Raw genomic sequence first — 56,777 nt, forward strand, 5'->3', positions numbered from 1 at the left:
CCTGGACCTCGGCTGTGGGGCGGGGCGGCACGCCTTCGAGTGCTACCGGCGGGGCGCCCAGGTCGTGGCGCTCGACCAGAACGGCGAGGAGATCCGCGAGGTCGCCAAGTGGTTCGCGGCGATGAAGGAGGCCGGGGAGGCCCCCGAGGGTGCCACCGCCACCGCCATGGAGGGCGACGCCCTGGCGCTGCCCTTCCCCGACGAGTCCTTCGACGTCGTCATCATCTCCGAGGTCATGGAGCACATCCCGGACGACAAGGGAGTGCTCGCGGAAATGGTGCGCGTGCTGAAGCCCGGCGGCCGCATCGCGATCACCGTGCCGCGCTACGGCCCCGAGAAGGTCTGCTGGACGCTCTCCGACGCCTACCACGAGGTCGAGGGCGGCCACATCCGCATCTACAAGGCGGACGAACTGCTCGCGAAGATCCGCGAGGCGGGACTCAAGCCGTACGGCACCCACCACGCCCACGCGCTGCACTCTCCGTACTGGTGGCTCAAGTGCGCGTTTGGCGTGGACAACGACAAGGCGCTGCCGGTGCGGGCGTACCACAAGCTGCTGGTCTGGGACATCATGAAGAAGCCGCTCGCGACCCGCGTCGCCGAGCAGGCGCTGAACCCGCTGATCGGCAAGAGCTTCGTGGCGTACGCGACCAAGCCGCACCTTCCCGCGCTGTCCGAGGTGGCCGCCAAGTGACCACCCCCCGGACAGAACACCTCGTCCTGCCCGGGGTCCTCACCGCCGAGCAGGCCGCCGCGACCGTCGCCGGGATCCTCGCCGTGCAGCGCGAGGACGGTGCGATCCCCTGGTTCCGGGGCCACCACCTCGACCCCTGGGACCACACCGAGGCCGCGATGGCGCTGGACGCGGCGGGCGAGCACGAGGCCGCCGAGCGGGCGTACACCTGGCTGGCCCGGCACCAGAACGACGACGGCTCGTGGTTCGCGGCGTACGCGGACGGCGCCTTCGACGAGGTCACCGACCGCGGGCGCGAGACGAACTTCGTCGCCTACATAGCCGTCGGCGTCTGGCACCACTACCTCTCCACCGGCGACGACACCTTCCTGGACCGCATGTGGCCGGCCGTCTACGCGGCCGTCGAGTACGTGCTGCGGCTCCAGCAGCCCGGCGGGCAGATCGGCTGGCGGCGCGAGGACGACGGCGCCCCGACCGCCGACGCCCTGCTCACCGGCTCCTCCTCGATCCACCAGGCGCTGCGCTGCGCGCTGGCGATCGCCGGGCAGCGCGAAGAGGCCCAGCCCGACTGGGAGTTGGCGGTCGGCGCGCTACGGCACGCCATACGACGGCATCCGGAGCGGTTCCTCGACAAGGACCGCTACTCGATGGACTGGTACTACCCGGTGCTGGGCGGCGCGTTGACCGGCACGGAGGCCAAGTCCCGTATCGAGGCGGACTGGGAGCGGTTCGTGGTGCCGGGACTGGGGGTGCGGTGCGTGGTCCCCAACCCGTGGGTGACGGGGGGCGAGTCCGCCGAACTCGCCCTCGCGCTGTGGGCGATGGGCGAGTCCGATCGGGCGCTGGAGATCCTCCAGTCGATCCAGCATCTGCGGGACGCGGAGTCGGGGCTGTACTGGACCGGGCTCGTCTTCGAGGACGAGGCGATCTGGCCCCGGGAACTGACCACGTGGACCGCCGGGTCGCTGCTGCTGGCCGTCGCCGCCCTCGGGGGACATGAGGCGACGTGTGCCGTGTTCGGCGGGGAACTGCTTCCTTCCGGGCTCGAGGTCGACTGCTGCGCCTGAGGGCGCGGTGGCCCCCTGGCGTGCCTCAGTGGCGGTGGACCCTGTTGGCGATGGCGTGGCCCACGAAGAGGTAGACCACCGCCGCCAGGCCGTAGCCCGCCACCACCCTTGCCCAGGCCTCGTCGAAGGTGAACAGGTCATGGGACCAGCCGGCGAGCCAGCGGGCCGTGTCATGGATGAACTGCACGAAGGAGTTGGCGCGGTTCGCGTCGAGCAGGTACATCAGGATCCACAGGCCCAGGATGAGGGCCATGATGTCGGCGACGACCGCGATGACCGTCCCGGCCTGATTGGCGCCGTTGCGATATCGAGGGGACATGCCTTTCGGGTTGCCGTTCGACGCCGAACGAAACCCGGCCGGTGCGTGTCGCGGCCATTCGCCCCGTGCCGGGGTGGAGTTGACGCCTTGCGGTCGTCAGGAGTTGAGCTCGGCCAGCACCCGCAGGGTGTGCGGGTCCGGGGCCACGACCAGGAGGTCGGTCACCGGGGTCTTGCGCCAGGCCTGAAGCCGTTCGGCGATGCGCTCGCGCGGGCCGACGAGGGAGATCTCGTCGGCGAATGCGTCCGGGACGGCGAGCACGGCCTCCTCGCGCCGGCCGGACAGGAACAGCTCCTGGATGTGCCGCGCCTCCTCCTCGTAGCCCATGCGCGCCATCAGGTCGGCGTGGAAGTTGCGGGTGGCGTGGCCCATGCCGCCGATGTAGAACCCGAGCATGGCCTTCACCGGCAGCAGCCCCTCCGTGACGTCGTCGCAGACCAACGCCCGTACGAGAGGAGCGACCCGGAAGCCCTCGGGCAGCGCCGCCACCGCCGGGCCGTACGCGTCCGGCCGGTTCGGCGACCAGTACAGCGGCAGCCAGCCGTCGGCGATACGGATCGTCTGGGCCACGTTCCGCGGGCCCTCCGCGCCCAACAGCACCGGCAGGTCGGCGCGCAGGGGATGGGTGATCGACTTGAGCGGCCTGCCGAGGCCGGTGGCGTCCGGGGCACGGTAGGGGTGGGAGTGGAACCGGCCGTCCAGTTCCACCGGGGCCTCCCGACGCAGGACCTGCCGGACGACGTCCACGTACTCCCGGGTCGCGGTCAGCGGCGACTTCGGGAACGGGCGGCCGTACCAGCCCTCCACCACCTGCGGGCCCGACAGGCCGAGCCCGAGCATCATCCGGCCGCCGGAGAGATGGTCCAGGGTCAGGGCGTGCATCGCGGTCGTGGTGGGGGAGCGGGCCGCCATCTGGGCTACGGCCGTACCCAGCGAGATCGTCGAGGTCCGTGCAGCGATCCAGGTGAGCGGGGTGAAGGCGTCCGAGCCCCAGGACTCCGCCGTCCACACGGAGCCGTAGCCGAGCCGTTCCGCCTCGCGCGCCAGCTCCACATGGTCGGGTGAGGGGCCGCGGCCCCAGTAGCCGAGCGCCAGACCGAGCCGCATACCAGCCTCCTGACGGTACGTCAGATACGGGGCTGCGACTGTACGACAACGGCCCCCCGCCCGGAAGGGCGAGGGGCCGTAGCCGTTGTACGGGAGCGTGGGCTCAGCCGCGCTGGATGCCGGAGGTGTCCCGCAGCACGCCGCGTCGGCCGTCCTGGGTCTGGGCCACCAGGCCCTGGGCGCCCTGCTCGACCGCGAGGTACCAGGTGCCCGGCGCCAGTTCGGCGATGGGCATCGGCGCGCCGTCCTCCGCGTACAGCGGACGCGGCACCGGCACGGCGAACCAGAACGGCGAGAAGTCCACGGCCGGCGGCTGCGCCGGACCCGGCTGAGCACCGAACGGCGACTGTCCCGGCTGCCCACCCGGCTGACCGGGCTGCCCCGGCTGCGGCTGACCGCCGAACGCCGACGGCTGCGGCCCGCCCGGGTAGCCGTAACCCGCGGGCGGCTGCGCACCGTAGGGCTGGGGGGCCGGCGGCTTGGGCGCCGGGATGAGGCCGACCTGCAGGGCCGGGACGAGGGGGGTGGCGACAGCGGCCGCGGCGAGCAACAGGGTGGCGATGAGAGCGAGGATCAGGCCCATCCCGGCGGAGGGGGCGTTCGAGTTGTCCCCGCCGAAGTTGTCCAGGCCGCCGACCGGGTCGACGACGTTGCCGAGGGCGCTCCAGGCGGCGAACACGGCGAACGCGACACCGAACGCGCCGAGTTCCAGGCCGGCGATCTTGCGAGGGTTCGGCAGACCGCGGGCGACGACAATGAGCGCGGCGGCGATGAGGCCGGCCAGGACAACACTGAGCAGGACCGGTCCGCTCGACCAGAGGCTCGGGATGTCGAGGCTGCTGGGCGCGTTGTCGTACGAGTAGTTGTCGAGGAACGACGCGATGAACAGCAATACCGCTGCTCCGATCACCACGCCGTCGCCTCGAGTGAGGGAGCGGATATTCACTTCAGGTCCTTCGTCAGTCGTCTCGTCGTCGGTACACGCATACACGTATCGGTAGAGGCGTCGCTGTCACCATGTCGCCGTCAGGCCCCGGTGTGAAGCGTGGGGGTGGCCCCTCATCGTAGGGACGACACTATCGTCCGCACGATTGTGCTGTCCGCCGTGATCAGCGCGCTGATCACTACCCGTGCAGGAAACTCACGATTCCCTCAGAGATCCCTTGCGCCGCCTTCTGCCGCCAGGCGCCACTGGTCAGCAACGCCGCGTCCTTGGTATCGCGCATGTTGCCGCACTCGATGAACACCTTGGGAACCGTTGACAGATTGAGACCGCCCAGGTCCTTTCGCGTGACGAGACCGGTCCCGTCGCCGATGTAGTTGGCGGGCGAACTGCCCGTCGTGCGCGCGAAGTCGCCCGCGATCAGCTTCCCGAGGTCCTTCGACGGGCCCACGACGGCACGGGTGTCGGCGGCGCCCTCGTGCACCGTGGCCGGCAGGATCACATGGAAGCCGCGGTCGCCGGCTCCGGCGCCGTCGGCGTGGATCGAGACGACCGCGTCGGCGTGCGCCGCGTTCCCGATCCGGGCGCGCTCGTCGACACACGGGCCGTACTCCCGGTCGCCGTCCTGCGTCAGCTTCACCGTGGCGCCCTGCTGTTGCAGCAGCGTGCGCAGCCGGTGGGCCACGTCCAGCGTGAACTCCGCCTCGCTGTAACCGGAGTTCGTGGATGTGCCCGTAGTGTCGCATTCCTTCCAGTTGGTGCCGATGTCCACCTTGCGGTTGATGGCGGCGGTGTGCTGGACGTTGTCGGGGTTGTGGCCGGGGTCGATGACGACGACCTTGCCCTTGAGGGAGGCGGGCGCGGCGGTCGAGGCGATGCCGCCGGCGCCCTGCTTACCGTCACCGCTCGCGCCGCCGGCCGGCGAGCCGTCGGTGGGGGAGCGCAGCGTGGACGACGAGGCCGCCGCTCCCGCCCCCCGGTCCGTCCCACCGTCCCCACCGGTCCCCGTTCCCGTCCCGCCCAGCGCCTCGTACGCCAGCCAGCCCAGCAGTGCCCCGGGCACGAGCGCGGCGAGCGCCACGGTCAGCGGGCGGCGCAGCGGGGAGCGGCGCGGCGACGCGGAGCCGAAGCGATCGGAAGGGCCGAAGGGGTCGGAGGAGCCGGGGTTCGAGCCTGTGTACGACACGCCTGCCACCCTAACGGGCATCCCGGGGACGGCTCAGGCGGAAGGCGGCCGGACGGATGACGGGCGGCCGGCCTCCCCTTCACCCGCCCGACGCATGTCCGCCATCCCCCTATTTCGCTATTCCGCATTCCGCTGTTCCGGTACTTCGGTGTTCCGCTATTGCGCGAAGTCCACCCCGTTGGGCGTCGTGCCCTGTGGCACCAAGCACACGAACCAGTCGTACGGGGTCCCCTCGACCGAGCGGATGGCGGACTTGTCGGTGTTCGGCTCTTCGTTCGCCGGTGCGTTGACCAGCTCGGTCCTCGTGCCGTCCTTCCAGTTGCAGGTCACCCGCTTGGTCGTCTCGGTGAGAGGGCCCAACACCACGCGGTCGGGGCTGCCCGGGCCGGGGGGCGCCGGGACGGTGATGACCTGCTTCGTCGGGGCCGGGGGGCCGTCGGACCCGTCGATCAGGCCGGCATGGATCAGGGTGCCGGGGCCGTTCTCGTCTCCGGTGCTGCGCAGGAAGATGGCGATCCTGCCGACCAGATCGGAAGGCTTCCGCACGGTCGGGAGGGTCTCGCGGTACTGCGCCATCGCCTTCAGCTCGGCCTGGGCCCCCGCCGCGTCGCGTGGTGCCGGCCACACATCGATCGCGACCTTCCACGGCTTGCCCTGGTCGGTTCCGGTCCCCAGGATCGTGCGGCTGGGGGACTGGACCGCGCCCGGCGTTCCCGTTGCCGCCGGCGTCACCCGCTCCCCGCCGCCCCCCGGCAGTCCGCCGGCCGCCAGCGCCCCTGTCGAGCCGACGACCACCAGGGCCATGGCCGCCACGACAGCCGAGCGGCGGGCCCTGCGGCGGCGGCCGCCGCGGATGACTGCCTGGGTGGGGGCTATACCGATCTCGACCTCGTCCGCGGCGTCGGCCAGCAGGCCTGCGATGTCGTGCTGTGTCATGTCGTGGTTCGTCTCCCGGTCCGCGCTCATCACTTCCGCCCTCCGTGCGTCGCTGTGTCCGCCAGTTCCGGTATGGCGCGGAGTTTCGCGATCCCCTTGGCCGTGTTGCTCTTCACGGCGCCGACCGAACAGCCCATCGCCGCGGCCGTCTGCGTCTCGGTCAGGTCCTCCCAGTAACGCAGCACCACCGCCTCCCGCTGCCGCGGCGGCAGTTCGGCCAGCGCCTTCAGCAGGGTGTGCCGGTCGTCGGCTCGGGCGATCACGTCGCCGGTGTCGGCGACCTCGTGCGCGAGGCCCGAGTCGTCGCCCCTCGGAGCGAGGAACTCGCGCAGCTTCCTGCGGTACTTGCGGGCATGCGCGTTGATCATCACGCGCCGTACGTACGCCTCCGGTTCGTCGGCCGCGCCGACTCTGCGCCAGGCCACGTAGACCTGTTCCAGCGTCGACTGGACCAGGTCCTCCGCGGCGTGCTGTTCCCCCGTGAGGAGAAATGCCGTGCGCATCAGCCGCGGCCAGCGGCCGACGACGAAGGCTTGGAACTCCGTGTCCCTGTCCTGCTTCCGATCCCCCATGGGCACTGCACCTCCTAGATGTTCAAAGGAGGCCATGAGCGGCCCGGATCGTTGCCTCAGGGAGCGGAGATCTTCCGCGGCAGGCACACCAGCATCAGTAGCGCCACGTCCACGACCGACACGTCGGTGTGTCAAGAGAAGCTAAAGAAATTGTTAGTACGCCAAAGCATCGGAATAGTTGCCCGTGCATACAGGTTCAGCTCCCATGTAACCGGCGAAGCGCCACCCTCGTAACCCCCGAAGCACCGCCCCCGGAGGCCCCACCCCATGACGCACACGACGACCGACCGGCCGGCCCGCCCAGCGAGCGGAGCCGTCGTCCCGGTGCTCGCCTTCGCGGGCATCGTGGTCGCGGTGATGCAGACCCTGCTCGTCCCGGTCATCAAGGACCTGCCGCAGCTGCTGGACACCGCGCCCAGCAACGCCACCTGGGTCCTGACCTCCACCCTGCTGTCCGGCGCCGTCGCCACCCCGATCATGGGCCGCCTCGGCGACCTGTACGGCAAGCGGCGGATGCTGATCCTCAGCCTGTCCGTGATGGTCGTCGGCGCGCTCGTCAGCGCGCTCACCAGCGACCTGCTCATGATGATCGTGGGCCGTACGCTCCAGGGCTTCGCCATGGGCGCCATCCCGCTCGGCATCGGTCTGATGCGGGACATGCTGCCGCGCGAGAAGCTCGGCTCGGCGATGGCCCTGATGAGCTCCTCCATCGGCGTGGGCGGCGGCCTCGCCCTGCCCGCCGCGGCCCTCGTCGCCCAGCACGCCGACTGGCACGCCCTGTTCTACGGCGCCGCCGGCCTCGGCGCCCTCGCCATCGCCCTGACCCTCCTCGTCGTCCCCGAGTCCCCGGCCCGCGCCGAGGGCACCTTCGACGTGCTGGGCGCGATCGGCCTCTCCACCGGCCTCGTCCTCTTCCTGCTGCCGATCACCAAGGGCAGCGACTGGGGCTGGACCTCCGGCACCACCCTCGGACTCTTCGCCGCCGCGGCCGTCGTCCTCATCCTGTGGGGCGTGATGGAGCTGCGCGTGAAGGCCCCGCTGGTGGACCTGCGCACGACGGCCCGCCCCGCCGTCCTCTTCACCAACCTCGCCTCGATCATGGTCGGCGTCTCCTTCTACGTCGTCTCCCTCGTCCTGCCGCAGCTCCTCCAGCTGCCGACCTCCACCGGCTACGGCCTCGGCCAGTCGATGGTCGTCGCCGGTCTGCTCGTCGCGCCGCTCGGCCTGACGATGATGATCACCGCCCCCGTCTACGCCCGGCTGTCCGCGAAGTACGGCCCCAAGGTCACCCTGATCCTCGGCATGCTGATCATCGCGATCGGCTACGGCGCCGGCCTCGGCCTGATGAGCGCCGCCTGGCAGAGCCTCGTCATCGCCGTGCTGCTGGGCGCGGGCATCGGCCTCGCCTACTCCTCCCTGCCCGCGCTGATCGTCGGCGCGGTCCCGGCCTCGGAGACCGGCGCGGCCAACGGCCTCAACACCCTGATGCGGTCCATCGGCACGTCCGTGTCGAGCGCCGTCATCGGCATGGTGCTGGCCAACACCGCGAACAACGTGAACGGCGTCGCGATCCCGACCATGCACGGCTTCCGCGTCTCCTTCCTGATCGCCACGGCCGCCGTCGCCGTCGGCCTGGTCCTCGCCCTCTGCCTGCCGAAGCAGCAGCGCCCCGCCACGGCTCCGCAGCTGCGCGCGAGCAGCGAGGAGGACGTCAACCTGGAGCACGCCGAGGAGGTCCTGCGGGGCTTCCGCGGACGGGTCCTGGACGCCGACGGCGCCCCGGTCGCCCGCGCCAAGGTCACCCTCATCGACCGCCGAGGCCGGCAGGCCGGCGCCACCCTGTCGCAGGAGGACGGCCGCTACACCCTCGCCGTCCCGGCCCAGGGCGCCTACGTCCTCGCCGCCAAGGCCACCGGCCACGGACCCCTCGCGAGCTCCGCGACCCACGCCGGCGACGAACGCCCGGTGGACCTCGACCTGGCCCTGCCGGGCGAGACCGTCATCACCGCCTGACGTCCGCCCCGGCCCGTCCGCCCCGGCCCGTCCGGCCCGTCCGGCCCGTCCGACCCGCCCCCCGTCGTGCACGCGACGGGGGGCGTGGTGCAGCATGGGGCAGCCCGCCACCCGCACACCCCGCACGCACCACCGGAAGGACCCCCCATGACCGCGGCACCCAAGCCCGAGATCCTGGCCGCGTTCGAGGCGGCGAAGGGGTTCATGCCGGTCGACGAGGGCCTCGCGCTGTACGCCGCCGCCGTCGAGGCGGGCGCGCTCGGGCTGCCGCTGTTCGAGGTCGGCACCTACTGCGGGCGTTCCACGATCCTGCTCGCAGACGCGGCCCGGCAGGCCGGCGTCAGCGCGCTCACGCTCGACCACCACCGGGGCAGCGAGGAGCAGCAGCCGGGCTGGGAGTACCACGACCCGGAGACCGTGGACCCCGAGGTCGGCCTGATGGACACGCTGCCCACCTTCCGCCGGACCCTGCACCGGGCCGGCCTGGAGGAGCATGTGGTCGCGCTGGTCGGGCGGTCGCCGCAGATCGCCGCGTTCTGGAACGCGCCCCTCGGCCTGGTCTTCGTCGACGGCGGCCACACCGACGAGCACGCCACGTCCGACTACGAGGGCTGGGCGCCGCATGTCGCCGAGGGCGGGCTCCTCGTCATCCACGACGTGTTCCCCGACCCCGTCGACGAGTTCACCGGCCAGGCCCCCTACCGCGTCTACCTGCGCGCCCTGGCCTCCGGGGCCTTCACGGAGGTCTCGGACACCGGCTCACTGCGGGTGCTGCGGCGCACGGGCGCCGGAGTCTAGGGCGTCGTACGCCTTCGGCGGCGGTGGAGAAGTACGCCCGCCACGGCCACCAGGGCCGCCGGGACCAGCACGGCGGGCCGCAGGACGGACCGGTACAGCGGGGCCGGGGACGCCTCCAGCGGGATGGCGGCGACGTCGTTGCCGGGCGTGCGGTCGAACGGGTTGTACGTGCGGATGGTGCCCTTGGCGCCCGGGACCTGCCGGTCGATGCGGATGTGGAAGTCTATGGCGGTCGTGCCGTCGTAGCGGAGCCCCGCGTAGAACGCGTCGGAAGCGACCTCGCAGACGAACGTCCCGCCCGGCTTCTCGGGCCGGTCGCAGGCCCACTTCATGTCGTCGCCCTCGAAGTCGTACGGGATGGAGGTGACCGTGGTGCCCTCCGGCGGGACCACCTCGAAGCGGCCCAGCTCCTCGTCCCCCGTCAAGCGGCCGGGGCCGAGGTCGCGCACCCCGAGCCGTACCTTCACCGTGTCGCCGACCCGGCCCCGCACGCTCGCGGTGACCGGACGGTAGTCGGCCTGCACGGTGGTGGTGATCCCGACCCTGCCGTGACTGTCGCCGAAGGCCTGGGCGGCGGTGCGGACGAGGGTGAGCGGGGCGCCCGTGCCGCGCACGGTGTGGTCGGCGGGGCGGGACGGGGGCGACGACCAGTTGTAGGTCACCTCGCCGGACAGCGTCTTGGGCGCGGTGACCGTGTAGACCAGCGGGGCGCTCGTGCGGTAGGCGGCGCCCGCCGCGGCCTTCGTGGGGAACGTGCACCACGCCGAGGTGGGCGCGGAACCGGCGTAGAAACAGTTGCTGTGCCGGGCGGTCAGCGTCAGCCCCTCCGAGACGTTGACCTGCAGGGCGACGCCCGGCTGCGCGGGGAAACGGGTGTTGTTGGCCAGCCGTGCGGTCACGTTCGCGGGTTTCCCCGGTGCCAGCCCGCGCACGCCCTTCTCCTGTCCGGGTGCGGACAGCGTCGGACCGCCGACCGTCATCCGGGTGGTGCCGGTGATGGTGGGCGCGTTGTCGGCGGTCGCGGTGTACGTGACCGTCCCGCTGTCGCCCGGCTCGACGCCGTCGACGCCGAGGAGGGCGAGGGGTTCGTAGCTCTCGCCGTCGCCGTTCTGCAGGTTGCCGTAGTGGCAGGTGTAGATCGGGCCCTCGGCCTTGCACATCTCCCTGTCCCCGAGCCGGGCGACGCCCGCCAGCCCCGATGCGTCCACGACGACCCTGACGTTGCGCGCCGGTTCGCCGCCCTTGCTCTTCTCGACGAAGACGGGGACGTGGAAGTCGTCGTTCGAAGCCTTGGCCCCCTCGTCGGCGTTGTACATGACGAAGGTCTTCACGGTCTCGAACCGCATCACGACCTGGCCGGGGCCGTCGGAGCCATCGGCCGCGGCGGGTGCCGACGCCGACGCGAACACGGCCACGAGAGCTGCCGCCAGGGCGGCCCCGCGTGTGCAGAGACGCCGGGGGATCGGTATCGGTAAGGGCATCCCGGCACTATGCCAGCACCGGTCCGGTCCGCTACGGCCGGCCTTGCCGTCACAGCCAGCCCTGGTGCCGTGCCTCCCGCATCGCCTCCATGCGGTTGCGGGTGCCCGTCTTGCCGATCGCGGAGGAGAGGTAGTTGCGGACCGTGGACTCCGAGAGGTGCAGCTTGGCGGCGATGTCGGCGACCGTCGCCCCGTCGACGGAGGCCTTCAGGACGTCGCACTCGCGGCCGGTGAGGGGGTTCGGGCCGGCGCCGAGGGCGGCCGCGGCCAGTGCCGGGTCCACGACCGTCTCGCCGGTCAGCACCCGGCGGACCGCCTCCGCCAGCTCCTCCACCGGGCCGTCCTTGACCAGGAAGCCCGAGGCCCCGGCCTCCATGGCCCGGCGCAGATAGCCGGGCCGGCCGAACGTGGTCAGGATCAGCACCCGGCAGTCCGGTGCCTGCTCGTGCAGCTCGGCGGCCGCGTCCAGGCCGCTGATGCCGGGGAGTTCGATGTCGAGGAGCGCGACGTCCGGGCGGTGGAGGAGGGCCGCGTCCACGATCGCGTCCCCGGTGCCGACCTGGGCGACCACCTCGATGTCGGCCTCCATCCCCAGCAGCAGGGCCAACGCGCCGCGCATCATGCCCTGGTCCTCCGCGAGCAGCACCCTGATGGACTTGGTGGGGCGCTGGTCGCGGGGCATTTCGTTCACGGGCCGGCCCGGCATCTCGTTCACGGCACCAGGTTAGGGCCGGCGGCCACGGACGGCGCACTGTCCGTGGGCTCCCGCGGTGCGGACGTCTGGTGCGTCGGGGCTTGCGTGGGCAGTTCCGAGGACGGTTCCGTGGGCAGTTCCGCGGTGACCGTGAAGCCGCCGCGCGCTCCCGGGCCCGCCGTGAGCGAGCCGCCCGCCGTCGCGAGGCGCTCGCGCAGGCCGGTCAGACCGGTGCCGCCGCGAGGCGGGCGGCAGTCGTCGCCACCCGTGCCACTGCCACTGACACCGTCGCTGCCCCTGACACCGCCACTGACACCGTCGCTGCCGCCGGTGCCGTTGTCGGTCACCGTCAGCCGGACCCGCTCCGGGGCGCCCGTCACGGTGATCTGGCAGCGGGTCGCCCCGCTGTGCCGGACGACGTTGGTGACGGCCTCCCGCACCACCCAGCCCAGCAGGGCCGCGGTCTGCGGCTCGGGCGGCGGCCCGGACCGGCTCACCGAGGGTTCGACGCCCGCCGCCGTCAGGGCCGAGCGGGCCCGGTCCAGCTCGGTGACCAGACTGCCCTCGCGGTAGCCGGTGACCGCCTCCCGGATCTCGGTCAGCGCCTGGCGGCCCACCGCCTCGATGTCCATGACCTGGGAGAGGGCCGCGTCCATGTCGCGCGGCGCCAGCCGCCGGGCCGCCTCCGACTTCACCACGATCACCGACAGGGTGTGGCCGAGCAGGTCGTGCAGATCGCGGGAGAAGCGCAGCCGTTCCTCCTCCACCGCCCGGCGGGCCAGCTCCTCGCGGGCGGCACGCAGTTCCCGTACGGCCTCGGAGAGGGAGAGGATCGCGGCCGTCACCATCGTCGAGATCCAGGTGGCGTAGGCGATGGTCAGGCCGTCCCAACCGTCGTGGACGCAGGAGACCACCCCCGCGAGGGCGGCCAGCGCGGTACCCAGAGCGCGCAGTCGGGCACCGCGCAGGGTCGCGCCCGTCGCGAGGCCCAGCAGCGGGAGGAACAGCAGCCAGTTGCCGCCGTAGGCGAGAGCGAGACCGAAGGTGACCAGGGCCAGCAGCCCCAGCGCCATCCGCGTGGAGGTCGCCTCTCGTGCCTGCTTCGCGAAGGCGCGGCTCGCGACGTAGATGTACAGCGAGTTGAACGACAGCAGGCCGAGGCCGCCGATCCACGGATTCGGCGTCTCACCGTGGAACAGGTTGGAGATCGCGCCCATCCCCAACAGCAGCCACGGCATCAGGGAGAACGCGTTGGCGGGCGGGCCCGGGTCCTCGGGGACCTGTCCGGCCTTGCGGGCGGCCTTGTACTCGGCCTTGAGGCGCTGCTTGTTGTCCTGCCAGTACCGCTGCTGCCTGCGCCCCTCCCGGACTGCCGAGCGCAGGGCATCCCGGCGGCACGCCTGTGCGCGCCGCCAATCCTCGAACGACCTCGTCATGCTTCCGTCCCCCGTTCCGTTCTCACACCCACCGCTCCACGACGGTGCTGCTGTCCACGACGCTACGGTTCCGGGGGCGTCCGCGGCAGTGCCGGATGTACGGACTCGGCCGGGACAAATGTCACCGGCGAGGCCACCGACCATGTCACCGACCATGTCACCGACCACCGTTTCTGACATGCCGTCAGGTGTCTTCACAAGTCCCGAGGCCTGGGCTATACAGGGGGTCGCCGCACTGGAACGCGTTCTAGAGCGGGCGGGTTCCGCGGCCCCGTCACGACCTCGGTGCGGCCGATCGGTGCGGACGGCCGTGCCGAGGTCTCCCAGCAGCCCGAGAAACATCAGGAGCTTCATGCCCATCGACGCAGCCAAGGCGCTCGCCGCCGAACCCCGCTCCGGCGAGATCTCCTGGATCCCCAAGGACGTCCAGCTCTACCACCTCGGCATCGGCGCCGGCGTCCCCGCCACCGATCCCGACGAGCTGCGCTACACCCTGGAGTCCCGGCTGCACGTCCTGCCGAGCTTCGCCACCGTCGCGGGAGCCGGCTCGCCCGGCGTGATCAGCGGACTGTCCATGCCCGGCGTCGACGTCGACCTCGCCCGCGTCCTGCACGGCGGTCAGCGTCTGGAGATCCACCGCCCCCTGCCGGCGCAGGGCCGGGCGACCGCCACCGGGCGCATCGCCGCCGTCTACGACAAGGGCAAGGCCGCCGTCCTCGTGATGCGCACCGAAGTCGCCGACGCGGACGGCCCGTTGTGGACCAACGACGCCCAGATCTTCGTACGCGGGGAGGGCGGCTGGGGCGGCGACCGGGGTCCGTCCACCCGACTCGATCCGCCCGCGGGTGACCCCGACAAGGTTGTGGAGCGGGCCGTCCGCGAGGACCAGGCCCTGCTCTACCGTCTCTCCGGCGACTACAACCCCCTGCATGCCGACCCCGAGTTCGCCGAGCGAGCCGGGTTCGAGCGGCCCATCCTGCACGGCCTGTGCACCTACGGGATCACCCTCAAGGCGGTCGTCGACACCCTGCTCGACGGCGAGGTGCCCCGGGTGCGCTCGTACGCCACCCGCTTCGCCGGGGTCGTGTACCCGGGCGAGACCCTGCGCATCCGGATGTGGCGGCAGGACGACACCACACTCCGGGTGGCCGTGAACGCCGTCGAGAGGGACGACGCGCCCGTCCTCGCCGACACGATCGTCGAACACTTTTGAACTCGCGATGACCTGAGGGGAGCCGCACCATGCGCGCAGCCGTACTGCACGAGATCGGCCAGGACAAGCTGGAGGTCCTCGACGACGTCGAGGCGGTGGGCTTCGGCCCCGGACGGGTCAGGATCCGGGTGCGGGCCACGGGGCTGTGCCACTCGGACCTGTCCGCGATGAGCGGGGTGCTGCCGCAGCCCGCGCCGTTCGTGCCCGGCCACGAGGGCGCGGGCGAGGTCCTGGAGGTGGGGGAGGGCGTCACCAGGGTCAAGCCCGGCGACCGGGTCGTCGTCTGCTGGCTGCCGGCCTGCGGGGCGTGTCCCGCCTGCAAACGCGGCCAGACCGAGCTGTGCCTGGCCGGGTTCATGAACGCGGGCACCCCCAACTTCCGGCGTGCGGGCGGGGATCTGTTCGGCATGGCCGGCACCGGCACCTTCGCCGAGGAGGTCGTGGTCGACGCCGGCTGCGCGGTCCCGATCCCCGACGACGTCCCCTTCGACATCGCCGCGCTCATCGGCTGCGGGGTGACGACGGGCCTGGGCGCCGCCCTCAACACCGCGGACGTGGCCGCCGGTTCGTCGGTCGCCGTCATCGGCTGCGGAGGCGTCGGCATCTCCGCGATCCAGGGCGCGCGGCTCAGGGGCGCCGCCGAGATCGTCGCCGTGGACCCGGTCGCCTCGCGCCGTGAGGCCGCACTCGACTTCGGCGCCACGAAGGCCGTTTCGCCCGAGGAGCTGCCCGGAGCGAAGCAACTGGTCACCGGCGGCGAGGGGTTCGACTACGTCTTCGAGGTCGTCGGCCGCTCCGCCACCGCCCGTACCGCCTACGAGAACACCCGGCGCGGCGGCACCCTCGTCGTCGTCGGCGCGGGCGCCCTCGACGACTTCCTCCAGCTCAACATGTTCGAGCTGTTCTTCGACGAGAAGCGGATCCTGCCCTCGATGTACGGCGGCGGGGACGTCCTGAGCTCCTACGAGCGGACGATCGCCCTGTGGCGGGCCGGCCGGATCGACCTGTCGGGTCTGATCACCCACCGCGTGCCGCTCGCCGAGATCAACGAGGCGCTGGACCAGATGCGTACGGGAGCGGCCCTGCGTACCTGCATAGAGATCTGAGGCGTTGCATGTCGCTGCCACTTGAGGGACTCGCGGCGATCGTCACCGGCGCAGGGCGCGGGCTCGGCCGGGCCGAGGCGCTGGAGCTGGCCCGACTGGGCGCGGCCGTCGTCGTCAACGACTACGGGCAGCCCGGCCGGGACGGGTCGGGCGAGGCGTCGGCCGGCCCCGCCGAGGAGGTGGCTCAGGCCATCCGGTCGGCCGGCGGCACCGCGCTCGCACACACCGGGGACGTCGCCGACTTCCAACAGGCCCGTCAGCTCGTCGAGTTGGCGATCACCGAGTTCGGCAAGCTGGACGTCCTGGTCAACAACGCGGGCATCCTGCGCGACCGTATGGTCTTCTCGATGGCCGAGGGGGAGTGGGACGCGGTCGTCCGGGTCCATCTCAAGGGCCACTTCAACACGATCCGTTTCGCCGCCGCCCACTGGCGTGAACGGTCCAAGGCGTCGGGCGGGTCGGTGTACGGGCGGATCGTGAACACCTCGTCGGAGGCGTTCCTGGCGGGCTCGGCCGGACAGCCCAACTACGCTGCGGCGAAAGGCGGAATCGTCGGACTGACGACGTCCACGGCGCTCGCGCTCGCCAAGTACGGGGTGACGGCCAACGCCATCTGCCCGCGCGCCCGCACCCGGATGACCGAGGACGTCTTCGCCGGGTTCGAGCAGCCGGACGAGGGCGGCCTCGACCCGCTCGCCCCCGAGCATGTCGCCCCGCTGGTCGGCTACTTGGCCTCACCGGCCGCCGCCCGGATCAACGGACAGCTGCTCGTGGTGCACGGCGGCATGATCGCCGTCGTCGAACGGCCCAGGGTCCGGGCGAAGTTCGACAGCAAACAGGACACCTTCACCTACGACGAGCTCGACGCCGTCCTCACCCCGCACTACGCGCAGCGGCCGCCTGCGGAGACGTTCGCGGCGGCGGAGGTGCTGGGGCTGCGACGCGGGGAGGGATAGGGCAAGCGAAGGGGCCCCGGTCGTCCGTCCATGGACGGCCGGGGCCCCTTCGGTGTTCCGCGTACTGCTCAGGCAGCCGTTTCCTGCTCAGTCAGCCGTTTCGTTTGCTCAGCCGGCTTGCGGTGCCGGCCGTGCGGGGCCGAGTCGCCGTCGTGGGACGAGACCGGGCCCCGGTGCCGGCCGTGACCGGCCGTCTCCTGGGAGTCGGTGGACAGCGGCTGCATCGTGCTTGCGTCGCTCATCGGAAAAGTTCACCCCGTCAACATGATCTTTCTTTACAGCCGGGCGATTTTATCCAGCACACCGCGGGGCGAATCCAGGCGGCCACGCCAACCGCAGCTACTTCGTTACAAGGCTGCCGAGAGGCGCCTGTTGGAGAGGGATCGGGCGGCGGGCAAGAGGCGGTCGGGAGGGATCCCACCCCTCGGCGCCCGAGGGCCCTTCGAGCAGTGAGGCATCGTCGCGGGGCGCGGACGAGGGCGGCGCCGTGACCGGCGCCTGAAGCGGCGCCACCCCGCAGGGCTCCGCCGCCGTGGCGTACGGCAGACGGAGCACACCGGCCGCCGTCCACAGCCCGCTGCCTGCCAACCAGCCCTCGGGGGCGGCGAGTTGATGGAGCCGTCGGTCCATCGGGCGCCAGACGCCGACCCAGGTGCCGAAGGGGCCGTCGATGCGCAGCCCCACCGCGCAGCCCTCCGGCAGGAGCACCTGGCCCGGCTGGATCGCGAACGGGGTGAGCCTGTGGCCGGGCAGGTGCAGGGACTCCGGGAAACGGACCGGCAGAATGCTGCCGAGGACGCCCCAGCCCAGCCGGGTCTCGCCCGGGGTGGGGGCGTCCGAGCCGATGAGCAGCAGCCCGCTGTCGGGGTCGGCGAGCAGCAGACGGTCGTCGCTGTCGGCGGAGATCTGCAGCAGCTCAGACACCTCGCCGCCGCGCTCCAGATCCACCACGATCGCCTTGGTCCGCCCGCCGACCTCACGGTCCAGCGCCAGCATCCGGCCCGTACGGTCCAGCCAGACGCCGCCCGAGCAGCGGCCGGGGATCTCGGCGAGGTGCTCGGGGCCGAAGGCGCCGCCCGCGACCAGCCACAGGGCCGTCGTGCTGCGGCCGACGGCCAGGGCATACGCGCGTTCGCCGCAGGGGGCCGGCGGGAGCAGGCGCAGCCGGGTGCCCTCGTCCGGGCACTCGACGGCGCCCAGCGGCAGCTCGCCCGTGCCGGGGCCGGTCGGGTACAGCAGCGAGAAGGCGTGCCGGCCGTCGGTCGGCCGCCGGATCAGGACCCGGCCGTCGGCCATCGGCTGCACCTCCGTGCCCGGCTCCTCGGGCTGGTTGCCGGGCAGCGGCACGGCGTACGGCTCAGGGCCGTCCAGGGTCCAGCGCTCCGGGAACCAGCAGTCGCCGGCCCGGGCCAGGCGCGCGGCGTAGGCGCCGTCCGCCGTGATCACGCAGTCCGCGTGCGGCGGCATACCGGGCTCGGCGCCGCCGCTCCCGGGAGCCTCAGGAACCTCGGGGACCTCGGGGACCTCGGGGACATCGAGTGCCTCAGGCACCTCAGGCACCTCAGGGGCCTCCCCGTCCGTCGCTGTGGGCTCGATCGCACAGGCCGGCATCGTCATCGTTCCGCCACCTCCGGCACACGAAGCTAGTTTTCGCACGCACGGACGTGGGACCGACGGGCGGTCCACTTCCCTCATAAGAGTGGTGCAGAAGCGATTCGCCTGAGGGGTGTGGAAGCGGTGTGCATCGGCCGGGTCGGCATCGACGGCAGCGGTACAGGCTCGTAGAACGGCCAGGTAGCCTTGGCCCGTGCCCCGTCTGTCTGAAGTCATCGCCGCGCTGGAGAACCTGTGGCCCGCCGAGCGGGCCGAGTCCTGGGACGCGGTCGGCACGGTCGTGGGCGACCCCGAGCAGGAGGTCTCCCGGGTTCTGTTCGCCGTCGATCCCGTCCAGGAAATCGTCGAGGAGGCCATGCGGCTCGGCGCCGGTCTGCTCGTCACGCACCATCCGCTGTACCTGCGCGGGACGGCCACCGTCGCGGCCTCCACCTTCAAGGGCCGCGTGGTGCACACCCTCATCAAGAACGACATCGCCCTGCACGTCGCTCACACCAACGCCGACACCGCCGACCCGGGGGTGAGCGACGCCCTCGCCGGCGCCCTCGACCTGCGGGTCGTACGGCCCCTCGTACCGGATCCGAGCGATCCCGAGGGGCGGCGCGGGCTCGGCCGGGTCTGCGAGCTGGACCACCCGATCACCGTCCGCGAGTTCGCCGCCCGGGCCGCCGAGCGGCTGCCGGCCACCGCGCAGGGCATCCGGGTGGCCGGCGACCCCGAGGCGGTCGTGCGGACCGTCGCCGTCAGCGGCGGGTCAGGCGACAGCCTCTTCGACCACGTCCGCGCGGCCGGCGTCGACGCCTTCCTCACCGCGGACCTGCGCCACCACCCGGCGTCCGAGGCCCGCGCGCACAGTCCTCTCGCCCTGCTCGACGCGGCGCACTGGGCCACCGAGTGGCCCTGGTGCGAGCTGGCGGCCGCCCAGCTCGACGAGATCTCCGACCGGCGGGAATGGGACCTCAGGGTCCATGTCTCCCGCACGGTCACCGACCCCTGGACCGCCCACGCGGCGTCCACCACCGCCACCACCGACCCACTGGGAGCCCCCAACTGAACGCCGCGCCCGCCGACCAGATCCGACTCCTCGACGTCCAGGCCCTCGACGTCCGGCTGCAGCAGCTGGCGCACAAGCGGAGGTCTCTGCCCGAGCACGCCGAGATCGAGGCGCTGACCAAGGACCTCACCCAGCTGCGCGACCTCCTCGTCGCCGCGCAGACCGAGGAGAGCGACACCGCCCGCGAGCAGACCAAGGCCGAGCAGGACGTGGACCAGGTGCGCCAGCGCGCCGCCCGCGACCAGCAGCGCCTGGACTCCGGGGCCGTCACCTCCCCGAAGGACCTGGAGAACCTCCAGAAGGAGATCGTCTCCCTCGCCAAGCGCCAGGGCGACCTCGAGGACATCGTCCTGGAGGTCATGGAGCGCCGCGAGTCCGCGCAGGAGCGGGTCGCCGAGCTGACCGAGCGCGTCGGCTCCGTCCAGGGGAAGATCGACGACGCCACCGCGCGCCGGGACGCCGCCTTCGAGGAGCTCGACGGCGAGGCCGCCACGGTGACCAAGGAGCGCGAGGTCATCGCCGGGTCCATCCCCGCCGACCTCCTCAAGCTCTACGACAAGCTGCGCGAGCAGCAGGGCGGCGTCGGTGCGGCCAAGCTCTCCCAGCGCACCTGCCAGGGCTGCCGGCAGGAGCTGTCGATCACCGACTTCAACGAGGTTCGCGCGGCCGCGCCCGACACGGTCGTCCGCTGCGAGAACTGCCGTCGCATCCTGGTGCGCACGTCCGAGTCCGGTCTGTGATCGGTCGTTTCGAACGGTAAGGGGCTTACGTCGTGCGGGAGTTCATCGTCGAGGCCGACGGCGGGTCGCGGGGTAACCCGGGGCCCGCGGGCTACGGCAGCGTGGTGATCGATGCGGCGACGGGGGAGACCCTCGTCGAGCGGGCCGAGTACATCGGCGTCGCCACCAACAACGTCGCCGAGTACCGGGGACTGGTGGCCGGCCTGCGGGCCGCCCGGGACCTCGACCCGACGGCCACGGTGCGCGTGCGCATGGACTCCAAGCTGGTCGTCGAGCAGATGTCGGGCCGCTGGAAGATCAAGCACCCCGACATGAAGCCGCTCGCCGCGGAGGCGGCCCGGGTCCTCCCGCCCGGCCAGGTGACCTACGAGTGGATCCCGCGCGAGCAGAACAAGCACGCCGACCGCCTGGCGAACGAGGCGATGGACGCGGGCAGGCGCGGCGAACAGTGGGACGCCGGCGCGTCCCGCGCCGCGCTCGACGCCCGCACCACCGCGCCCCCGGCCGCCCCCGCCCCCTCCGGCCCGCCCGGCGACGCCACCGCAGGCGCGGCAAAGGCCCGAGCGGCCCTGTCCCGCTCCCGCACCGAGGCACAGGAGTCCGCCGGCCCGGCCCGGGAAACCCTTACGGAAACCTCCCAGGAAACCGGCCCGAAGACCGACGCCGACCGTCGCGCCGCCCGTACTGTCGCCGCCCCGGCCGCATCCCCCGTTGCTCCCTCCGCCGCCTCTGCCCCGGCCCCCGCGGCCTCTGCCCCGGCCCCCGCCACCTCTGCCCCGGCCCCCGCGGCCTCTGCCCCCGCCGCCTCCGCCGCTCCCTCCGTCGGGTGGGGGGCGGCACCTGATCTTGGGGCGCCGGCGACCTTTGTGTTGCTGCGGCACGGGGAGACGCCGCTCACTCCGCAGAAGCGGTTCTCCGGGAGCGGCGGCACCAATCCCTCCCTCTCGGACGTCGGCCGGGAGCAGGCCGAGCGGGCCGCCGCCGCGCTCGCCCGGCGCGGGACCATCCAGCACATCCTCGCCTCCCCGCTCGCCCGCACCCGCGAGACCGCGGGAGCCGTCGCCGCCCGCCTCGGTCTGGAGGTCACCGTCGAGGACGGGCTGATCGAGACGGACTTCGGAGCCTGGGAGGGGCTGACCTTCGGCGAGGTCCGCGAGCGCTACCCCGACGACCTGAACGCCTGGCTGGCCGACCCGGAGGCCGAGCCGACCGGCGGCGGCGAGAGCTTCGCGGCGACCGCCACCCGGATCGCCGCCACCCGCGACAAACTGGTCGCGGCGTACGCGGGCCGCACGGTCCTGCTGGTCACCCACGTCACGCCGATCAAGACGTTCGTACGGCTCGCCCTGGGCGCCCCGCCCGAGTCGCTGTTCCGCATGGAACTGTCGGCGGCCTCGCTGTCGGCGGTGGCCTACTACGCGGACGGCAACGCCAGCGTCCGACTTCTCAACGACACGTCCCACCTTCGGCCCTGAGGTACGAGGCGGTCCGGGCGAGGCCCTCGATCCGGGCCCAGTCCCGGGCCGTGACCGCGTCCGCCGGTACCATCCAACTCCCGCCCACGCAGCCGACGTTGGGCAGTGCCAGGTACTCCGGCGCGTTGTCCGGGCCGATCCCGCCCGTCGGGCAGAAGCGGGCCTGGGGGAGCGGTCCGGCGAGCGACCGCAGATAGGCCGTACCGCCCGCCGCCTGCGCCGGGAAGAACTTCATCTCCCGCACCCCCCGCTCGAGCAGCGCCACCACCTCCGAGGTGGTCGACACCCCGGGTAGGAAGGGCAGCCCGGACGCCCGCATCGCCGTCAGCAGGGCGTCCGTCCAGCCCGGGCTCACCAGGAACCGTGCCCCGGCCGCCCCGCACGCCGTCACCTGCTGCGGCGTGATCACCGTGCCGGCCCCGACGACCGCCTCCGGGACCGCCCCGGAGATCTCCCGGATCGCGTCGAGCGCGGCAGGAGTCCGCAGCGTCACCTCGATCGCGGTCAGCCCGCCCGCCACCAGTGCCCGCGCCAGCGGTACGGCGTCGGCGGCGTCCTCGACGACCACCACGGGCACGACAGGAGCCGGCGCCAGCTCCAGTACCGAGGCAGCCGACGACGAGGGCAGCGGTGAGGTCATGCGCCTCATCCTGCCCGCGGTGCGCAGCATGCGCAAAGGTCATTGCGCATGCTGCAACGTAGCTGGTGGGTTGGTTGTGTTCCGGTAGGAGTCCGCGCAAAGTCAGTGCACGTCCCGCGCAAAGTCAGTGCACGTCGTCCACCAGCACGTCCAGCGTCCAGGCCGTCGTCCCGGCCTTCGCCCGCGAGGGCGCCTGCTCCTCCACCACGTACCCGAGGTCCCGCAACGCCTCCACCAACTCGGCCGGACCCTTGGGAGCGATGCCCGCCGTCAGCAGACTCCGGACGATCCGCCCCTTCGTCGCCTTGTTGAAGTGGCTGACGACCTTCCGGGTCGGCGCATGCAGCACCCGCACGCTCGCCGTCCGCCCCGCGACCTCGCCCTTCGGCTTCCACGCGCCCGCATACGCGGCCGACCGCAGGTCCAGCACCAGCCCGCCCCCGGCCACCTCGGGCAGCACCGACGCCATCGGCGTGCGCCAGTGCGCGCCCAGCGCCCCCAGCCCCGGCAGCCTCACCCCCATCGAGCAGCGGTACGACGGGATACGGTCCGTCACCCGGACGGCTCCCCACAACCCGGAGAACACCAGCAGCGACCGGCCCGCGCGCCTCTTCGCCGCCGCGTCGAGGGAGGCCAGGCCGAGGGCGTCGTACAGGACACCGGTGTAGATCTCCCCGGCCGGCCGCGCGCCCGCCGTACGCAGCTCCGTGTTCTTGGCGACCTCGCCGCGCAGCCCCTCGCTCAGCCCGAGCACCTCGCGCGCCTTGTCCTCGTCGGCCACGCACAGCTCCACCAACTCGTCGAGGACGGCCTCGCGAGCGGCGCCGAGCCCCGGCAGGGAGAGTCCCTCCGGCTTGAGCGGGGCGCCACGCCCGGAGGACGCCTTGCCTTCGGAGGGCGGCAACAGGACCAGCACGGTGGATCTCCTTCGGTAGAGCTCTGCCGCGCCAGCGTACGACGTGCCGCCCGGCGCACCCGGTCCTACATTCGTTGCATGCCCCGCCGCCCCATCCGCGTGACCGGCGCGCCCGAAGCCCCCCTCCGGGCCGCCCTCACCGCACTGCGCAAGAGACTCGGCGCTCCGGCCGCCTTCCCGCTCGCGGTCCTCGCCGAGGCGGAGCGGGTCGCCAAGGCCCCGTCCCTGCCCTCGTACGACGCCACCGACATCCCCTTCGTCACCCTCGACCCTCCCACCTCCACCGACCTCGACCAGGCGCTGCACCTCTCCCGGCAGGGCGCCGGCTACCGCGTCCGGTACGCCATCGCCGACCTCGCCGCGTTCGTCGTCCCCGGCGGACGGCTGGACGCCGAGGCGCACCGCCGGGTGAACACCCTGTACTTTCCCGACGGCAAGGTCCCGCTGCACCCGGCCGTGCTGAGCGAGGGCGCCGCCAGTCTGCTGCCCGGCCACGACCGCCCGGCCGCCCTGTGGACCGTCGACCTCGACGCGGACGGCCGTACCGTCGCCGTCGACGTGCGCCGCGCCCTCGTCCGCAGCCGCGCCAAGCTCGACTACGCGGGCGTGCAGCAGCAGATCGACGCGGGAACAGCCGAGGAACCGATCCAACTCCTCTCCATCGTAGGGAAGTTGAGAGAGGGGCTGGAAGCCGAGCGGGGCGGGATCTCCCTGGGCGTGCCCGAGCAGGAGGTCGTCGAGCACGACCACGCCTACGAGCTGACCTACCGTGCCCCGCTGCCCGCCGAGGGCTGGAACGCGCAGCTCTCCCTCCTCACCGGGATGGCCGCGGCAGAGCTCATGCTCGCCTCGGGCACGGGCGTCCTGCGCACACTCCCCGCCGCTCCCGACGGAGCGGTGGGCCGCCTGCGCCGCACCGCGCACGCCCTGCGCATCGACTGGCCGCACCACGTCTCGTACGCGCGGCTCATCCGCTCCCTCGACCCGCACGAGCCGCGCCACGCGGCCTTCCTCCAGGAGTGCACGACCCTGCTGCGGGGCGCCGGCTACACCGTGTTCCGCGACGGAAGACTCCCCGCCATCACCACCCACGCGGCCGTCGCCGCCCCGTACAGCCATTGCACGGCCCCGCTCCGCCGCCTCGCCGACCGTCACACCACCGAGCTCTGCCTCGCGGCCGTCGCCGGCCACGCCCCGCCCGACTGGGTGCTCGCCGAGCTCGACGCCCTGCCGAAGGAGATGGCGGAGGGCGGCCGCCGCGCCAACGCCGTCGAGCGCGGCTGCGTCGACATCGTCGAGGCCGCACTGCTGAAGAACCGGGTTGGCGAGGTGTTCGACGGCCATGTGGTGGACGTGGACGAGCGCCGACCGACCGCCGGCACCGTCCAGCTGGACTCCCCGGCGGTCATCGGCCGCGTCGACACCGGCGAGACCGGCGAGACCGGCGAGACCGGTGAGGCCGGTGAGGCCGGTGAGACCGGTGAGACCGGCACTCCTCTTCCACTGGGCGGGCGGCTGCGCGTTCGCCTCACGGAGGCCGATCCGACGGTGCCGACGATCCGCTTCACACCCGCCTGACAGCCCTGCCCCGAAGGGCGCCCGACAGCCCTGCCCTGCGCGTTCGCCGTCAGGAGACGGGCGCGTCGAACCAGCGCTCCAGCACCGCCTCCAGGGTGTCGTCCGCAAGGCCGTCCCCCGCGTCCGCCGCTGGACTCCTTGACGGCTAACACCGTTAGCCCTACAGTTCCGACTGTTGGGGCTAACGGTGTTAGCCAGAGATGGAATGTGGAACGCATGCCCGAGGAGGCAGCAGCCATGAGCACTACCACCGCAGCCAAGACAGTCGAGACGGACACGACCGCCAAGACGGCCACGGTCACCCCGACCGGCGCGCCCGCCACCGCCACCCGCTCCCCCCTCACTCTCGTCCGCCGCACCGCCTGGCTCGCGGGCGCGCTGTTCTGGTCGGCGTTCGCGGTCCTGGAGGGCGTCAACCACGGCTGGCTCGCCGGAACCCTCGCCTTCGCCTTCTTCATCGCCCCGGACCTGACCTTCCTCGTAGCCCTCGACGACGCGCCCCGCATGGCGAAGGGCCAGCTCCCGCCCCGCGCGGTGCCGTACTACAACGCGATGCACCGCGCCCTCGTCCCGCTCGCGCTCATGGCCCTCTACGCCTTCGCCCCGTTCACCTGGGCCCCGCTCTTCGCCGCCCTGTGCGGCTGGGCCGCGCACATCTCGTACGATCGCGCCTTCGGCTACGGACTGCGCACGAAGGAGGGCTTCCAGCGTGGCTGACCAGCTGCTGTCCGAACGACTGACCCCGCGCGCCCGAGAGATCGCGACGGCCGCCCGGACCCTCCTGGAGGAGGCCGGGCCCGCCGCGCTCACCATGCGCGCCCTGGCCGACCACCTCGGCATCAAGGCACCCTCCCTCTACAAGCACTTCCCCGACAAGCACGCCGTCGAGGTCGAGCTGACGGCCCAGCTGCTCCAGGAGTCGGCGGCGGCCCTGGAGACGGCGGAGGAACACGAACCCGGCTCGCTCACCGCGCTGGCGCGGGCGTACCGGACGTACGCGCTCGCCCACCCCCACCTGTACTGCCTGGCCACGGAACGCCCCCTGCCCCGCGCCGCGCTCCCGCCCGGCCTGGAGGACCGGGCCGCGATGCCGCTGCTGCGGGCCTGCGGCGGCGACCTCGACCTGGCCCGCGCGACCTGGGCCTTCGCCCACGGCATGGTGATCCTGGAGATCCACGGCCGCTTTCCGGACGACGCCGACCTCCCGGCGGCATGGAACCGCGGCCTGAAGGCGTTGCACCCGTAGGAGCAGCAGGGGCCGACAGCACATGGGGGTGGCGCGTGAGCCGTGAACAGGCATCGTGGACGAGGGCCCGGCTGGGCCGCTGCGGCCCGCCCCTGGACCTGCTCACCGCCCGCTTCGAACGGCACGTCTACGCCCCGCACGCCCACGAGGAGCTCAACGTCGGCGTGTGCGTGGGCGGCTCCGAGGTCATCGACTACCGCGGCGGCCGCCTTCGCCTCGGTCCCGGCTCCATCGTCGTCCTCGCCCCCGGCGAGATGCACACCGGCGGCCCGGGAACCCCCGACGGAGGCTACGCCTACCGCGCCCTCTACGCGCCGGTGTCGCTACTGACGGACGGCGCCGTCGGCGGTGGCCTCCCGCACTTCCACGAACCCGTCATCGACGACCCCGAACTGGCTGTCGCCCTGGCCCGCGCCCACACGGACCTGGCCGCCTGCCCCGACCCGCTGGAGGTCGAGTCCCGCCTCCCATGGCTGCTGACCGCCCTGGCCCGCCGTCACTCCACGGCCCGCCCGGTGTGCGACACGATCCCCGGCGCCGAGCGCATCACCCACGCCGTCCGCGACCGTCTCGCCGACGAACTCCTCACCCCGCCCTCCCTCTCCGACCTCGCCGCCGACCTGGGCCTGTCCCGCTACCAACTCCTGCGCGCCTTCCGTACGACGACCGGCATACCGCCCTACGCCTGGCTGGCCCAGTACCGGGTGACCAGGGCGAGAGCCCTGCTGGAGGCCGGCCTGCGCCCGGCCGAGGTGGCCTCCCTGGTCGGCTTCGCGGACCAGGCCCACCTCACCCGCTGGTTCCGCCGCGTCATGGGCGTGACGCCGGCGGCGTACCGCAACAGCGTTCAAGACACCTGACCGGGATCCGGCCGACACTCCCCGCATGACTGCACGCGGCTGGTTCCTGTTCTCCCTGATGGGAGTGGTGTGGGGCATCCCCTACCTGATGATCAAGGTGGCGGTGCACGCCCCACTGTCACCGTCCATGGTGGTGTTCACGCGCTGCGCCCTGGGCGCCGCCCTCCTGCTCCCCTTCGCGCTGCGCGGCGGCGGCCTGTTCCGCACCGTCCGTACCCACTGGCTGCCCATGCTGGCCTTCGCGTGCATCGAGATCCTCGTCCCGTGGTTCACGCTCACGGACGCCGAGCGCCATCTGTCCAGCTCGACGGCAGGCCTGCTGATCGCGGGCGTACCGATCGTCGGCCTCGTCCTGGCCCGCTTCTTCGGCCACACGGAACGCCTGGGCCTACGCCGGATGACGGGGCTGGCCCTGGGCCTGGCGGGCGTCGCCGTCCTCACCGTGAGGCATCTCACCGGCGGTGACGCCCGCTCCCTGGGGGAGGTGTTCCTGACGGTGCTGGGATACGCGACGGCGCCCCTGATCGCGGCACGCTGGCTGAAGGACGTGCCGACCCTCCAGCTCACCGCGCCCTGCCTGGCGCTGGCGGCCCTGGTCTACGCGCCCGCGGCGGCAGCGACCTGGCCTGCGCAGACGCCGTCCGCGTCGGTCCTGACCGCCCTCATCTGCCTGGGCGTGATCTGCACGGCGCTCGCCTTCGTCGCCTTCCTGGAACTGATCAAGGAGGCGGGCCCCACTCGCGCGATGGTCTTCACCTACGTCAACCCGGCGGTAGCGGTGGCGGCCGGAGCCCTGTTCCTCGACGAGCCCCTGACCCCGACGATCATCGCCGCCTTCACCCTGATCCTGGCGGGCTCGGTCCTGGCAACGGCGGCGGGACCGTCGACCGGACCGGCGGGACGGAAGGAGGACCCGCGCCCGGTAACATGGTCGACACGGCAGACGAGCCGGGCGGACGGCCGCGTGGAGTCCCCTTAGGGGCTTCCCGAGGAACGTCCGGGCTCCACAGGGCAGGGTGATGGCTAACGGCCACCCGGGGTGACCCGCGGGACAGTGCCACAGAAAACAGACCGCCGAGGGCTTCGGCCCCCGGTAAGGGTGAAACGGTGGTGTAAGAGACCACCAGTGCCCAGGGCGACCTGGGCAGCTAGGTAAACCCCACCCGGAGCAAGGTCAAAAGGAGCCGCCGTAAAACGCGGCTCTGCGCGGACGTTCGAGGGCTGCCCGCCCGAGTCCGCGGGTAGACCGCACGAGGCCGGCGGCAACGCCGGTCCTAGATGGATGGCCGTCGCCGAGGACGTCGCGAGACCCCTCGGAACAGAACCCGGCGTACAGCCCGACTCGTCTGCCGCTCCTTATTTCCGTAGGTCAGAGGCCATGTTTAGTCATTGAACAAACTGCTCGGGTCGAATCCGGGGCGAATTCGCCCTCGTGTATTGTCCGACCCGTCTGGCTCGCTGTCAGGCGGATAGGGCATATCGGGCAACTTGCGGGCATGAGGTGAGTTGGAAGGCGGCGAAGGGCGGGACGGGAGGCCTCGGGCGAGGTCGACAGTATCGTCCGGTGTGTCCCTCGCGGAGCGGACTGATGCCGCGTTCGCGGGGTGGGTGTGTTGACTGAACTAACTAGTGGACAACGGGATCAAGTGGCGGGCGATGCCCGCCGACTTCCCGCCGTGGGACCGGGTCTATGCGTTCTTCCGCCGCTGGCGTGACCATGGCCTGGTCAGGGAGTTCCACGGCCGGCTGCGCGGACGGGTCCGCAAGAAGCTGGGCCGTGATGCGGAGCCGACGGCCGCGGTGATCGACTCCCAGTCGGTCAAGGCGGATGCCGTCGTCGGATCGGACAGCCGCGGCTTCGACGGCGGCAAGCTGATCAACGGGCGCAAGCGCCACGTCGTGGTCGACCCCCTCGGCCTGCTCCTTGCGGTGATGGTCACCGCCGCGGATGTCGGCGACCGCACCGCCGCGAAGGTCCTGCTCGAGCAGGTGGCCGACGCGCACCACCGGTTGGCCCTGGTCTGGGCAGACGGCGGCTACACCCACCGGCAGCCTCGTCGAGCACTGCCTGGCCGCGTTCGCCCTGGTCCTGTCGATCGTCAAACGCAGCGACGACATGCGAGGCTTCGTGGTGCTGCACAAGCGGTGGATCGTCGAGCGCCTCCCGCCCACCTGATGCGAAGCCGCCGCCTGGTCCGCGACTTCGAGTGCCGCACCACCAGCGCCGAGGCGATGATCTACTGGTCGATGACCGGGCTCATGACCCGCCGCCTGGCCCAGCCACAGCGCGGGCGAGCATGAATCGGCCCGGCGCAGGCTCGGCCAGCCAACCCCGCGCGACCAGGCGTTTCGCCTTCGACCGCAGCGCTACCGCGCCAGCCCGGTACGAGTTCCTGTTCACCACCAAGTCCCCGTGCCTCCGGCTCCGACCGGGGCCACCTGCTCAGACGACCGGGCCGGCCGCACCTGGTCCCTGTGTTTCGGGAGCAGCGCTCAGGCGAGCTCGATCGGCGGAGGCCGTGCCGCGGGTGACGAAGACCTCGGGCCGATATGGCAGCACCCCCCGTAGTACCCGCGGAGGATCTGCCGGCCGGTCCGTACTGCGTTCTCAGTAGCGGGGATGTCGGCAGGCGCACGACGACAGGACAGCCCGGCGCCGGGGAGCCTGGGCGGACAGTCGGCACCAGATGTGGAGATCCCTGCCGTGGCTACTTTCCTGTATCGAGTGGGCCGTCTGGCCTTCCGGCGACGCTGGTACGTCGCTCTGGTCTGGGCGGCCGTCCTGGCCGCTGTCGGACTGGGCGCCCTCAGGGCCCCGGGGGCCACCGACGAGGGGTTCTCCATGCCGGGCATCGAATCCCAGAAGGCGTTCGACCTGCTCCAGGAGCGTTTCCCCGGCACCATCCCCGACGGCGCGACCGCCCGGGTCGTCTTCGTCGCGCCGAGCGGGGAGAAGGTGACCGCCGCCGAGAACAAGCAGGCCGTCGAGAAGGCCGTCGCCGAGCTGGCCGACGGCACCCAGGTGGCGAGCGCCGTCGACCCGTTCCGGGCGAAGGCGGTCAGCAAGGACGGTACGACGGCGTACGCGACCGTCACCTACAAGGTCAAGTCCAACGACCTCACCGACACAAGTAGGACCCACCTGGAGCGGACCGTCGACGAGGCCCGCCACTCCGGGCTGACCGTCGAGGCCGGCGGGACCGCGATGAACGCCCGCGGCGGCGCGGGCGGGGCCGCCGAGGTGATCGGTATCGCGATAGCCGCCGTCGTGCTGCTGGTCACCTTCGGCTCCCTGGCCGCCGCCGGGCTGCCGCTGCTCACCGCCGTCGTCGGCGTCGGCGTCAGCATGGCCACGATCCTGGCCCTGTCCCACGCGCTCGGCCTGTCCACGACGACCGGCACCCTGGCGATGATGCTGGGCCTCGCCGTCGGCATCGACTACGCCCTGTTCGTCGTCTCCCGGTACCGGGAGGAGCGAGCCAAGGGCCGTACGGCCCAGGAGGCGGCCGGGCTGGCGGTCGGGACGGCCGGTTCCGCGGTCGTCTTCGCGGGGCTCACCGTCGTCATCGCCCTGGCCGGGCTCGCGGTGGTCGGCATCCCGATGCTCACCAAGATGGGTCTGGCCGCGGCGGGCGCGGTGGTCGTCGCCGTGTCCGTCGCTCTGACGCTGGTCCCGGCGGTCCTCGGCTTCTGGCCGAACGCGGTGCTCACGCGGAAGGCCCGCAGGAGCGGCCGTGTCGAGGAGAGCACCCGGGACAACGGGGGCACCCGCTGGGCGTGGTTCGTGCTGCGCCGTCCCGTGCCCGTGCTGCTCCTCGGAGTGGTGGGCCTCGGGGCCCTCGCGGTGCCGGCGACGTCCCTGCAGCTGGGCATGCCCGGGGACGAGGCCAAGCCGACCTCCACCACCGAGCGCCGGGCCTACGACGACCTCGCCAAGGGCTTCGGCCCCGGCTTCAACGGACCGCTGACCGTCGTCGTGGACGCCAAGGGCGACGCCGACCCGAAGGGCGCGGCGCGGACGGTGTCCGAGAAGATCGCCGCCACGAAGGGCGTCGTGTCCGTCTCCCCGGCCCGCTTCAACGCCGCCGGTGACACCGCGGTCATCTCGGTGGTGCCCTCCACCGCGCCGACCGACGAGAGGACCAAGGAACTGGTGCAGACCATCCGGGGCGAGCGTCCCGGGGTCGAGTCCACGACCGGGGCGTCCTTCGAGGTCACCGGCACCACCGCGCGGAACATCGACATCGCCGACAAGGTGCAGGCCGCCCTCGTCCCGTATCTCCTGGTCGTGGTCGGCCTGGCCGTCGTCCTCCTGATGGTGGTCTTCCGGTCCCTCCTCGTCCCGCTCAAGGCGGCCCTCGGCTTCCTGCTGTCGGTGCTGGCCTCCCTCGGCGTGGTCGTGCTGGTCTTCCAGCAGGGCCACGGCGCCGGACTGCTGGGCGTGGACCAGACCGGGCCGATCATGAGCCTGATGCCGATCTTCCTGGTGGGCATCGTCTTCGGCCTGGCCATGGACTACGAGGTGTTCCTCGTCTCGCGGATGCGGGAGGCCTACGTCCACGGCGAGCCGCCCCGCCAGGCGGTCACGTCCGGCTTTCAGCACAGCGCCCGGGTGGTCGTGGCCGCCGCGCTGATCATGATCGCGGTGTTCGCCGGGTTCATCGGCGAGAGCGACTCCATGATCAAGATGATCGGGTTCGGACTGGCCTCCGCCGTCCTCTTCGACGCCTTCGTCGTACGAATGGCGATCGTGCCCGCCGTGCTGGCCCTGCTCGGTGACAAGGCCTGGTGGCTACCGAAGTGGCTGGACCGGCTCCTGCCGAGCCTCGACGTGGAGGGCGAGGCGCTCAGCCGCCGCGCCGAGGCGGACCCGGCCCCGGATGAGGCGGCCGACCTGGCGGTGGCGCGCCCCTGACACCACCGCCCCGCCCTGGGGCCGCCCGTGGCCAACGACACGGGCGGCCCCGTCGCCGTTCGTACCCGGAGGCGTCCACGATGGACCCAGCCCACCCACCGGAGAGCACGATGAGCACCAGCAGCACCAGTCCGGCCGCCGCGGGAACCAGCCTGGAACGCCGCTACACGGGCCGCCTGGAGCAGTACGCGGACCGCTGCCCCCTCGCCGTGGACGTCGTGCTGGTCCTGGCGCTGATGGGCTGCGCGACCCTCGGCAGCCACCTCACCCTGCCCGGCGCCGAACCGCCCGGCCAGGACTGGGCCGCCACCCTTCTCATGGGCGTGTCCTGCCTCGCCCTGCTGAAACACCGCAGCCACCCGCGTACGGCCGTCGCCGTGACCGCGGTCTGCACGGTGATCGTCGTCGCGCTCGGGTACCTGCTCACCCCCCTGCTGCTGGCCCCCCTCATGGCGGCGCTCTACTGGCTGGCCACGCAGACCGACCGCAGGACCACCCGCGTCCACGGCGTCACCACCATGGTGGCGGTGATGGTCGCGGCCGGGTTCTCCGGTTCCATGGGCCACGTCTCGCCGCTGCTCAGGACGATCGGCCCGTTCCTCTGGCTGCTGCTGCCCCTCGCCGCCGGCAACATGACCCGGCTGCGGCGCGCCTACCTGAAGGCGGTGCAGGCCCGTGCCGAACACGCCGAGCGCACGCGGGAGGAGGAGGCACGGCTGCGCGTCACCGAGGAACGCATGCGCATCGCCCACGAACTGCACGATGTCGTGGCGCACCACCTGGCCCTGGCCAACGCCCAGGCCGGCACCGCCGCCCACCTCGCCCTCACCAGTCCCGAGCAGACCAAGAAGATCCTCACCGACCTGACCGGCACCACCTCCTCCGCACTGCGGGAACTGAAGGCCACGCTGGGACTCCTGCGCCACAACGACGACCCCCACTCCGCACCGCTGGAGCCGTCCCCCGGCCTCGCCCGCCTGCCCGAGCTGGTCTCGGCGTGCGCGTCCGCCGGACTCACCGTCACGGTCAGCACGGAGGGGGAGCCGCGACCGCTCTCCCCGGGGGTGGACCTGACCGCGTTCCGGATCGTGCAGGAGGCACTCACCAACGTCACCAAGCACACCGCCGCGGAGGCCGCCCACGTACGGCTCGCCTACTCCGGCTCCCGTCTGCTGATCACGGTCACCAACGACGGGCCGGCCGCCACCCGCGGTCCCGAGGGCGCCCCGAGCCGGGGCTTCGGCGTCATGGGCATGCGCGAACGCGCCCACTCCATCGGCGGCGAACTGCGCGCGGGCCCCCGCCCGGAGGGCGGCTTCGAGGTCACGACCGCGCTGCCCCTCCAGCCCTCCTCCTCCTCCGCCGAAGAAAGCAAGACGCCATGAGCATCCGGGTCCTGCTCGCCGACGACCAGGCCCTGCTGCGGGCCACCTTCCGGATCCTGATCGACTCCTGCGACGACATGGAGGTGGTCGGCGAAGCCTCCGACGGCGCCGAGGCGGTGGAACTGACCCGCGCCCACCACCCCGACATCGTCCTCATGGACATCCGCATGCCGGGCACGGACGGCCTCGCCGCCACGTCCGCCATCTGCGCCGACCCCGGCCTGGCCGCCACCCGCGTCCTCATCCTCACCACCTTCGAGACCGAGGACTACGTCGCCCTGGCGCTGCGCGCCGGTGCCAGCGGCTTCCTCGGCAAGGACGTCACCGCCGACGCCCTCCTGGCCGGCCTGCGCACCGTGGCCTCCGGCGAAGCCCTCCTGTCACCCGCGGCCACCCGCACCCTCATCACCCGCTTCCTCACCACCCCCGCCCCCGGCACCCAGCTCGCACCCCCGGAACGCCTCGCAGAGCTCACGGTCCGCGAACGCGAGGTCATGGCCCTGGCCGCGGAGGGGAAGTCCAACACCGAGATCGCCGAGGCCCTCACCGTCAGCCCGCTCACCGCGCGCACCCACATTCACCGAGCCATGACGAAACTGGGTGCCCGCGACCGCGCCCAACTCGTCGTCATGGCCTACCAGTCGGGCCTCGTACAGCCCGGCCCGCCCGTGCCCTGACCCGGGCACGCCGTGGGCACGACCCCGCGGTGCTACGCGGCCTTGCGAGCGGGCACCGGGGTGGCCTCCGGCAGGTTCCGGCGCGGTCCACCGCCCGGATCAGCCCTCCCGATCAGCCCTCCCGTTTGATCCACTCACCGCCGCCCAGCAGGTAGTCGTAGCCCGGACGGTCATGTCGGCGCTGGTGCGGAACGGGGTGCCGTCGTTGTCGATGTGGACGGTGCCGCGGCGGCTGCCGCTGGACCAGTCCAGGCTGAGGTCCCAGCGGACGTCGTGCGCCTTGGTGTGGGCGATGACGTAGAAGACCTCCAGGTCGGACTCGCTGACCTTGGACCCTCGCCATCGGCGTTCTCCGGCGGACGGACGCGGAGTGGGCCGCGGTTCGGCCGCTGCTGCCGGTGCCACCGCTGTCGACGCGCAGGCGATGACGCGGGCGCCCTGCGCTTTGCCGATGCTGATGGCGGCCGACCCCACCGCGCCCGCGGCGCCAAGGATCACAAGGTCCTCGCCCGGTTGGAGTTTGGCCACTGAGGTCAGGGCGTCGATCTTGGTCCGGTATGTGGTGCCGGCGGTGGCGGCAAGGTCCGACGGCAGACCGTCGGGGGTCGGGCGCAGCGCTGTTTCGTCCGCCGCGACCCGCTGGGCGAATCCGCCGAAGGGGGCCAGGCCGTGTACGCGGTCGCCGACCGCGAAGGGTTCGCAGTCGGGCCCGGCCGCGACAATCGTCCCCGCGATGTCGATGCCCGGCGTGAACGGGGTGGGTGGCGTGATCTGGTTGCGGCCCAACACCATGAGTGCGTCGACGTAGTTGACCACTGCCGCGGTTACCTCGATGAGGACCTGTCCGCCGGCGGGCACCAGTTCAGTAGACGGAATGGCGCACAACCCGGAAGCGGGGCCGGGCCGGTGACGAGGTCGAGTACGACACCGGCGCCGCCGGAGCACAGGTCCCACCCGATCCAGTCGAAGACGCTCGGATTGCGGTCTGGACACCCGGACCTGCCGGCCCGCCGGCCCATCGGCGGGCTGCGGCGCTACTGCGGGACCTGGAGTACGACCTTGCCGACCGAGCGGTTCGCGCGCAGATGGTCGGCGGCCGCCTTGGCGTCGGCGAGTGGGAAGACCCGGTCGATCACCGGCTCGATCCGGCCGTCGGCGACGAGGGGGCTGACGTCGGTGGCGAGGGCAGACCAGGCTGCGGCGAGTTCGTCGGGGCCGCGCACGCTGAAGGTGGTGCCCCGTACCCGAAGGCGGCGGAAGGCCAGCTCGTTGAGGTCGATGGTGGCGTGCTGTCCGGCCAGGCGGCCGATGTTGACGACAGTGCCGCCGATCCTCGTTGCGCCAAGGCACGAGGCGAAGGGCTCGCCTCCGAGGTGGTCGAGGACGATGTCGACGCCGACGCCGCTGGTCGCTTCCAGTACGGCGGCGCGCAGGTCGGTGGTGGAGGTGTCGATGACGAGGTCGGCGCCGGCCCTGGTGATGACGTCGGCCTTGCCGGCCGAGGTGGTGGTGCCGATCACGGTTCCGGCGCCGAGAGCCTTGGCGAGCTGCACGGCGAGCAGCCCGACGGCGGTGGTGGCGCCCAGGATCAGCACATCTTGGCCTGCCGTGAAGCCCGCCTGGGTGACCAGGGCGTCGTGTCCGGTGAGGAGGCCGACCGGCAGTGCGGCGGCATCGGTCCAGCCCATCGGCTCGGGGATGCGGACGAGGTGGCGGTGGTCGAGCAGTGCGTAGCGGGCGAAAGTGCCGAGCGTCACGCCCATGATCCGGTCGCCGACGGCGAGGGAAGTTACGCCCTTGCCGAGCGCGACCACCTCCCCGGCGAGCTCCAGGCCCGCCGTGTAGGCGCTGCTCGTGCCTGCGCCCGGGTTATAGGTGCCTTCCAGCATGAGCAAGTCCGCACGGTTGATCCCGGCGGCATGCACGCAGACGAGGACCTGTCCTGGCTCTGGCGTCGGCACGGGCACGTCGCGCAGCTCCCAGTCGGGGGCGACACCGCCGACGAGAGCGGGCATCGAATCGGTCATCATGGGCTCCTCGGGATAGATCATGATGCAGGCCATCAAAGGTGTAGGTGATGCTGATACCGGGCCCGCCGCCGGGGCGGCAGCGGGAAGAAACCGCTGGTGCGCGCCACGTAGTCCTCGTACGCGGCGCCGCGGCGCTTGCGCATCCCCTTTTCCAGCAGTGCCTTGCCGCTGTAGTTGAGCAACATCATCGTCATGACGACGGGCGAGACGACTGTCAGGAGACCGATCGAGTGGCCGAGAGCCAGCAGCCACAGTCCGACCCAGACACAGGAGTCTCCGAAGTAGTTGGGGTGCCGGGTCCAGGCCCACAGTCCCCGGTCCATGACCTGGCCCGCGTTGGCGGGGTCCTTCTTGAAGCGTGCCAGCTGGGCGTCGCCGACGGCCTCGAAGAGGAAGCCGACGACCCAGATGGCGACACCGGTCCAGGCCACAGGGCCGAGGGACGACCTCTCATACATCGCGAGTTGCACGGGGAGCGAGACGACGAAGAGGACTACGCCCTGCAGACCGTAGATCTTGCGTATAAGGAACCCGACGAGTGATCCGGTCTGGTGCCGCATGAGGGCGGTGTAGCGCTTGTCCTCGCCGTGCCCACGGTTGCGGTTGGCGATGTAGATGCCGAGCCGTAGTCCCCACAGCGCGGTGAGGGCGAGCACCACGCCACGCCGTGTGGTGTCGCCGCCGGATCCGGCGGAGGCGAGGAAGCTGACGAACGCGAGGACGACGAAGCCCGGTCCCCAGAAGATGTCGATGATCGACTGATTGCGGATGCGGATGGCGACCGCCATGATCGTGCCGAAGAAGACGACCACGGCGACTACACACCACACCAGGTTCAGGGCGAAGCTGTCCCAGGAGAGGTCGTTCACGGAGTGCTCTCCTCGTGCGCGGAGGAGCCCTGCTGGGCGACGTCGGCCGCGAAGTCCTGGAACGCCGCCTGTGCCTCGGGGAAGGTGTGCTGCACTCCATCCCGGCTGGTCTTGAGCACGCCCTCCAGGATGCTGGGGTCAAGGGGGCCGTCGGGCAGTCGCACCGTGGCGCCTTCAATGGCATCGGCCGCCCTGATGCTTCCGGCGGCGGCGACGATGACCTGGCCGTTGGCGGTGGAGCGGGGGTCGATCAGCGAGCTGACCAGCGGGGCCACCGACTCCGCGCTCATGAGATCGACATAGGTCGGGTCCATGGCCCCTGCGGTCATCTGGGTGGTGGCGTAGGGCAGAACGACGTTGGTGAGCACTCCCCGGCGTTCGCCCTCCACTGCGGCCGTGCGGCCGAGTGCGATGACGGCGCCCTTGCTGGCGGCGTAGGCGGAGACCGTGGGCTCGCCGTACAGTCCGGCGGTGGAGGCGATCAGGACGATCCGTCCGTGGCCCGCCTGACGCATGACCCGGGAGGCGGCCGTCGTGACGAGGACGGTTCCTGTGACGTTGACGGCCAGGACGTTCGCGAAGTTCTCCGGGGTGGTGCTGTGGAGCATCTGTGGGCCGCTCACGGCGGCGCTGGTGACCAGGCCGTCGAGTCGTCCCCAGTGTTCCAGGGCCGTGGCCACGAGGCGGTCGGCGGTGGCGGGATCCTCGACCGCGCCGTGGTCGGCGACGGCTGTCCCGCCCGCCGCCTGGATCTCGCGGACGACGTGGTCGGCGGGGCCGAGGCCGTTCTCGTCGACCTGCCGGTTGCGGTTGTTGACGATCACCCGTGCGCCGCGGGCGGCCAGGTCAAGGGCGAAGGCACGCCCGAGGCCCTTTCCTGCGCCGGTGACGATGACGACACGGTCCTTGAGGCCGTTCACTGAGAGATCCTTTCGATGAGCACGGCGACGCCGAGCCCGGCGGCTCCGGAGACGGTCGCCACGCCGTAGCGGCCTTCGCGTTCTTCCAGCTCCTCGACGCAACTGCCGACGAGGATGGCGCCCGTGGCGCCGAAGGCGTGCCCCATGGCCATGGTGCCGCCGTTGGGATTCATTCGGTCGGGGCCGGCGTCCAGGTCACGGCGGAAGCGCAGGCACAGTGCCGAGAACGCTTCCGCGAATTCGAAGACGTCGATGTCGGACGCCGTGAGGCCGGCGCGCGCGATGACCTTCTCGACGGCGCTCTGCCCTGCCGTCAGCATGATCACGGGATTCACGGCGGCCGTCGCGGCGGCCAGGATCCGGGCACGGGGCCGCAGTCCCGTACGGCGGGCCGCCGCTTCGTTCCCGATCAGGAGCAGGGCGGCGCCGTCGGCCATGGCGGGTGAGGTGCCGGCGGTATGCAGGTGCTCGATCCGCTCCGCGACGGGGTGGGCCTTCAGCGCGATCGAGTCCTGGCCCTGGGCGCCGAGCTCCGCGAAGGCGGGGGAGAGCCCGGCGAGTGTTTCGAGGGTCGTGCCCGGGCGCACCAGCTCGTCGTGGTCGAGGGCGAGCCCTGCGGTATCGGGCGGGAGCGGGACGAGGGAGCGGGAGAATGCCTTGCGCTCCCACGCACGGGCCGCCTTGGACTGGGTCTCCAGGCCGTAGGCGTCCAGTTCCTCGCGGGTGTAGCCCTCGAGGGTCGCGTTGAGGTCCGCGGCGATGCCCATGTGGACTGAGCCGATGCGTCCCACGGTATCGGCGTCTGTCCACAGCGGGCCGCGGTCGGCGAACATCGGGACTCGCGACACGCTCTCCACACCGCCCGCCACGGCCAGGTCCAGATCGCCCGAACGGACCCGGGCCGCTGTCTGGCCGACGGCGTCCACCCCCGAGGCACAAAAACGGTTGAGGGTGGCGCCAGGCGCGCGTTCCCCCCACCCGGCCAGTAGGGCCGAGGTACGCGCCAGATTGGCGCCCTGCTCGTCGACCTGCGACGCGCAGCCGAGAACGACGTCCTCTACTTGATCGGTGTCCAGGCTCGTGCGCTCGGCGAGGTGGCGTTGGAGATGGACGACGAGCTCGACAGGACTACGGCTGCGCAGGGAGCCCTTGGTGGAGGCTCGGCCGCGCGGCGTGCGGACATAGTCGAGGACGAGTGCCTCGGGGGATCGGGGTGGTGCGGTCGCGAGCATGGCGGCTCCTCATGCGGAAGGACCATAGCGAACTTCACTTGTAAGAGTTACTCTGGTAACTGTAGTAATGCCTTCGCGGCTTTGACAAGCGCCTGCAGCCACGGGCCGTCACGCCGGGGGACGACGGCACACAAGGACGCGAAGGGGCGACCATGACCGACACCGGCATATGGGTTCTCGGCGGCTACCAAAGCGATTTCGCGCGCAATCTGGTGCGTGAGGGGAAGGACGTGGCCGACCTCACCGGCGAGGTCGTCGATGCCACCCTCGCCAGCGCTGGCATGACGGGGGAGCAGATAGGCGTCGTCCACGTCGGCAACGCGTTCGGCGAGCTTTTCGCCAAGCAGGGCCAGATGGGAGCCATGCCCGCCACGGTCCGCGAGGATCTGTGGGGCGTGCCCGCCGCACGGCACGAGGCCGCCTGCGCCTCCGGCAGCATCGCCATCCTGTCCGCCATGGCAGACCTGCGCGCGGGCTCCTACGACACCGCGCTCGTCGTCGGTGTGGAGCTTGAGAAGACCGTGCCGGGCGACACCGGTGCCGAGATGCTGGGCACCGCGGCCTGGACGGGCCACGAGGGTCAGGACGCCCGCTTCATGTGGCCGTACATGTTCAGCAAGATCACGGACGCCTACGCCGACCGGTACGGCCTGGACGAGGCTCACCTGCGTGGGATCGCCGCGGTCAACTTCGCCAACGGCCGTCGCAACCCCAACGCGCAGACGCGAGGGTGGGACATCCCGTCACTCACGGGCGAGGTCGACGACAAGGTCAACCCGCAGGTCGAGGGCCGGATGCGGCGGTTCGACTGCAGCCAGATCACCGACGGGGGTGCCGGAGTCGTCCTGGTCAACGACGACTACCTGCGCCGACACCCGCATCTGCGTCCGTGGGCTCGCATCCTCGGCTGGGGTCACCGCACGGTCGGCCTGCCGCTGGAGCAGAAGTTGAGCCGTTCCGAGAACGATCCCTACCTGCTGCCGCATCTCCGCCAAGCCGTCCAGGACGCCTTCGCTCGGGCCGGTGTGGACCTCGACGGGCTCGACGGGCTGGAGACGCACGACTGCTTCACGGCCAGCGAGTACATGGCCATCGATCACATCGGGCTGACCGACCCCGGGCAGTCGTGGAAGGCCGTCGAGAACGGCGAGATCGAGGTCGGCGGACGCCTTCCCATCAACCCCAGCGGCGGCCTGATCGGCGGCGGCCACCCCGTCGGTGCCACCGGCGTGCGCATGCTCCTGGACGCCAGCCTCCAGGTAGCCGGCCGTGCCGGCGAGTACCAGGTCGAAGGGGCTCGCACCTTCGGCACGCTCAATTTCGGCGGCAGTACGGCCACCACCGTGAGCCTGGTCGTCGGGTCCGTCCCGGCAGCCTGACGCCGGAGCATCCGCAGGCCGCACCCGCGCTCCGCAAAATACCGAGGAGATATACACGTCATGGATGTCGAGATCGTCGGGCGGTTGCTGTCCACGCTTCCCGTGGACGACGACCACCCCTACCGCACCGGCCCCTGGCGGCCGCAGACGACCGAATGGCTCGCCGACGACCTGGAGGTCGTCGAGGGCGAAGTGCCGGCCGACCTGGACGGCATCTATCTGCGCAACACCGAGAACCCCGTGCACCCGGCGGTGAAGAACTACCACCCCTTCGACGGGGACGGCATGGTGCACGTGGTCGGGTTCCGCGACGGGAAGGCCTTCTACCGCAACCGGTTCGTGCGCACGGACGGCCTGTTCACCGAGATCGAGGCCGGATCATCCGCCCAGTGGGCCGGCATCTCCGAGATGCCGGACTGGGCCCCCCGGCAGGACGGCTGGGGCGCCCGCGGCCGGATGAAGGACGCCTCCAGCACCGACGTCATCGTCCACCGCGGCATGGCCCTGACCAGCTTCTACCAGTGCGGCGACCTCTACCGTCTCGACCCGTACAGCGCTGAGCCGCGGGGCAAGGAGACCTGGGGCGGCGCCTTCCCCGCCGAATGGGGTGTCTCCGCGCACCCCAAGGTCGACGACACCACCGGCGAACTGCTGTTCTTCAACTACAGCAAGCAGGCGCCGTACATGCACTACGGCGTGGTCGACGCGGACAACCGACTGGTGCACTACACGGAGGTGCCGCTGCCAGGACCTCGGCTGCCGCACGACATGGCCTTCACCGAGAACTACGCCATCCTCAACGACTTCCCGCTCTTCTGGCAGCCCGAGGCCCTGGTCCAAGGGGCCCACATCCCCCGCTGGCACCGCGACATGCCGTCCCGTTTCGCCGTCGTCCCGCGGCGGGGAGGGGCGGAGCCGATCCGCTGGTTCGAGGCCGAGTCGACGTACGTACTGCACTTCACCAACGCCTACGAGGACGGCGACGAGATCGTGCTCGACGGGTTCTTCCAGGGCGACCCCGAGCCGGCCGACACCGGCACCGGCGACAAGTGGACGCGAGCCTTTCGGTTCCTGGCGCTGGACCGCCTGCAGACCCGCCTGCACCGCTGGCGCCTGAATCTGGTCACCGGGCAGGTGAAGGAGGAGCGGCTCACCGACACGATCACCGAGTTCGGCATGATCAACTCGGCCCATGCCGGAAAGCCCTACCGCTACGCCTGGGCAGCCACCGGAAAGCCGTCCTGGTTCCTCTTCGACGGCCTGGTGCGCCACGACCTGCTCACGGGCACCGAAGAGCGCATCTCCTTCGGTGAAGGCGTGTACGGCAGCGAGACGGCCATGGCGCCTCGAGTCGGCTCAACCGGCGAGGACGACGGCTATCTGATCACCCTCACCACCGACATGAACGCCGATGCCTCCTACTGCCTGGTGCTGGACGCGGCCCGGGTGGCGGACGGCCCCGTGTGCAAGCTCAAGTTGCCCGAGCGGATCTCCAGTGGCACCCACTCCACCTGGGCGGACGGGGCCGAACTGCGCCGCTGGCACACTGCAGACACCGCCGCACAGGCGATCGATCTGTAGCCGACAGGAAACGAGCACACCATGGATTCCGAGCAGCCCACCCACCTCAAGGCCGGCGCGCCCAATGCCATCGGCAGGACCCTGGGGCTGCTCGGGGACGAATGGACCTTGCTTCTCATCCAGCAGGCGTTCCTGGGCGCCACACGGTACGGGCAGTTCAAGGCGGCGCTGCCCATCAGTAACGCAGTCCTTACCGCGCGCCTCGGCAAGCTGACCAAAGAGGGGCTGCTGGAAAGGCACATCTACCAGAGCAGCCCGCTGCGGGCCGAGTACCTCCTCACCCCGCGCAGCCGCTCCCTGTGGCCGGCCCTGCTGACCATCTGGGACTGGGAGCGGCACTGGGTTCCCGCGCACGCCGCGACATTGCCCCGGATGGTGCACACGGAATGCTCCCAGGAGTTCACGCCGGTTCTCTCGTGCGGCGCGTGCACGAGGCCTGTCGCCGCCCGTGACATGGACGGGGTCTGGGGCCCCAGCGGCTCCTGGGAGCGCTCCGTGCCGACAGCGTCGACCCGGCGGCGCTGGGACTCCGACCAGACGCCCGGCCAGGCCGGCATGTTCCCGGAGACCATGGCCATCCTGGGCAATCGCTGGTCCTCGGCCCTCATCGGCGCAGCCTTCCGGGGCGTCACCCGCTTCGCCGACTTCGAGCGAACGCTCGGTGCGCCACCGGCCCTGGTCGCCGACCGCATCAAAGCCTTCGCGGCCACCGGAGTGCTGGAGGCGACCCGGACCGAAACGCGGCCCGGCTGGGCCGAGTACCGCCTGACGGAGAAAGGCCGAGCCTTCTACCCGGTGATCGCCACGACCCTGCACTGGGGACACAGCTGGTTCCTCGCCCCCGAAGGGCCGGCGTTCATCCAGACACACCGCTCCTGCTCGTCCGTGTTCGTGCCGGAGCTGCGCTGCGACCGGTGCGGCAAAGCCCTGCACCGCCGCACCATCCAGATTTCCCCCACCGCCGCCGGACCCTGAGTCTGCCTCAAAGGAGAGACATGACCATGCCCTCGCGATCGTCGGACAGCCCAAAGGATCAGGCTGTCACCGTCCCCCGTACCGTGGCCAGTCTGATCCGGGCGACGGCCACCGCTCACCCGGACGCTCCTGCCGTGGTGGGTGACGGCCGGCCCGTTACCCACCGTGAGCTCCATGAGCGCTCCAGTGCGCTCGCCACCGCGCTGCTGGCCGCCGGGCTCGTCCCCGGCGACCGGGTTGCCTACCTCGGCCGCAATGCCACCGAGTACTGGGAGCTGTTTTTCGCCGCGGCCAAGACAGGCCTCGTCGTCGTCCCGCTGAACTTCCGGCTGGCGCCGGCGGAGGTGGAGTGGATCCTGCAGGACGCCCTGCCCGCCGCGCTCGTGGTGGAGGAATACCTGGTACCCCTGGTTCCGCCGGGACTCGTCGGAGACCTGGGGGGCCGGACCTTGGTCTTCCGCCAGGGCGGGAATCCCGATACGTGGCCCGGCTGGAGCTCCTTCGACGAGGTCGTGGGCGCCCATCCCGCGCAGGATCCACACCGCGACGCCGGCGGCGACGATCTGCTGTGCCTGATGTACTCCTCTGGTACAACCGGTCGCCCCAAGGGCGTGAGTATCAGCGCCGGTGGTCTGTTGTGGGCGATCGACACCTTCGGCGCACAGTTCGACGTCTCACCGGCCTCGGTGAGCCTCGTGCCCACGCCCTATTACCACATCACCGCTGGTGGATGGGCGCTCATCGCGCTCACGGCTGGTGGCCGTATCGTCCAGTTCACCGAGGCGAGCCCGGACCGGATGCACACCCTGCTGGTCCGCCACCGTGCAACGCACGTGATCATGGTGCCCACCCTCATCCAGTACTTCATCTCCAGCCCGGCCGCCTCTCAGACCGACTACTCCAGCGTCGAGTGGCTCCTCTACGGTGGCTCGCCCATCTCGGAATCCGTCATGGTTCGCGCCCAGGAGCTCTTCGGCGCCCGGCTGGCACAGGGTTACGGGCTGACCGAGACCACCGGCGTGGCGACGATCCTCGGCCCCGAGGACCACACCACCGAGCGGGCCGGCAGACTGCGGTCCGCTGGCCGTCCGGTCCCAGGGGTGGATATCGAGATCCGCCACGTGCTCACTGGAGACGTCTGCCCTCCCGGCACGCACGGAGAGGTCGTCGCCCGCGGGCCAGGAGTGACGCGCGGCTACTGGAACCTGCCGCAGGACACGGCGGACGCCTACTTGCCCGGTGGCTGGTTCCGGACCGGAGACGCCGGCTATCTCGACGCCGACGGCTATCTGTTTCTCCAGGACCGGCTCAAGGACGTCATCGTCTCCGGCGGGGAGAACATCTACCCGGCCGAGGTGGAGAACACCATCATGTCCCACCCGGACGTACTTGAAGCCGCCGTCATCGGCATCCCCTCCGAGCGGTGGGGCGAGACCCCGTACGCCATCGTCGTGCCGCGCCATGGTTGTGTCGTCGAGCCCGCCGACGTTGTCGCCCACACTCGCGCGCATCTGGCCCACTACAAGTGCCCCTCCGCGGTCCAGGTCGTTGACGCTCTGCCTCGCAACCCGTCGGGAAAGATCCTCAAACGCGAATTGCGACACCCCTTCTGGGCGGGACGGGACCGGACCATCTCCTGACCGACCCCGCCGTGGTTTCCGTTTTGCCATGCTCTCCTGACATACCAGGGAGTCGGGACCGGCGGTCCAGCCGATAGCGAGGGCGCGGACGTCCGTCGACGACCGCGCCAGCGACACGCTCTGCGGAACACAACGTCACCGCGGTCGCCGAAGCGGTGGTGACGGGTCGTCGCGCCTGTACGTATCTGCCACCTTCTGTGTGCGAGCCATTGACCACTCGCTCTGCTTGTTGTAGTAATCCCTGTCACACTGCTAATTGAAGTGTCGCAAGGTGTCTAGCTGGGAGCGCGGAAGTTCCGTACCCGCCTGAGCACCGCACGTGAGCCGCTCGGAGTCCGCATCCGGCCTCCGGAGAGTGCAGTGAAAAGAGGTGGACTGTTGAACGAGACCCGCGGACTTCATCCGGTCGAGAAGGTCACGGACTACATCGCCCGGCAGTGGTGGACCGAGGAGACGGCCGACCAACTGTTTCGGGACAGGGTTGCCGAGCGCGGTGATGCGCTGGCCGTTGTCGATCCTGCGAACCGGCCGGCGCTTCTGGGCTCCGAGCCCCGGCGGCTGACCTGGCGCGAGCTGGACGCGTGCCGGGCCAGCAGGTCGGCCGCCTCCTCGGGGGTGAAGGCCAGGTCCTGGTTCCTGATCTCGGTCATGGCCGCCGCCGCCCGGTAGCGGTGCAGGGGCAGCAGGGGTTCGGTGCGGGTGACGAGGATCAGCCGCAGTCCGCGTCCCGCGTGGTGGAGGACGAACTCCAGTTGCTCGGCCGTCTCCGGGGCGGTCAGCCGGTCGAACTCGTGGAGGACGAGGACGGCGGGCCGGTCGCGTCCGTTCAGGTCCCCGCACAGCTGCGGCCCGTGTCCGGGGACGACCACTGCGCGAGGGGCCACTACAGCGCATGGCCGGAGTACTCGATCGCCTGGCCGACCGCACCGCCTCGGGGCCACCGGCGGCCGGGTGGTACGGCAGCACGAGGGCTCCATGACCGACCCTGGCCGTCGCGTACGATGGCCTACCCGTCCGTGGCTGACAGACCGACCAGACCTTGAGGAGACGCCCTGTGGCCGCATCCGGCGAGCCGCGCCCCAGTGCGATCGGGCAGGCGCTGCTCGCGTTGGGGGACCAGTGGGCGTTGCTCATCCTGCAGCGGGCGTTGCTGACGCACGCCCGGCGCTTCGCGCAGTGGCGTGATCAGCTGGGGATGTCCGAGTCGGTGCTCGCGGCCCGGATCAAGGAACTCGTCGCCGGGGGGCTGCTGCGTCCGCAGCCGTACCGTGACGGGGGACGTACCCGCACCGAGTATCTGCTGACCCCGCAGGCCATCGAGTTGTGGCCGTTGCTGACGGCCATCTGGTCGTGGGAGCGGGAGTGGGTCGAGCGGCCGGTGGGCCTGCCCGATCTGGTCCACGACGTGTGCGCACGGACCACCGACGTGGACCTGGGGTGCCAGGCGTGCGGTGCCGCGCCGGTGACCGCGCGGGAGACGGACACGCAGCGTGGCGCGGGCTCGGCCTTCGGTCTGGTCGCCGTGGCCCGGCATCACCGCCGGACCGCGCGCGGCCGGGTTCCGCGGGACGCGCTGTCGTACTTCCCGGACACCATGGAGATCCTGGGCGACCGCTGGAGCACCGCGCTCCTGGCGGTGGCCTTCCTGCGGGTCAGGCGGTTCGCGGACTTCCAGACGGAGCTGGGCATGGCGCCGTCCGTGCTGAGCGACCGGCTGCGCAGGTTCTGCGACCTCGGGGTGCTCGAACCCCGGGCGCCCGTGGCCGGGGGGCGTGCCGAGTACCGGCTGACCGAGAAGGGGCTGGCGTTCTTCCCGGTGCTGGCCTTCCTGGTGGACTGGGCCCAGCGCTGGTACCCGGGTCCGGCCGGTTCGGGCGTCGCGATCACACACCGGGCCTGCGGGAAGCCGTTCGTTCCGTACCTCCGGTGCCGGACGTGCGAGACACCGCTGGAGCGGGCTCAGGTGCACTTCGCCGTCGAGGGCGCTGAGGGCGCGCACTCCGCGACGACAGCGGTTCAGCTGCCGCCGGCCCCTGCGGCCACCCGCTGACGTCGGGCCGCCTCCTCAAGCTCCTTGAGCGGTGCCTCGGCCAGACCGTCCGGGGCCGGGCTCGCCGAGCAGGTCGCGTACGGCCCGGCGGCTGATCTTTCCCGTCGCGTTGAGCGGCATCACCGCCAGCCGGTGAGCCGCCTTGGGGCGTTTGTGCGGGGGCAGCACGGACCGGCAGTGGGAGAGAACGGCCGCGGAGCTGACGTCGAGACCGGGGGCGCAGGTGTAGGCGACCGCCACCCGTTGCCCCCATTCCGGGTCCGGCAGCCCCACCACGGCAGCCGCGGTCACGCCGTCCAGTCCGGTGACCGAGTCCTCGACCTCCCGCGGGTAGACGTTGTAACCCCCCGTGATGATCATGTCGTTCACGCGATCGGTGAGCCACAGCAGACCGTCCTCACCGAGACGGCCGATGTCGCCGGTGCGCAGCCGGCCGCCACGCAGGACCTTGCCCAGGTCTCCGCGCCGCTCGGCGTTCCAATAGCCCGGCATGACCATGTCTCCCCGGACCTCCACCTCTCCGGGACGGCCGTCGGGAACCTCGGCATCCTCCTCGTCCACGATGCGCAGGGAGACACCGGGGGCCGGGCGTCCGGCCGAGGTGAGGAGCTCCGGCCGCTCGGCCAGGCCGTGCGCGTGGTCCTCCGACGTCAGCCACGTCAACGGGGGCATGGCCTCGACCAGGCCGTAGTACTGGACCAGGTGCGGGGTGAGCAGTTCCGATGCCGCGCGGATGTGGTCCGTCGGCATGGGCGCACCGGCGTAGGCGAGCATGCGCAGGGCCGAGAGCCGGGCGCGGGGAGATCCGGCGAGGGACAGCAGCCGCGCCACCATGGTCGGCACCAGGACGGTGTGGGTGACGCGGCGGTCGTGGACCGTCTCGACGATCGACTCGGCATCGGCGTGGTCCAGCAGGATCTGGCAGGCCCCGGCGGCCAGGAAGGGGAGGAAGAACAGGCCGCTGGTGTGCATGAGTGGGCCCGCGTGCAGAAAGACGCTGTCGGGGCGGGGAGAGCCGCCGAGGACCGAGTCCGTCATGGCACGGGCGGAGGCGAGCCGGTTGCGGTGGGTGCGCAAGGCGCCCTTGGGGCGGCCGGTCGTACCCGAGGAGTAGGCGAGCCCCGCCAGGCTGCCGTCCGCCACCGGGGCGAGGCGGCGGGCCGGGCTGTGCGCGACGAGGTCACGCAGGCTCAGGCCCGGACCGTCCCCCGCCGCGACGACCCGCCCCTCTCCCAGTCCCGTGCGCAGTGCCTCGGACTCGTCCGTGAAGGAGGCGCCGTACACCAGCGCACTCGCGCCGCAGTCGTCGGCGATGCGTTCCCACTCGCGGGCGCCGAGGCGGGGGTTGAGCGGGACGCGCACCAACCCGGCCAGGGCGAGCGCCAGATCCGATTCGAGGGTGGCGCAGCTGTTGGGCAGCAGTTCCAGGACCCGGTCACCGGGCCGCAGCCCAGCGGCGAGCAGGCCGTTCGCCAGGCGCAGGGCGGTGTCGTGGAGTTGGGCGAAGGTGCGGTCACCGTCCGGCCCGACGACCGCCGTGCGGTCGCGATGACGTGCCGCCGCTCGTTCGGCGAGTGCTCCGACGGGCATACGGGGACCTCCAGGTGTGGCTCGTGCGGTGTGGCTGGTTCGGTGAGGTGGGTCTGGTGCCGTGGGTCCGGTGCCGTAGGCGGACGGCCGTGATGCGGCTCCGAGCCCGTCGGCCGACCGGCGCAGCGTGCCGACCGGCCCCTGACCGGCTGCTCGTGACCGGCCCGTGGTCCGGAGCCGTCAGCCGGCGTCGGGCACCACGCCGGACGGCGACGTGTCCAGCCGCCCTGCGGCCAGCAGCTCACGCAACCGCGGCTTGACGATCTTGCCCATGGGATTGCGCGGCAGCTCCGGGACGAACACGAACCGCTCGGGAAGCTTGTACGACGCGATGCGCAGCCCCCGCAGATGGCCCAGCAGCTGGTCCGCGTCGAGGCTCACGCCCGGCCGGACCACGACGACCGCACAGGCCCGTTGCCCGAGCACCGGGTCGGGGTAGCCCACCACCGCCACTTCGGCGACACCGGGATGGGAGGCCAGCAGGCCCTCGATCTCCGCCGGGGCGATGTTCATACCGCCCCGGATGATGAGGTCCTTGCTGCGGTCGACGTAATGGAGGTACTGCCCGCGCTCGCCGGCGATCTCGAAGACGTCCCCGGTGCGCAGGTAGCCCTGGTCATCGAAGGGGTCGGCGTCGGTGGTCCCCTCCAGGTAGCCCGCGAAGACCATGGGGCCCTTGAGGTACAGCTCCCCGGGCCGGCCGGGTTCGGTGATCTCCACTCCGGTGACCAGGTCCACCAGGCGGAGGGACACGCGTTCGGCGGTGCGGCCCGACCAGGATTCGCCCTTGAGGCCGTAGCGGGGAAAGTACTGCGCCCGGATCTCGGGGTCGGGGAAGTCGGCGGGGGCGCCCAGCAGACAGATTCCCTCGTTGGAACCGAAGAAGTTGACCACGGAGATGCCGTGGTCCTCCTGCCAGCCGCGCACCATCGACGGCGCCAGGGGCGCGGACCCGGAGGCGATGCAGCGCAGCGAGGACAGGTCGGCGGCCGCCATGAGGGACTCGTTCTGCAGGAGCAGGGTGAGGATCGCGGGCGGGGCGAGGGTGTAGGTGACCCGTTCCGCCGCGATCTGCCGCAGGAACTCGGGCAGAGTGAAGGGGTGGTGCAGCACATAGGTGCAGCCGAGCCGCAGCCAGGGCAGCATCGTGCCGGCCACGGACGCCATGTTGACCATCGGGAAGGGGTTGAGGATGACGTCGTCGCCGGTGAGCTGCGGACCGTCGACGGTCGGCCAGGAGATGGCGATCCAGTCGTAGTGGCAGCGCGGTACCGCCTTCGGGGTGCTCTCGGTGCCCGAGGTCCAGCACACCGTGACGCAGTCGTTGGGGTCGGGCCGGTGGTGCTTGAGGTGGTCGCCGACGGTGGCCCGGTCCGAGAAGTCGGCGGCGGCCACGTCGAGCCGCCGGGTACCGGGCGGCGGGTTGTCGCCGAACGAGAAGAGGAGCCCTACGGAGGGGACCGGTTCCAGGACCGCGACGGCGGTTTCGGCGGCGTTGCGCTCCCCGATGCGGTCCGCGGTGATGAACGCCCTGAAGCCGGCCAGGCCCGCCAGCATGCCGATCTCGTACTCCCGGTACGGGACCGGAAGCGGCGACACGACGGCGCCGATCCGGATCGCCGCCAAGTAGGTGGCGACGAGTTCGGTGCTGTTGGGCAGTTGTACGCCGATCAGGTCGCCGGGGCGGATGCCGGACCCCAGCAGCGTGGCGGCGACGTGGTCCACGGCGCTGTCGAGTTCGGCCCAGGTCCAGCGGTTGGCCGCCAGGGTCATGAGGCCCGGCTTGTCCGGCGGGTCCACGACGGCGAGGCGGTCGGGGCGTCGTGCCACCTGGTGTCGCAGCAGGTCGTCGATCGTCTCGTCGGTCCACCAGCCCCGGGCGCGGTATTCGGCGACGCGTTCCGCGGGGTGGAGTGCCCTGGGGCGGCTCGTGAAGACGTCCATGTCTCCTCCTCCTGCCGGCTGCCCAGTGGGGCACCGGCCGGACGGAAACTATTGTAAGCGAAGTCAGCCGTCAATGGCCCGCGCCACACGGACCGAACGACCATGTCATTGACAGGCTGACTTTCGCTATCATAGTTTCCTTGTCCGTCTTGCCGTGCCGTTTTCCGAACGCCCGAGCCCTAGGCAGGTTTCACCATGAGTCGTCAGAGGATCCGGGTCGTCCAGTGGGCGACGGGATCGGTCGGCCGGACACTGCTGTGCCCCATCATCGACGCCGACGCCGTGCAGCACACCCCGCTGCTCAGCGTGCCCTACGACGAACAGAGCGCCGTCGTCGAGCGCCTGCCGGCGAGCGGGAAGAACGTGATCTCCACCAACGGCTTCTACCGGCCGCAGACCCATGGAGAGTCCTACGCCGCCCCGCTGCCCGCCTCGGCCGCGGCGGGTGGCGCGACCGTGGCCGGCGCCGGTCTCAACTCCGGTTTCGTCGCCGAGCGCCTCGCCCTGCTGCTGACCGGGCCGGCGGCCCGGGAGGCGCGATGAACCAGCCCGCGACAACCCCACCCACCGTGACCCGGCCCACGGTGACCGGTCCGCGCGCCACGGACGGCTCACTCGACCACGTCCTCGCCGCCCTGGCGCTCACCGAGACGGAACCGGACACCTTCCTCGCACCGAGCGCGACCATAGACCTGCCGCGGCTCTTCGGCGGCCAGATCCTCGCCCAGACACTGCTCGCCGCGGCCCGCACCGTCGACCGGACGGCCCCGGCACACTCGTTGCACGCCCACTTCTTGCGCCCCGGGCACCCCGAGCGGCCCGTCCGGCTCACCATCTCCCGGCTGCGCGACGGCAACAGGCTGCACAGCCGCGCCGTGACAGTCACTCAGGAGGACCGGACGCTCGCGACCGCGACCGTGTCCTTCGCGGCCCCGTCGACCGGCGTGGAGCACCAGCGCCCGGCTCCGGCGAGTCCGCCGCCGGAGTCACTGCCGTCATCGGCTGAGTGGGACGGCCCGCGGGGTAACCTGGGCCGGCTCTGGGCGACGGCGCTGGGACTGGACGTACGCGTGGTGCCGGACGCACCGGGCGGTTCGATTCTGGTGTGGCACCGCACCAGGAGCGCGATGGCCGACGATGACCTGCTGCACCAGGCTCTGCTCGTCTACATGTCGGACGTCACCACGCTGTCGACGGCTCTCGTCCCCCACGGCGTCCCCGTCGGCTCCCTGTATGCCGACGGCCGGTTCTGGGAGGGCGTCACCCTCGACCACGCCATGTGGTTCCACCGCCCCGCCCGCGCGGACGAGTGGCTGCTGTTCGCCGCGGAATCGCCGGCCGGCACGGCCGAACGCGGCCTCGTCCGCTCCGACGTGTACACCCTCGACGGCACACTCGTCGCATCCCTCGCCCAACAGGGCCTGTTCCGTGTCCGTGACTGAACGACGACCTCTGGGAGGTGCCCTCGTGGACGCCTACATTCTCGACGCGGTCCGCACGCCGTTCGGGGCCAACCGAGGCGGCCTGTCCGCCATGCGGGTCGACGACCTGGCGGCCCGGCCCCTGAGGGTCCTCATGGCACGGCACCCGGATCTCGACCCTGCGGACATCGAGGACGTGATCTACGGCAACGCCAACGGCGCCGGAGAGGACAACCGCAACGTGGCCCGGATGGCCGTGCTGCTGGCCGGCCTGCCCGTGTCGGTGCCCGCGACCACCGTGAACCGGCTCTGCGGATCCGGCGCCGAAGCCGTCGTCCAGGCGGCGCGGGCGATCGCCTCCGGGCAGGCGGGACTGGTCGTGGCCGGGGGCGTGGAAGGCATGAGCCGAGCGCCCTACGTCCTCCCGCCCATCGACAGCGCGCTTCCCCGCACGCTGAAGCTGGAGTCCACCACCGTCGGCTGGCGCATGCCCAACCCCGCGTTCCCCGGCCACTGGGTGGAACCCCTGGGCCGCTCCGCCGAGCGGGTCGCGGCCGCCAAGGGCATCTCGCGCCGAGAGCAGGACGAGTGGGCCGTACGCTCCCACACGCTGGCGCACGAGGCGTGGCAGAAGGGCCTGCACGACCATGTGTTCCCGGTGGCCGGGGTCGAACGGGACGAGAGCATCCGCCCCGGCACCACACCGGACGTGCTCGCGTCGCTCCGGCCCGCGTTCTCCGCCGACGGCACGGTGACGGCGGGGAACGCCTCCCCCGTCAACGACGGGGCGGCCGCGGTCCTGCTCGGCACCCTCGACCACGCGAAGCGGCTGGGCGCCGAACCGCTGGCCCGCGTCGTCGCCTCGGCGGTGGTCGGCGTCGAACCGGACCGGTTCGCCCTGGCTCCCGTGCCCGCCGTCCACCGGGTCCTCGAACGCGCCGGCCGGTCCTTGTCCGACCTGCGCGTCCTGGAGATCAACGAGGCGTTCGCGGCCATGGTGCTCAGCTGCCTCGACGAACTCGGCGGCATCACGGAGAACATGGTCAACCCCAACGGCGGCGCCATCGCCCTGGGCCATCCGCTGGGTGCCTCGGCCGCACGTGCCCTGGTCGACTGCGCCCGCGAAGTCCGCCGCCGCGGCGGGGGGCTGGGCGTGATGGCGGCCTGCATCGGAGTGGGGCAGGGCATCGCCGTGCTGGTGGAAGCATGACGGACCGCAGCGCGCACGAAACGCCGACCGCCACGCCCGTACGGCCGGATACGGCACCTGGCTCCGCGCCGGTACGGCCGGAGTCGGCACCTGACTCCGCAACAGCACACCCGGACACCGCACCCCGCCCTACCCCCGCCACCCCCGGCCGCCTCCCCACCCCCGAGGAGCTGACCGCCCTCGCCGACGGCAGGCTGCCCGGTCTCCTCGGATTCACCGTGACGCGCGTGGAGGCCACCCGGATCGCCGCCGCCATGGCGGTGGAGCCGCATCACCTGGCCCCCAACGGCTACCTGCACGCGGCCTCGGTGGTGGCCCTGGCCGACACCGCCTGCGGGCTGGGCTGCCGTCTCACCCTCCCGGAGGGCGCGCTCGGCTTCACCACCCTGGAAATCAAGACGTCCTACCTGCGGACCACCCGCGCCGGAACGGTCCGTACCCAGGCCGAGCTCGTGCACGGCGGACGGCGCACACAGGTCTGGGACGCCACCGTGACCGACGACGAGGACCGCCCGCTGGCCCTCTTCCGCTGCACCCAGCTCGTCCTGTGGCCGACCTGACGGCCGGAACATCGCCGTCCGCACCCACCCCTTCGTCCGCACCCACCCCTTCGAGGAGTCGCCGCATGCGTGACCAAGACCCAGACCCCACAGCCCTGTTCGACAAACACCGGCACCTGCTGGACCGCGCCAGGGCGGCGACCGCCGATCGGACGAACTGGAGTGCCTACGACGACGCGCCGCCCTCCGGCCCCGCCGACGCCGACCGGGCCGACGCATGGCTGCGCGAGCAGTGCGGGCGGCCGTTCCCCCTCGACCACCCGGGGACCCCGCGCCGCCAGGACGACGAGGTGTCGCCGTACACCGGCGAGCCCCTCGGCATCTCCTATCCGCACGCCACCCCCGACGAACTGATCGAGGCCGCGGAGAAGGCGTGGGAGGGCTGGCGGACGGCGGACGCGCCGGTGCGTGTCGGGGTGTGCCTGGAGATCTGCGAGCAGCTCTTCGCGGCCAACGACCGGCTGGCCGCCGCCGCGATGCACACCACGGGGCAGAGCCGCGGTATGAGCCTGGCGGGCAGCGGCACCAACGCCCTGGACCGCGGCCTGGAGGCCATCGCCATGGCGTACGAGGCGCTGCGCCGGACGCCGAGCGGAGCCCCCTGGTCGCGCGCCTTCGGACGCACCACCGTGACCCTCGACAAGCGCTACCGCGTGCAGCCCCTCGGGGTGGCGGTCGTCATCGCCTGCGCCAGTTTCCCCGCCTGGAACGTGTATCCCGCCCTGTTCGCGAACCTCGCCACCGGCAATCCGGTCGTCGTCAAGCCCCACCCCACCTCCGTGCTGCAGATGGCCCTCGCCGTCGGGATCTGCCGGGAGGTGATCGCGGCGGCGGGCTTCGACACCGATCTGGTGACCCTCGCCGTGGACAGCGTCGCCGAGCCGGTCGCGCAGCGACTCGTCAGGCACGAGAAGACCCGCATCGTGGACTTCACCGGTTCGGCCGGCTTCGGCGAGTGGATCGAGGCGAACGCCCGCCGCACCCAGGTGTACACCGAGACCTCCGGCACCAACTCGGTGCTGCTGGAGTCGGTCACGGACCCGGAACCCGTGCTCCGGGCCCTGGCCGGATCGCTCTGTCTGTTCTCGGCGCAGATGTGCACCAGCCCGCAGAACATCTTCGTCCCGCGCGAGGGCCTGCGCACCGCGACCGGGGTGCTCACCGTCGACGAGCTGGCCGCCGCGCTCGCCGACGCGATCCGCGCCGTGAGTACGGTGCCCAGGCGCGCCGCCGCCGTCATGGGTGCCGTCCAGTCGGCCCGTACCCTCGACGAACTCGCCCTGCTGACCGAGGAGGTCCGCCGCCGGGGCAGTGTGGTGCTCGAACCCGCCGGCTACCCGCATCCCGAACACCCCGGGGCGCGCACCAGCGGACCGCTGCTCGCCCGGATCGACGTCGCCGACCACGACCTGTACGGGTTCGAGCGGTTCGGCCCCGTCGCCTTCCTCATCACCTGCGACGACGCCGGCCAGGCGCTCGCCCGGGCCACCGAGGACGCCCGCGAGGGCGGGGCGATCACGGCGTTCGTGTACTCCACCGACGAGGCGTACCTGGAGCGGGCCGAGGAGGGTTACGCCCGCGCGGGGGCCGCCCTGACCGTCAACCTCACCGGCCCGATGCCGCTCAACTTCTCGGCCGCCTTCAGCGATTACCACGTCACCGGCCTCAACCCGGCCGGCACCGCCACCCTCACGGACGAGTCCTTCATCGCCGGCCGCTTCCGTGTCGTCCAGTCCCGCCGCCCCGCCCCGAACGCCGGGCACCACCGATCAGGAGCATCGTCATGACCCAGACACCCCTAGGAGCGGACGCGCCGATCGCGCTGGCCAAGCCGGTCGGCGACCCGGACAACCCCTACACCCTGGGGGTGTTCGCGCCGGTCGACCGGGAACTGACCCTGGAGGACCTGGAAGTCGTCGGCGAGATACCGGCCGACCTCAACGGTGTCTACCTGCGCAACGGCCCGAACCGCCGTTTCCAGGCCGCCGGCCGCTACCACATGTTCGACGGCGACGGCATGATCCACGCCGTCCACTTCGAGAACGGCAAGGTCCGCTACCGCAACCGCTGGGTGCGCACCGAGGCGTTCCGCGACGAGTCCGAGGCCGGCCGGGCCCTGTGGACCGGCCTCATGGAGAACCCCCGGAACAACCCCTGGGGCAACCACCACGGCCTTGGCATCAAGGACTCGGCCAACACCGACGTGATCTTCCACCGGGGGCAGGTACTGGCCACCTGGTACCTGTGCGGCTCCCCCTACGGCGTGGACCCGCTGTCCCTGGAGACCCTCGGGGCGCAGGACTTCATGGGCACCCTGGTCGGCGACATGATGGCCCACCCCAAGGCCGACGAGAGCACCGGGGAACTGCTCTGGTTCGACTACGGCCCGGACATGTCGGCGATGCGGTACGGCATCATCGGCGCCGACGGCCTGCAGACCCACCTCACCGAGATCGAACTCCCCGGCCCCCGTCTGCCGCACGACATGGCCATCACGGCCCACTACACGGTCCTGATGGACCTGCCCCTGGTCCAGGACCAGGAGGCCCGCAAGAACGGCAAGTACCGGATCTTCTACGACCGTGAACTGGTCTCCCGTTTCGCCGTCGTCCCCCGCTACGGCGACAACTCGGCCGTCCGCTGGTTCGAGGCGGAGCCCTGCTACATCTACCACGTCGTCAACTCGTGGGAGGAGGGCGAGGAGATCGTCATGGACGTCTGCCGGGTCAAGAACCCGCAGCACCAGACCACCTTCGCCAACCCCCTGTCCAACATGCTCGCCTACATGCGTCTCGACGCCCAGCTGTACCGGTACCGCTTCGACCTCGCCACCGGCCGGACCCGCGAGGAACAACTCGACGACGACAACATCGAGTTCCCCAGCGTCGACTCGCGCATCATGGGACAGCCGCACCGGTACTCGTACAACATGCACCTGGCCAACATGCCCACGCTGCTCTTCGACGGTCTGGTGCGGTTCGACTCCCTGACCGGCACCAAGCAGGAGTACTTCTTCGGAGACGGACGCTATGGTTCCGAGGCGCCCTTCGCGCCGCGCGACAACTCGACCGGCGAAACCGACGGGTATCTGATCAGCTTCGTCAACGACGAGACGACGGGCCGGGCCGAGGTCGTCGTCCTGGACGCCGAGGACATCACCGCGGGTCCCGTCGCCCGGGTGCTGCTCCCGCAGCGGGTCCCGTCCGGCTTCCACGCCTGCTGGGTACGGGCCGACCAGCTGCGCACCGCGGCACCGGAGGGGGCCCGATGAACGACGTCTACCTCTTCGACGCGGTCCGGACCGGCCGCGGCAGGTCCAAGCCGGGCGGGGCACTCGCGCACCGCACTCCCCTGGAGCTCCTGGACACCGTCCTGACCGGCCTCACCGAACGCAACGGCCTGCCCGCCGACGCCGTCGACGACCTCGTCCTCGGTGTCGCCACCCAGACCGGGGCGCAGGGCGGCAACCTGGCGCGGACCGCGGCGATCCTGGCGGGCTGGACCCGCACACCCGGCATGACGGTCAACCGCTTCTGTGCCTCCGGCATCGACGCGATCAACACCGCCGCCGCCCACACCCTGGCCGGAACGGCGGGACTGATCGTGGCGGGCGGGGTGGAATCGGTGTCCCGCACTCCCATGTACGCCGACCACGCCCCGCTCTTCGAGGACCCCGACGTCGTCGAGCGGGCCGGCTCGGTGGCGATGGGCATCGCCGCCGACCTCATCGCCACGCTGGAGGGCTTCGACCGTAC

Annotated in this window: 50 protein-coding genes, 1 other RNA gene and 2 pseudogenes (2 of these 53 only partly in view); 32 read left to right on the top strand and 21 right to left on the bottom strand. The window is 71.6% G+C overall.

Annotated features, from left to right (window positions below; genetic code table 11):
- Positions 1-694: the 3' portion of a class I SAM-dependent methyltransferase gene (locus B5557_RS31760; RefSeq protein WP_079662666.1), read on the top strand. 50 nt of this gene lie to the left of the window's left edge; the window shows 694 of its 744 coding nt (coding positions 51-744); the start codon falls outside the window, past its left edge; the stop codon is at positions 692-694.
- The gene (locus tag B5557_RS31765) at positions 691-1,761 is read left to right on the top strand and encodes a prenyltransferase/squalene oxidase repeat-containing protein (RefSeq protein ID WP_079662667.1); all 1,071 of its coding nucleotides are present in this window, start codon (positions 691-693) and stop codon (positions 1,759-1,761) included. Before B5557_RS31760 ends, B5557_RS31765 begins: the two co-directional genes overlap by 4 nt.
- Before the next feature lie 25 nt (positions 1,762-1,786).
- Here B5557_RS31765 and B5557_RS31770 read toward each other — a convergent pair whose 3' ends face one another.
- The 6 genes from B5557_RS31770 to B5557_RS31795 all read right to left on the bottom strand — a co-directional run bounded on the left by B5557_RS31770 (position 1,787) and on the right by B5557_RS31795 (position 6,824).
- On the bottom strand, positions 1,787-2,080 hold the full coding sequence (locus tag B5557_RS31770) for a hypothetical protein (RefSeq protein WP_079662668.1): 294 nt from the start codon (positions 2,078-2,080) through the stop codon (positions 1,787-1,789).
- Positions 2,081-2,176: 96 nt separating this feature from the next.
- On the bottom strand, positions 2,177-3,187 hold the full coding sequence (locus tag B5557_RS31775; RefSeq protein WP_079662669.1) for an LLM class F420-dependent oxidoreductase: 1,011 nt from the start codon (positions 3,185-3,187) through the stop codon (positions 2,177-2,179).
- A 103-nt stretch (positions 3,188-3,290) separates the two neighbouring features.
- The gene (locus B5557_RS31780; protein WP_079662670.1) at positions 3,291-4,133 is read right to left on the bottom strand and encodes a DUF5336 domain-containing protein; all 843 of its coding nucleotides are present in this window, start codon (positions 4,131-4,133) and stop codon (positions 3,291-3,293) included.
- A gap of 178 nt (positions 4,134-4,311) precedes the next feature.
- Positions 4,312-5,316 (bottom strand): N-acetylmuramoyl-L-alanine amidase, encoded by a 1,005-nt coding sequence (locus tag B5557_RS31785; RefSeq protein WP_443031291.1) that lies wholly within the window; start codon positions 5,314-5,316, stop codon positions 4,312-4,314.
- A gap of 156 nt (positions 5,317-5,472) precedes the next feature.
- Positions 5,473-6,282 carry a hypothetical protein gene (locus tag B5557_RS31790; protein ID WP_231976100.1) on the bottom strand — a complete coding sequence of 270 codons (810 nt, stop codon included), beginning with the start codon at positions 6,280-6,282 and terminating at the stop codon, positions 5,473-5,475.
- Positions 6,282-6,824, bottom strand: coding sequence for a SigE family RNA polymerase sigma factor (locus B5557_RS31795; protein ID WP_079662673.1), 543 nt, complete (start codon positions 6,822-6,824; stop codon positions 6,282-6,284). The genes B5557_RS31790 and B5557_RS31795 overlap by 1 nt, the downstream gene beginning before the upstream one ends.
- 267 nt (positions 6,825-7,091) lie before the next feature.
- On the opposite strand from B5557_RS31795, the gene B5557_RS31800 reads away from it, so the two are divergent.
- Complete coding sequence (locus B5557_RS31800) at positions 7,092-8,837, top strand: MFS transporter (RefSeq protein ID WP_079662674.1); 1,746 nt, start codon at positions 7,092-7,094, stop codon at positions 8,835-8,837.
- A gap of 147 nt (positions 8,838-8,984) precedes the next feature.
- Complete coding sequence (locus tag B5557_RS31805; protein ID WP_079662675.1) at positions 8,985-9,635, top strand: class I SAM-dependent methyltransferase; 651 nt, start codon at positions 8,985-8,987, stop codon at positions 9,633-9,635.
- Here B5557_RS31805 and B5557_RS31810 read toward each other — a convergent pair.
- From B5557_RS31810 to B5557_RS31820, 3 genes are read right to left on the bottom strand one after another with little or no spacing between them, the layout of a single operon-like run.
- On the bottom strand, positions 9,632-11,116 hold the full coding sequence (locus B5557_RS31810) for a hypothetical protein (protein ID WP_079662676.1): 1,485 nt from the start codon (positions 11,114-11,116) through the stop codon (positions 9,632-9,634). The two genes, B5557_RS31805 and B5557_RS31810, sit on opposite strands and share 4 nt — an antisense overlap.
- A 49-nt stretch (positions 11,117-11,165) precedes the next feature.
- The gene (locus B5557_RS31815) at positions 11,166-11,798 is read right to left on the bottom strand and encodes a response regulator transcription factor (protein ID WP_079665117.1); all 633 of its coding nucleotides are present in this window, start codon (positions 11,796-11,798) and stop codon (positions 11,166-11,168) included.
- Between the two features lie 29 nt (positions 11,799-11,827).
- Positions 11,828-13,246, bottom strand: coding sequence for a sensor histidine kinase (locus B5557_RS31820; protein WP_079662677.1), 1,419 nt, complete (start codon positions 13,244-13,246; stop codon positions 11,828-11,830).
- 352 nt (positions 13,247-13,598) lie between these two features.
- On the opposite strand from B5557_RS31820, the gene B5557_RS31825 reads away from it, so the two are divergent.
- From B5557_RS31825 to B5557_RS31835, 3 genes are read left to right on the top strand one after another with little or no spacing between them, the layout of a single operon-like run.
- A complete protein-coding gene (locus tag B5557_RS31825) occupies positions 13,599-14,459 on the top strand; it encodes a MaoC/PaaZ C-terminal domain-containing protein (RefSeq protein ID WP_079662678.1) in 861 nt (286 codons plus the stop codon).
- A gap of 29 nt (positions 14,460-14,488) precedes the next feature.
- The gene (locus tag B5557_RS31830) at positions 14,489-15,565 is read left to right on the top strand and encodes a Zn-dependent alcohol dehydrogenase (RefSeq protein WP_079662679.1); all 1,077 of its coding nucleotides are present in this window, start codon (positions 14,489-14,491) and stop codon (positions 15,563-15,565) included.
- Between the two features lie 8 nt (positions 15,566-15,573).
- Positions 15,574-16,521: a 3-oxoacyl-ACP reductase gene (locus B5557_RS31835; RefSeq protein WP_079662680.1), complete on the top strand. Its 948-nt coding sequence runs from the start codon at positions 15,574-15,576 to the stop codon at positions 16,519-16,521.
- A gap of 68 nt (positions 16,522-16,589) precedes the next feature.
- Here B5557_RS31835 and B5557_RS44315 read toward each other — a convergent pair whose 3' ends face one another.
- Together B5557_RS44315 and B5557_RS31840 are read right to left on the bottom strand one after the other, a co-directional pair.
- Positions 16,590-16,763, bottom strand: a complete 174-nt coding sequence (locus B5557_RS44315) for a hypothetical protein (protein ID WP_173877753.1) — start codon at positions 16,761-16,763, stop codon at positions 16,590-16,592.
- A 97-nt stretch (positions 16,764-16,860) separates the two neighbouring features.
- Entirely contained in the window at positions 16,861-18,132 is a 1,272-nt protein-coding gene (locus B5557_RS31840) for a hypothetical protein (protein ID WP_079665118.1), read from the bottom strand.
- Positions 18,133-18,328: 196 nt separating this feature from the next.
- Here B5557_RS31840 and B5557_RS31845 point away from each other — a divergent pair, with 196 nt between their 5' ends.
- Genes B5557_RS31845 through B5557_RS31855 form a run of 3 tightly spaced genes read left to right on the top strand, consistent with a single transcriptional unit; the run spans position 18,329 to position 21,404 of the window.
- On the top strand, positions 18,329-19,189 hold the full coding sequence (locus tag B5557_RS31845; RefSeq protein ID WP_079662681.1) for a Nif3-like dinuclear metal center hexameric protein: 861 nt from the start codon (positions 18,329-18,331) through the stop codon (positions 19,187-19,189).
- Complete coding sequence (locus B5557_RS31850; RefSeq protein ID WP_180291724.1) at positions 19,186-19,929, top strand: zinc ribbon domain-containing protein; 744 nt, start codon at positions 19,186-19,188, stop codon at positions 19,927-19,929. The genes B5557_RS31845 and B5557_RS31850 overlap by 4 nt, the downstream gene beginning before the upstream one ends.
- Positions 19,930-19,961: 32 nt before the next feature.
- Positions 19,962-21,404 carry a bifunctional RNase H/acid phosphatase gene (locus tag B5557_RS31855; protein WP_079662683.1) on the top strand — a complete coding sequence of 481 codons (1,443 nt, stop codon included), beginning with the start codon at positions 19,962-19,964 and terminating at the stop codon, positions 21,402-21,404.
- On the opposite strand, the gene eda is transcribed toward B5557_RS31855, so the two are convergent.
- The gene (eda, locus tag B5557_RS31860) at positions 21,376-22,044 is read right to left on the bottom strand and encodes a bifunctional 4-hydroxy-2-oxoglutarate aldolase/2-dehydro-3-deoxy-phosphogluconate aldolase (RefSeq protein ID WP_079665119.1); all 669 of its coding nucleotides are present in this window, start codon (positions 22,042-22,044) and stop codon (positions 21,376-21,378) included. The two genes, B5557_RS31855 and eda, sit on opposite strands and share 29 nt — an antisense overlap.
- A 124-nt stretch (positions 22,045-22,168) precedes the next feature.
- Positions 22,169-22,960 (bottom strand): peroxide stress protein YaaA, encoded by a 792-nt coding sequence (yaaA, locus tag B5557_RS31865; protein ID WP_079662684.1) that lies wholly within the window; start codon positions 22,958-22,960, stop codon positions 22,169-22,171.
- 78 nt (positions 22,961-23,038) lie between these two features.
- Here yaaA and B5557_RS31870 point away from each other — a divergent pair, with 78 nt between their 5' ends.
- The 10 genes and pseudogenes from B5557_RS31870 (at position 23,039) to B5557_RS31920 (ending at position 33,621) form a co-directional block, all read left to right on the top strand.
- Entirely contained in the window at positions 23,039-24,538 is a 1,500-nt protein-coding gene (locus B5557_RS31870) for an RNB domain-containing ribonuclease (protein WP_079662685.1), read from the top strand.
- Positions 24,539-24,775: 237 nt separating this feature from the next.
- Positions 24,776-25,255 (top strand): DUF4260 family protein, encoded by a 480-nt coding sequence (locus tag B5557_RS31875; RefSeq protein WP_079662686.1) that lies wholly within the window; start codon positions 24,776-24,778, stop codon positions 25,253-25,255.
- Between the two features lie 19 nt (positions 25,256-25,274).
- Entirely contained in the window at positions 25,275-25,784 is a 510-nt protein-coding gene (locus tag B5557_RS31880; protein ID WP_079665120.1) for a TetR/AcrR family transcriptional regulator, read from the top strand.
- 35 nt (positions 25,785-25,819) lie between these two features.
- The gene (locus tag B5557_RS31885; protein ID WP_231976102.1) at positions 25,820-26,644 is read left to right on the top strand and encodes a helix-turn-helix domain-containing protein; all 825 of its coding nucleotides are present in this window, start codon (positions 25,820-25,822) and stop codon (positions 26,642-26,644) included.
- An 88-nt stretch (positions 26,645-26,732) separates the two neighbouring features.
- A pseudogene (locus B5557_RS46370) lies at positions 26,733-27,452 on the top strand (DMT family transporter); the annotation flags it as partial.
- A gap of 136 nt (positions 27,453-27,588) precedes the next feature.
- Positions 27,589-27,993, top strand: an RNA gene (gene rnpB, locus B5557_RS31900) — RNase P RNA component class A.
- Between the two features lie 307 nt (positions 27,994-28,300).
- Complete coding sequence (locus B5557_RS31905; RefSeq protein WP_159424456.1) at positions 28,301-28,945, top strand: transposase; 645 nt, start codon at positions 28,301-28,303, stop codon at positions 28,943-28,945.
- A 403-nt stretch (positions 28,946-29,348) separates the two neighbouring features.
- Positions 29,349-31,559, top strand: coding sequence for an MMPL family transporter (locus B5557_RS31910; RefSeq protein WP_159424457.1), 2,211 nt, complete (start codon positions 29,349-29,351; stop codon positions 31,557-31,559).
- Positions 31,560-31,669: 110 nt separating this feature from the next.
- Positions 31,670-32,944, top strand: coding sequence for a sensor histidine kinase (locus tag B5557_RS31915; RefSeq protein ID WP_079662690.1), 1,275 nt, complete (start codon positions 31,670-31,672; stop codon positions 32,942-32,944).
- Positions 32,941-33,621 carry a response regulator transcription factor gene (locus B5557_RS31920; RefSeq protein WP_079662691.1) on the top strand — a complete coding sequence of 227 codons (681 nt, stop codon included), beginning with the start codon at positions 32,941-32,943 and terminating at the stop codon, positions 33,619-33,621. Before B5557_RS31915 ends, B5557_RS31920 begins: the two co-directional genes overlap by 4 nt.
- 99 nt (positions 33,622-33,720) lie before the next feature.
- Here B5557_RS31920 and B5557_RS44545 read toward each other — a convergent pair whose 3' ends face one another.
- The 5 genes from B5557_RS44545 to B5557_RS31945 all read right to left on the bottom strand — a co-directional run bounded on the left by B5557_RS44545 (position 33,721) and on the right by B5557_RS31945 (position 38,672).
- Complete coding sequence (locus B5557_RS44545) at positions 33,721-34,479, bottom strand: alcohol dehydrogenase catalytic domain-containing protein (RefSeq protein ID WP_159424458.1); 759 nt, start codon at positions 34,477-34,479, stop codon at positions 33,721-33,723.
- A 176-nt stretch (positions 34,480-34,655) separates the two neighbouring features.
- A complete protein-coding gene (locus B5557_RS31930) occupies positions 34,656-35,651 on the bottom strand; it encodes a quinone oxidoreductase family protein (protein WP_231976103.1) in 996 nt (331 codons plus the stop codon).
- Between the two features lie 32 nt (positions 35,652-35,683).
- Positions 35,684-36,520, bottom strand: a complete 837-nt coding sequence (locus tag B5557_RS31935; protein ID WP_197697266.1) for a DUF1295 domain-containing protein — start codon at positions 36,518-36,520, stop codon at positions 35,684-35,686.
- Positions 36,517-37,440 (bottom strand): SDR family NAD(P)-dependent oxidoreductase, encoded by a 924-nt coding sequence (locus B5557_RS31940; RefSeq protein WP_079662693.1) that lies wholly within the window; start codon positions 37,438-37,440, stop codon positions 36,517-36,519. The genes B5557_RS31935 and B5557_RS31940 overlap by 4 nt, the downstream gene beginning before the upstream one ends.
- On the bottom strand, positions 37,437-38,672 hold the full coding sequence (locus B5557_RS31945) for an acetyl-CoA C-acyltransferase (protein WP_079662694.1): 1,236 nt from the start codon (positions 38,670-38,672) through the stop codon (positions 37,437-37,439). The genes B5557_RS31940 and B5557_RS31945 overlap by 4 nt, the downstream gene beginning before the upstream one ends.
- Positions 38,673-38,824: 152 nt before the next feature.
- Here B5557_RS31945 and B5557_RS31950 point away from each other — a divergent pair, with 152 nt between their 5' ends.
- Genes B5557_RS31950 through B5557_RS31965 form a run of 4 tightly spaced genes read left to right on the top strand, consistent with a single transcriptional unit; the run spans position 38,825 to position 44,247 of the window.
- A complete protein-coding gene (locus B5557_RS31950) occupies positions 38,825-40,051 on the top strand; it encodes an acetyl-CoA acetyltransferase (RefSeq protein WP_079662695.1) in 1,227 nt (408 codons plus the stop codon).
- Between the two features lie 60 nt (positions 40,052-40,111).
- A complete protein-coding gene (locus B5557_RS31955; RefSeq protein WP_079662696.1) occupies positions 40,112-41,632 on the top strand; it encodes a carotenoid oxygenase family protein in 1,521 nt (506 codons plus the stop codon).
- Positions 41,633-41,653: 21 nt separating this feature from the next.
- On the top strand, positions 41,654-42,607 hold the full coding sequence (locus B5557_RS31960; RefSeq protein WP_079662697.1) for a winged helix-turn-helix transcriptional regulator: 954 nt from the start codon (positions 41,654-41,656) through the stop codon (positions 42,605-42,607).
- A 26-nt stretch (positions 42,608-42,633) separates the two neighbouring features.
- Positions 42,634-44,247: a long-chain-fatty-acid--CoA ligase gene (locus B5557_RS31965; RefSeq protein WP_269460227.1), complete on the top strand. Its 1,614-nt coding sequence runs from the start codon at positions 42,634-42,636 to the stop codon at positions 44,245-44,247.
- A gap of 580 nt (positions 44,248-44,827) precedes the next feature.
- On the opposite strand, the pseudogene B5557_RS31975 reads toward B5557_RS31965, so the two are convergent.
- Positions 44,828-45,077: pseudogene (locus B5557_RS31975) on the bottom strand (hypothetical protein); the annotation flags it as partial.
- A 224-nt stretch (positions 45,078-45,301) separates the two neighbouring features.
- On the opposite strand from B5557_RS31975, the gene B5557_RS31980 reads away from it, so the two are divergent.
- The gene (locus B5557_RS31980) at positions 45,302-46,297 is read left to right on the top strand and encodes a winged helix-turn-helix transcriptional regulator (RefSeq protein ID WP_159424460.1); all 996 of its coding nucleotides are present in this window, start codon (positions 45,302-45,304) and stop codon (positions 46,295-46,297) included.
- A gap of 15 nt (positions 46,298-46,312) precedes the next feature.
- Here B5557_RS31980 and B5557_RS31985 read toward each other — a convergent pair whose 3' ends face one another.
- Both B5557_RS31985 and B5557_RS31990 read right to left on the bottom strand, forming a co-directional pair.
- Positions 46,313-47,887 (bottom strand): class I adenylate-forming enzyme family protein, encoded by a 1,575-nt coding sequence (locus B5557_RS31985; RefSeq protein WP_079662700.1) that lies wholly within the window; start codon positions 47,885-47,887, stop codon positions 46,313-46,315.
- Between the two features lie 180 nt (positions 47,888-48,067).
- Positions 48,068-49,831 (bottom strand): class I adenylate-forming enzyme family protein, encoded by a 1,764-nt coding sequence (locus B5557_RS31990; protein ID WP_079662701.1) that lies wholly within the window; start codon positions 49,829-49,831, stop codon positions 48,068-48,070.
- 195 nt (positions 49,832-50,026) lie between these two features.
- Here B5557_RS31990 and B5557_RS31995 point away from each other — a divergent pair, with 195 nt between their 5' ends.
- From B5557_RS31995 to B5557_RS32025, 7 genes are all read left to right on the top strand, one after another.
- Positions 50,027-50,374 (top strand): hypothetical protein, encoded by a 348-nt coding sequence (locus B5557_RS31995; RefSeq protein WP_079662702.1) that lies wholly within the window; start codon positions 50,027-50,029, stop codon positions 50,372-50,374.
- A complete protein-coding gene (locus tag B5557_RS32000) occupies positions 50,371-51,273 on the top strand; it encodes an acyl-CoA thioesterase (RefSeq protein WP_079662703.1) in 903 nt (300 codons plus the stop codon). The genes B5557_RS31995 and B5557_RS32000 overlap by 4 nt, the downstream gene beginning before the upstream one ends.
- Before the next feature lie 25 nt (positions 51,274-51,298).
- The gene (locus tag B5557_RS32005) at positions 51,299-52,462 is read left to right on the top strand and encodes a thiolase family protein (RefSeq protein ID WP_079662704.1); all 1,164 of its coding nucleotides are present in this window, start codon (positions 51,299-51,301) and stop codon (positions 52,460-52,462) included.
- The gene (locus tag B5557_RS32010; RefSeq protein WP_079662705.1) at positions 52,459-53,022 is read left to right on the top strand and encodes a PaaI family thioesterase; all 564 of its coding nucleotides are present in this window, start codon (positions 52,459-52,461) and stop codon (positions 53,020-53,022) included. The genes B5557_RS32005 and B5557_RS32010 overlap by 4 nt, the downstream gene beginning before the upstream one ends.
- Before the next feature lie 65 nt (positions 53,023-53,087).
- Positions 53,088-54,809, top strand: coding sequence for an aldehyde dehydrogenase family protein (locus B5557_RS32015; RefSeq protein ID WP_079662706.1), 1,722 nt, complete (start codon positions 53,088-53,090; stop codon positions 54,807-54,809).
- Positions 54,806-56,293 carry a carotenoid oxygenase family protein gene (locus B5557_RS32020; RefSeq protein WP_079662707.1) on the top strand — a complete coding sequence of 496 codons (1,488 nt, stop codon included), beginning with the start codon at positions 54,806-54,808 and terminating at the stop codon, positions 56,291-56,293. The genes B5557_RS32015 and B5557_RS32020 overlap by 4 nt, the downstream gene beginning before the upstream one ends.
- Positions 56,290-56,777: the 5' portion of an acetyl-CoA C-acyltransferase gene (locus tag B5557_RS32025; RefSeq protein ID WP_079662708.1), read on the top strand. It continues 715 nt past the right edge of the window; the window shows 488 of its 1,203 coding nt (coding positions 1-488); the start codon lies at positions 56,290-56,292; its stop codon lies beyond the right edge, outside the window. The genes B5557_RS32020 and B5557_RS32025 overlap by 4 nt, the downstream gene beginning before the upstream one ends.

The sequence above is a fragment of the Streptomyces sp. 3214.6 genome, assembly GCF_900129855.1.
In the GTDB taxonomy this organism is placed as follows: Bacteria; Actinomycetota; Actinomycetes; order Streptomycetales; family Streptomycetaceae; genus Streptomyces; species Streptomyces soliscabiei.

Bases quoted from the DNA above. Each gene is read 5' to 3' on its own strand.
- B5557_RS31770 (WP_079662668.1), bottom strand. From the start codon at position 2,080: ATGTCCCCTCGATATCGCAACGGCGCCAATCAGGCCGGGACGGTCATC.
- B5557_RS31775 (WP_079662669.1), bottom strand. From the start codon at position 3,187: ATGCGGCTCGGTCTGGCGCTCGGCTACTGGGGCCGCGGCCCCTCACCC.
- B5557_RS31790 (WP_231976100.1), bottom strand. From the start codon at position 6,282: ATGAGCGCGGACCGGGAGACGAACCACGACATGACACAGCACGACATC.
- B5557_RS31795 (WP_079662673.1), bottom strand. From the start codon at position 6,824: ATGGGGGATCGGAAGCAGGACAGGGACACGGAGTTCCAAGCCTTCGTC.
- B5557_RS31800 (WP_079662674.1), top strand. From the start codon at position 7,092: ATGACGCACACGACGACCGACCGGCCGGCCCGCCCAGCGAGCGGAGCC.
- B5557_RS31805 (WP_079662675.1), top strand. From the start codon at position 8,985: ATGACCGCGGCACCCAAGCCCGAGATCCTGGCCGCGTTCGAGGCGGCG.
- B5557_RS31810 (WP_079662676.1), bottom strand. From the start codon at position 11,116: ATGCCCTTACCGATACCGATCCCCCGGCGTCTCTGCACACGCGGGGCC.
- B5557_RS31815 (WP_079665117.1), bottom strand. From the start codon at position 11,798: ATGCCCCGCGACCAGCGCCCCACCAAGTCCATCAGGGTGCTGCTCGCG.
- B5557_RS31820 (WP_079662677.1), bottom strand. From the start codon at position 13,246: ATGACGAGGTCGTTCGAGGATTGGCGGCGCGCACAGGCGTGCCGCCGG.
- B5557_RS31825 (WP_079662678.1), top strand. From the start codon at position 13,599: ATGCCCATCGACGCAGCCAAGGCGCTCGCCGCCGAACCCCGCTCCGGC.
- B5557_RS31830 (WP_079662679.1), top strand. From the start codon at position 14,489: ATGCGCGCAGCCGTACTGCACGAGATCGGCCAGGACAAGCTGGAGGTC.
- B5557_RS31835 (WP_079662680.1), top strand. From the start codon at position 15,574: ATGTCGCTGCCACTTGAGGGACTCGCGGCGATCGTCACCGGCGCAGGG.
- B5557_RS44315 (WP_173877753.1), bottom strand. From the start codon at position 16,763: ATGAGCGACGCAAGCACGATGCAGCCGCTGTCCACCGACTCCCAGGAG.
- B5557_RS31840 (WP_079665118.1), bottom strand. From the start codon at position 18,132: ATGCCGGCCTGTGCGATCGAGCCCACAGCGACGGACGGGGAGGCCCCT.
- eda (WP_079665119.1), bottom strand. From the start codon at position 22,044: ATGACCTCACCGCTGCCCTCGTCGTCGGCTGCCTCGGTACTGGAGCTG.
- B5557_RS31870 (WP_079662685.1), top strand. From the start codon at position 23,039: ATGCCCCGCCGCCCCATCCGCGTGACCGGCGCGCCCGAAGCCCCCCTC.
- B5557_RS31875 (WP_079662686.1), top strand. From the start codon at position 24,776: ATGAGCACTACCACCGCAGCCAAGACAGTCGAGACGGACACGACCGCC.
- B5557_RS31905 (WP_159424456.1), top strand. From the start codon at position 28,301: ATGCCCGCCGACTTCCCGCCGTGGGACCGGGTCTATGCGTTCTTCCGC.
- B5557_RS31915 (WP_079662690.1), top strand. From the start codon at position 31,670: ATGAGCACCAGCAGCACCAGTCCGGCCGCCGCGGGAACCAGCCTGGAA.
- B5557_RS31920 (WP_079662691.1), top strand. From the start codon at position 32,941: ATGAGCATCCGGGTCCTGCTCGCCGACGACCAGGCCCTGCTGCGGGCC.
- B5557_RS31930 (WP_231976103.1), bottom strand. From the start codon at position 35,651: ATGATGACCGATTCGATGCCCGCTCTCGTCGGCGGTGTCGCCCCCGAC.
- B5557_RS31945 (WP_079662694.1), bottom strand. From the start codon at position 38,672: ATGCTCGCGACCGCACCACCCCGATCCCCCGAGGCACTCGTCCTCGAC.
- B5557_RS31950 (WP_079662695.1), top strand. From the start codon at position 38,825: ATGACCGACACCGGCATATGGGTTCTCGGCGGCTACCAAAGCGATTTC.
- B5557_RS31955 (WP_079662696.1), top strand. From the start codon at position 40,112: ATGGATGTCGAGATCGTCGGGCGGTTGCTGTCCACGCTTCCCGTGGAC.
- B5557_RS31960 (WP_079662697.1), top strand. From the start codon at position 41,654: ATGGATTCCGAGCAGCCCACCCACCTCAAGGCCGGCGCGCCCAATGCC.
- B5557_RS31965 (WP_269460227.1), top strand. From the start codon at position 42,634: ATGCCCTCGCGATCGTCGGACAGCCCAAAGGATCAGGCTGTCACCGTC.
- B5557_RS31985 (WP_079662700.1), bottom strand. From the start codon at position 47,887: ATGCCCGTCGGAGCACTCGCCGAACGAGCGGCGGCACGTCATCGCGAC.
- B5557_RS31990 (WP_079662701.1), bottom strand. From the start codon at position 49,831: ATGGACGTCTTCACGAGCCGCCCCAGGGCACTCCACCCCGCGGAACGC.
- B5557_RS31995 (WP_079662702.1), top strand. From the start codon at position 50,027: ATGAGTCGTCAGAGGATCCGGGTCGTCCAGTGGGCGACGGGATCGGTC.
- B5557_RS32000 (WP_079662703.1), top strand. From the start codon at position 50,371: ATGAACCAGCCCGCGACAACCCCACCCACCGTGACCCGGCCCACGGTG.
- B5557_RS32010 (WP_079662705.1), top strand. From the start codon at position 52,459: ATGACGGACCGCAGCGCGCACGAAACGCCGACCGCCACGCCCGTACGG.
- B5557_RS32015 (WP_079662706.1), top strand. From the start codon at position 53,088: ATGCGTGACCAAGACCCAGACCCCACAGCCCTGTTCGACAAACACCGG.
- B5557_RS32020 (WP_079662707.1), top strand. From the start codon at position 54,806: ATGACCCAGACACCCCTAGGAGCGGACGCGCCGATCGCGCTGGCCAAG.